The 57,438-nt window shown below is 64.4% G+C and carries 51 protein-coding genes (1 of these 51 only partly in view); 19 read left to right on the top strand and 32 right to left on the bottom strand.

The window, feature by feature from the left end:
* The 3 genes in view from cbiQ to CKO40_RS14360 are tightly spaced (at most 3 nt apart) and all read left to right on the top strand, a layout consistent with a single transcriptional unit that may run on beyond the window.
* On the top strand, nt 1–774 hold the 3' portion of the coding sequence (cbiQ, locus tag CKO40_RS14370) for a cobalt ECF transporter T component CbiQ (RefSeq protein WP_200346921.1). 39 nt of this gene lie to the left of the window's left edge; the window shows 774 of its 813 coding nt (coding positions 40–813); its start codon lies off the left edge, out of view; it ends in the stop codon at nt 772–774.
* A complete protein-coding gene (locus CKO40_RS14365; RefSeq protein ID WP_242477049.1) occupies nt 764–1,594 on the top strand; it encodes an energy-coupling factor ABC transporter ATP-binding protein in 831 nt (276 codons plus the stop codon). Before cbiQ ends, CKO40_RS14365 begins: the two co-directional genes overlap by 11 nt.
* Nucleotides 1,595–1,597: 3 nt before the next feature.
* A complete protein-coding gene (locus tag CKO40_RS14360; protein ID WP_200346920.1) occupies nt 1,598–1,927 on the top strand; it encodes a DUF2288 domain-containing protein in 330 nt (109 codons plus the stop codon).
* Nucleotides 1,928–1,981: 54 nt separating this feature from the next.
* On the opposite strand, the gene CKO40_RS14355 is transcribed toward CKO40_RS14360, so the two are convergent.
* A complete protein-coding gene (locus tag CKO40_RS14355) occupies nt 1,982–3,112 on the bottom strand; it encodes a glycosyltransferase (protein ID WP_200346919.1) in 1,131 nt (376 codons plus the stop codon).
* Nucleotides 3,113–3,624: 512 nt separating this feature from the next.
* Between CKO40_RS14355 and CKO40_RS14350 the strand changes: the two genes are divergently transcribed.
* Nucleotides 3,625–3,936 carry a circadian clock KaiB family protein gene (locus CKO40_RS14350; protein WP_200346918.1) on the top strand — a complete coding sequence of 104 codons (312 nt, stop codon included), beginning with the start codon at nt 3,625–3,627 and terminating at the stop codon, nt 3,934–3,936.
* 80 nt (nt 3,937–4,016) lie between these two features.
* On the opposite strand, the gene CKO40_RS14345 is transcribed toward CKO40_RS14350, so the two are convergent.
* The 4 genes from CKO40_RS14345 to purM all read right to left on the bottom strand — a co-directional run bounded on the left by CKO40_RS14345 (nt 4,017) and on the right by purM (nt 7,363).
* Nucleotides 4,017–4,232 (bottom strand): cysteine-rich CWC family protein, encoded by a 216-nt coding sequence (locus tag CKO40_RS14345; protein ID WP_200346917.1) that lies wholly within the window; start codon nt 4,230–4,232, stop codon nt 4,017–4,019.
* Nucleotides 4,233–4,457: 225 nt separating this feature from the next.
* Complete coding sequence (nhaR, locus tag CKO40_RS14340) at nt 4,458–5,393, bottom strand: transcriptional activator NhaR (protein ID WP_242477048.1); 936 nt, start codon at nt 5,391–5,393, stop codon at nt 4,458–4,460.
* Complete coding sequence (gene purN / locus CKO40_RS14335) at nt 5,380–6,093, bottom strand: phosphoribosylglycinamide formyltransferase (protein WP_200346916.1); 714 nt, start codon at nt 6,091–6,093, stop codon at nt 5,380–5,382. Before purN ends, nhaR begins: the two co-directional genes overlap by 14 nt.
* 172 nt (nt 6,094–6,265) lie before the next feature.
* Complete coding sequence (gene purM / locus CKO40_RS14330; RefSeq protein ID WP_242477047.1) at nt 6,266–7,363, bottom strand: phosphoribosylformylglycinamidine cyclo-ligase; 1,098 nt, start codon at nt 7,361–7,363, stop codon at nt 6,266–6,268.
* A 350-nt stretch (nt 7,364–7,713) separates the two neighbouring features.
* On the opposite strand from purM, the gene CKO40_RS14325 reads away from it, so the two are divergent.
* The 4 genes from CKO40_RS14325 to CKO40_RS14310 all read left to right on the top strand — a co-directional run bounded on the left by CKO40_RS14325 (nt 7,714) and on the right by CKO40_RS14310 (nt 14,061).
* A complete protein-coding gene (locus CKO40_RS14325) occupies nt 7,714–9,813 on the top strand; it encodes a molybdopterin-containing oxidoreductase family protein (protein WP_200346914.1) in 2,100 nt (699 codons plus the stop codon).
* An 89-nt stretch (nt 9,814–9,902) separates the two neighbouring features.
* The gene (locus tag CKO40_RS14320) at nt 9,903–11,189 is read left to right on the top strand and encodes an extracellular solute-binding protein (RefSeq protein WP_207173657.1); all 1,287 of its coding nucleotides are present in this window, start codon (nt 9,903–9,905) and stop codon (nt 11,187–11,189) included.
* Entirely contained in the window at nt 11,176–12,939 is a 1,764-nt protein-coding gene (locus tag CKO40_RS14315) for a GGDEF domain-containing protein (RefSeq protein WP_200346912.1), read from the top strand. The genes CKO40_RS14320 and CKO40_RS14315 overlap by 14 nt, the downstream gene beginning before the upstream one ends.
* Before the next feature lie 279 nt (nt 12,940–13,218).
* On the top strand, nt 13,219–14,061 hold the full coding sequence (locus CKO40_RS14310; protein WP_200346911.1) for an ATP-grasp domain-containing protein: 843 nt from the start codon (nt 13,219–13,221) through the stop codon (nt 14,059–14,061).
* A gap of 2 nt (nt 14,062–14,063) precedes the next feature.
* Here CKO40_RS14310 and hemF read toward each other — a convergent pair whose 3' ends face one another.
* The 3 genes from hemF to CKO40_RS14295 form a co-directional block, all read right to left on the bottom strand.
* Entirely contained in the window at nt 14,064–15,011 is a 948-nt protein-coding gene (gene hemF / locus CKO40_RS14305; protein WP_200346910.1) for an oxygen-dependent coproporphyrinogen oxidase, read from the bottom strand.
* 139 nt (nt 15,012–15,150) lie between these two features.
* Complete coding sequence (djlA, locus tag CKO40_RS14300) at nt 15,151–15,999, bottom strand: co-chaperone DjlA (RefSeq protein WP_200346909.1); 849 nt, start codon at nt 15,997–15,999, stop codon at nt 15,151–15,153.
* 14 nt (nt 16,000–16,013) lie between these two features.
* Nucleotides 16,014–16,679, bottom strand: a complete 666-nt coding sequence (locus CKO40_RS14295; protein WP_200346908.1) for an energy-coupling factor ABC transporter permease — start codon at nt 16,677–16,679, stop codon at nt 16,014–16,016.
* A gap of 153 nt (nt 16,680–16,832) precedes the next feature.
* On the opposite strand from CKO40_RS14295, the gene CKO40_RS14290 reads away from it, so the two are divergent.
* The 4 genes from CKO40_RS14290 to CKO40_RS14275 all read left to right on the top strand — a co-directional run bounded on the left by CKO40_RS14290 (nt 16,833) and on the right by CKO40_RS14275 (nt 21,713).
* On the top strand, nt 16,833–17,873 hold the full coding sequence (locus CKO40_RS14290; RefSeq protein WP_200346907.1) for an NADP(H)-dependent aldo-keto reductase: 1,041 nt from the start codon (nt 16,833–16,835) through the stop codon (nt 17,871–17,873).
* Between the two features lie 264 nt (nt 17,874–18,137).
* A complete protein-coding gene (locus tag CKO40_RS14285) occupies nt 18,138–18,554 on the top strand; it encodes a circadian clock KaiB family protein (protein ID WP_200346906.1) in 417 nt (138 codons plus the stop codon).
* A gap of 249 nt (nt 18,555–18,803) precedes the next feature.
* Nucleotides 18,804–20,924, top strand: coding sequence for an ATP-binding protein (locus CKO40_RS14280; RefSeq protein ID WP_338074180.1), 2,121 nt, complete (start codon nt 18,804–18,806; stop codon nt 20,922–20,924).
* A 123-nt stretch (nt 20,925–21,047) separates the two neighbouring features.
* Nucleotides 21,048–21,713 (top strand): response regulator transcription factor, encoded by a 666-nt coding sequence (locus tag CKO40_RS14275; RefSeq protein WP_200346904.1) that lies wholly within the window; start codon nt 21,048–21,050, stop codon nt 21,711–21,713.
* Between the two features lie 82 nt (nt 21,714–21,795).
* Here CKO40_RS14275 and CKO40_RS14270 read toward each other — a convergent pair whose 3' ends face one another.
* The 6 genes from CKO40_RS14270 to CKO40_RS14245 all read right to left on the bottom strand — a co-directional run bounded on the left by CKO40_RS14270 (nt 21,796) and on the right by CKO40_RS14245 (nt 24,420).
* Nucleotides 21,796–21,969 (bottom strand): hypothetical protein, encoded by a 174-nt coding sequence (locus CKO40_RS14270; protein ID WP_200346903.1) that lies wholly within the window; start codon nt 21,967–21,969, stop codon nt 21,796–21,798.
* A gap of 118 nt (nt 21,970–22,087) precedes the next feature.
* Entirely contained in the window at nt 22,088–22,261 is a 174-nt protein-coding gene (pufA, locus tag CKO40_RS14265) for a light-harvesting antenna LH1, alpha subunit (RefSeq protein ID WP_200346902.1), read from the bottom strand.
* A 59-nt stretch (nt 22,262–22,320) separates the two neighbouring features.
* Complete coding sequence (gene pufB / locus CKO40_RS14260) at nt 22,321–22,446, bottom strand: light-harvesting antenna LH1, beta subunit (protein ID WP_200346901.1); 126 nt, start codon at nt 22,444–22,446, stop codon at nt 22,321–22,323.
* 88 nt (nt 22,447–22,534) lie between these two features.
* Nucleotides 22,535–22,822, bottom strand: coding sequence for a light-harvesting protein (locus tag CKO40_RS14255; RefSeq protein ID WP_200346900.1), 288 nt, complete (start codon nt 22,820–22,822; stop codon nt 22,535–22,537).
* 27 nt (nt 22,823–22,849) lie between these two features.
* Nucleotides 22,850–22,993 (bottom strand): light-harvesting antenna LH1, beta subunit, encoded by a 144-nt coding sequence (gene pufB / locus CKO40_RS14250; protein WP_200346899.1) that lies wholly within the window; start codon nt 22,991–22,993, stop codon nt 22,850–22,852.
* 440 nt (nt 22,994–23,433) lie between these two features.
* Entirely contained in the window at nt 23,434–24,420 is a 987-nt protein-coding gene (locus CKO40_RS14245; RefSeq protein WP_200346898.1) for a PfkB family carbohydrate kinase, read from the bottom strand.
* A 290-nt stretch (nt 24,421–24,710) separates the two neighbouring features.
* On the opposite strand from CKO40_RS14245, the gene CKO40_RS14240 reads away from it, so the two are divergent.
* The 3 genes from CKO40_RS14240 (at nt 24,711) to CKO40_RS14230 (ending at nt 29,102) form a co-directional block, all read left to right on the top strand.
* Entirely contained in the window at nt 24,711–25,211 is a 501-nt protein-coding gene (locus tag CKO40_RS14240; protein WP_200346897.1) for an Hsp20/alpha crystallin family protein, read from the top strand.
* Nucleotides 25,212–25,714: 503 nt separating this feature from the next.
* Nucleotides 25,715–27,751 carry a CocE/NonD family hydrolase gene (locus tag CKO40_RS14235; protein ID WP_476702803.1) on the top strand — a complete coding sequence of 679 codons (2,037 nt, stop codon included), beginning with the start codon at nt 25,715–25,717 and terminating at the stop codon, nt 27,749–27,751.
* A gap of 40 nt (nt 27,752–27,791) precedes the next feature.
* Nucleotides 27,792–29,102 (top strand): ATP-grasp domain-containing protein, encoded by a 1,311-nt coding sequence (locus CKO40_RS14230; RefSeq protein WP_200346896.1) that lies wholly within the window; start codon nt 27,792–27,794, stop codon nt 29,100–29,102.
* A 44-nt stretch (nt 29,103–29,146) separates the two neighbouring features.
* Here the strand turns inward: CKO40_RS14230 and CKO40_RS14225 are convergent, their stop codons facing one another.
* The 5 genes from CKO40_RS14225 to CKO40_RS14205 form a co-directional block, all read right to left on the bottom strand.
* Nucleotides 29,147–30,436 (bottom strand): ATP-grasp domain-containing protein, encoded by a 1,290-nt coding sequence (locus CKO40_RS14225; protein ID WP_200346895.1) that lies wholly within the window; start codon nt 30,434–30,436, stop codon nt 29,147–29,149.
* Nucleotides 30,437–31,079: 643 nt separating this feature from the next.
* Entirely contained in the window at nt 31,080–31,613 is a 534-nt protein-coding gene (locus CKO40_RS14220) for a retropepsin-like aspartic protease family protein (protein WP_200346894.1), read from the bottom strand.
* Nucleotides 31,614–31,705: 92 nt separating this feature from the next.
* The gene (locus CKO40_RS14215; RefSeq protein WP_200346893.1) at nt 31,706–33,130 is read right to left on the bottom strand and encodes a lipase maturation factor family protein; all 1,425 of its coding nucleotides are present in this window, start codon (nt 33,128–33,130) and stop codon (nt 31,706–31,708) included.
* 99 nt (nt 33,131–33,229) lie between these two features.
* On the bottom strand, nt 33,230–34,825 hold the full coding sequence (locus CKO40_RS14210) for an APC family permease (RefSeq protein WP_200346892.1): 1,596 nt from the start codon (nt 34,823–34,825) through the stop codon (nt 33,230–33,232).
* 166 nt (nt 34,826–34,991) lie between these two features.
* The gene (locus tag CKO40_RS14205) at nt 34,992–36,470 is read right to left on the bottom strand and encodes a helicase HerA-like domain-containing protein (RefSeq protein ID WP_200346891.1); all 1,479 of its coding nucleotides are present in this window, start codon (nt 36,468–36,470) and stop codon (nt 34,992–34,994) included.
* A gap of 381 nt (nt 36,471–36,851) precedes the next feature.
* Here CKO40_RS14205 and CKO40_RS14200 point away from each other — a divergent pair, with 381 nt between their 5' ends.
* The 3 genes from CKO40_RS14200 (at nt 36,852) to ubiT (ending at nt 38,790) form a co-directional block, all read left to right on the top strand.
* Complete coding sequence (locus CKO40_RS14200) at nt 36,852–37,472, top strand: hypothetical protein (protein WP_200346890.1); 621 nt, start codon at nt 36,852–36,854, stop codon at nt 37,470–37,472.
* Nucleotides 37,473–37,652: 180 nt separating this feature from the next.
* Nucleotides 37,653–38,243 carry an isopentenyl-diphosphate Delta-isomerase gene (idi, locus tag CKO40_RS14195; protein ID WP_200346889.1) on the top strand — a complete coding sequence of 197 codons (591 nt, stop codon included), beginning with the start codon at nt 37,653–37,655 and terminating at the stop codon, nt 38,241–38,243.
* A gap of 58 nt (nt 38,244–38,301) precedes the next feature.
* Complete coding sequence (gene ubiT, locus CKO40_RS14190; protein ID WP_200346888.1) at nt 38,302–38,790, top strand: ubiquinone anaerobic biosynthesis accessory factor UbiT; 489 nt, start codon at nt 38,302–38,304, stop codon at nt 38,788–38,790.
* A gap of 290 nt (nt 38,791–39,080) precedes the next feature.
* Here ubiT and CKO40_RS14185 read toward each other — a convergent pair whose 3' ends face one another.
* Nucleotides 39,081–39,857, bottom strand: coding sequence for an alpha/beta fold hydrolase (locus tag CKO40_RS14185; protein WP_200346887.1), 777 nt, complete (start codon nt 39,855–39,857; stop codon nt 39,081–39,083).
* Nucleotides 39,858–40,103: 246 nt separating this feature from the next.
* On the bottom strand, nt 40,104–41,048 hold the full coding sequence (locus CKO40_RS14180; RefSeq protein ID WP_200346886.1) for a hypothetical protein: 945 nt from the start codon (nt 41,046–41,048) through the stop codon (nt 40,104–40,106).
* Between the two features lie 385 nt (nt 41,049–41,433).
* Between CKO40_RS14180 and CKO40_RS14175 the strand changes: the two genes are divergently transcribed.
* A complete protein-coding gene (locus tag CKO40_RS14175; protein ID WP_200346885.1) occupies nt 41,434–42,186 on the top strand; it encodes a GAF domain-containing protein in 753 nt (250 codons plus the stop codon).
* 92 nt (nt 42,187–42,278) lie between these two features.
* On the opposite strand, the gene CKO40_RS14170 is transcribed toward CKO40_RS14175, so the two are convergent.
* The 11 genes from CKO40_RS14170 to ubiV form a co-directional block, all read right to left on the bottom strand.
* A complete protein-coding gene (locus tag CKO40_RS14170) occupies nt 42,279–43,382 on the bottom strand; it encodes a sugar-transfer associated ATP-grasp domain-containing protein (protein ID WP_200346884.1) in 1,104 nt (367 codons plus the stop codon).
* Nucleotides 43,383–43,396: 14 nt separating this feature from the next.
* The gene (locus CKO40_RS14165) at nt 43,397–44,164 is read right to left on the bottom strand and encodes a class I SAM-dependent methyltransferase (RefSeq protein WP_200346883.1); all 768 of its coding nucleotides are present in this window, start codon (nt 44,162–44,164) and stop codon (nt 43,397–43,399) included.
* A gap of 134 nt (nt 44,165–44,298) precedes the next feature.
* Nucleotides 44,299–45,159, bottom strand: coding sequence for a PGAP1-like alpha/beta domain-containing protein (locus CKO40_RS14160; RefSeq protein ID WP_200346882.1), 861 nt, complete (start codon nt 45,157–45,159; stop codon nt 44,299–44,301).
* Between the two features lie 180 nt (nt 45,160–45,339).
* Complete coding sequence (locus CKO40_RS14155) at nt 45,340–45,768, bottom strand: hypothetical protein (protein WP_200346881.1); 429 nt, start codon at nt 45,766–45,768, stop codon at nt 45,340–45,342.
* Nucleotides 45,769–45,836: 68 nt separating this feature from the next.
* Nucleotides 45,837–47,321 carry a c-type cytochrome gene (locus CKO40_RS14150; protein WP_200346880.1) on the bottom strand — a complete coding sequence of 495 codons (1,485 nt, stop codon included), beginning with the start codon at nt 47,319–47,321 and terminating at the stop codon, nt 45,837–45,839.
* A 304-nt stretch (nt 47,322–47,625) separates the two neighbouring features.
* On the bottom strand, nt 47,626–49,260 hold the full coding sequence (locus CKO40_RS14145) for a c-type cytochrome (RefSeq protein ID WP_200346879.1): 1,635 nt from the start codon (nt 49,258–49,260) through the stop codon (nt 47,626–47,628).
* Nucleotides 49,261–49,435: 175 nt separating this feature from the next.
* Nucleotides 49,436–50,821, bottom strand: a complete 1,386-nt coding sequence (locus CKO40_RS14140; RefSeq protein WP_200346878.1) for an NADH:flavin oxidoreductase — start codon at nt 50,819–50,821, stop codon at nt 49,436–49,438.
* Between the two features lie 21 nt (nt 50,822–50,842).
* A complete protein-coding gene (locus tag CKO40_RS14135; protein WP_200346877.1) occupies nt 50,843–52,735 on the bottom strand; it encodes a GMC family oxidoreductase in 1,893 nt (630 codons plus the stop codon).
* 4 nt (nt 52,736–52,739) lie between these two features.
* Nucleotides 52,740–55,202, bottom strand: a complete 2,463-nt coding sequence (locus CKO40_RS14130) for a hypothetical protein (RefSeq protein ID WP_200346876.1) — start codon at nt 55,200–55,202, stop codon at nt 52,740–52,742.
* A gap of 319 nt (nt 55,203–55,521) precedes the next feature.
* A complete protein-coding gene (hisG, locus tag CKO40_RS14125) occupies nt 55,522–56,394 on the bottom strand; it encodes an ATP phosphoribosyltransferase (protein ID WP_200346875.1) in 873 nt (290 codons plus the stop codon).
* A gap of 138 nt (nt 56,395–56,532) precedes the next feature.
* On the bottom strand, nt 56,533–57,429 hold the full coding sequence (ubiV, locus tag CKO40_RS14120; RefSeq protein WP_338074179.1) for a ubiquinone anaerobic biosynthesis protein UbiV: 897 nt from the start codon (nt 57,427–57,429) through the stop codon (nt 56,533–56,535).
* Nucleotides 57,430–57,438 lie beyond the last annotated feature (9 nt).

The raw sequence follows: 57,438 nt of genomic DNA, 5'->3' as shown, positions 1-57,438 counted from the left end.
CAGCTCGATCTGGGTGCGGTCGCAACGGGCATCGGGGAGCGTCCGGATCGCCTCGCAGCGCTCGACCCGCGCGTCCGGCTGATCAGCGCCGCGATGCTTGCGGTGACCTTGGTATCGCTGACCTCGCTCACGAGTGCCTTTGTGGCGCTGCTGGCGGCGATCGCGCTGGCGCTGCTCGGCGGTGTCCCGGTTCGCCGCCTACAGCATCTGCTGCCGCTCGAGCTGCTGATGCTGTTGCTGCTGATCACGCTGCCGTTCTCGGTGCCGGGCAAGAGCTTGCTCGAGATCGGGTCGCTGTCAGCGAGTGCCGAGGGCCTGCGTTTGGCGGGGCTGATCCTGCTCAAGGCGAATGCCGTGGTGCTGAGCCTATTCGGTCTCGTGGCGGTCCTCGGTGCCAGCCAGGTCGTCCATGCGCTGGCCCGGCTGGGTGTGCCCGCCAAGCTCTGTCATCTGCTGTTGTTGACCCTGAGGCAGATCCTGTTGGTCGGTGACGAATATCGTCGAATGCGGTTGGCGATGCGGGCGCGCGCCTTTGTGCCGCGCAGCGACCGGCATAGCTGGCGCGCGCTGGGCTGGCTGATCGGGATGCTGTTGGTCAGGAGCCTGGCTCGCGGCCAGCGTCTTGGCGAGGCGATGCGCTGTCGCGGTTTCGATGGTCGCCTGCACCTGCTGCACCGCGGCCGCTGGCGCCGGCTGGATAGCCTGGTGCTGGCCGTCGCGGTCTCGGTCTGCGTGGCGCTGTTCGCTTTCGATCGTTGGTCGCATGCCGCCTGAGATGGGGGTTTCGCTGACCGAGGCCAGCCGTGTGGGGGTGCTCGCCGAGCTCGTCGAGGTCGGCTTTGGCTATCCTGGGCGTCCGCCGCTGCTTCAGGGGCTGAATCTGCGCGTCGGCGAGTCCGAGCGCATTGCGCTGATCGGTCCGAACGGGGCCGGGAAGAGCACCTTGCTGCACCTGATCGTCGGCTTGCTGCGCCCAACGGCCGGTCAGGTCCGGGTGCTGGGCCGGGACTGCCGGAGCGAGGCGGATTTTCGGGCCGTGCGCGGGCGCCTCGGGTTGGTCTTCCAGCACAGTGATGATCAGCTGTTCTGTCCGACCGTGCTCGATGATGTCGCCTTCGGCCCGCTCAATCTGGGGCGTACGCCCGAGCAGGCCGCCGCGATCGCCGAGCGGACCCTCGCCGTGTTGGGGCTGAGGGGCTATGGGCCGCGGGTGACCCATCGCCTCTCCGGCGGCGAGAAGCGGCTGGTCGCGCTGGCGACGGTGCTGGCGATGGAGCCGCAGCTGTTGCTGCTCGATGAGCCGACCAGCGGTCTGGACGCGGTCAGCGCGGCCCGGTTGCTCGATCATCTTGCCGGGCTGCCGCAGGCGATGTTGATCGTCTCGCACGAGCAGCCCGTGCTCGAGCGACTGACCTCGCGCGCGGTGCTGCTCGAGCAAGGACAGCTGCAGCCGGTCGAGCTGCATCGACATGCCCATGCGCATCGCCACACGCACCTGCACCTGCATGCGAGCGGTGTCACGACCGATCATGATCACCTCAGCGAGCTGCCGGTGCATGCGCACCCCCATGCCGATAGACAGGACGACGATTGAGCGATGACCGACAAGCCCGATCCCGCGCCCGAATCCGATGATCCGCAGCTGCTCGCGGCCAAGCTCGCCGGCGAGACCGCCAAGATCCCTTGGAGCCAACTGCAGCGGTTCTTCGCACAGGGTCGGGCCGTCGAGGTGCGGGCCGGTACCGATCTGATCGCGGTCGGGACCGCGATGAGCCGGGACGAGACGGATCGGATCGAGACCTGGATGGCCGAGGGTCGAGTCAGGCCGGTGCCCGACGACCAGGCCAAGCGATGGGTCAGCGAGGATGCACTGGTCTGGGCGCTGGTGGTGCGGCCCTGGGTGCTGGTGCAGGCCGTCAGCGGTTGAACCTAGAACCGCAGTTGACCGCTTAGCCCAGCATGCAACCCTTGAGAATGCCTTTCAATCTGCGGCCACGCCGAGCGCCTCGAGGTAGGCGCGGGCGCTCGCGTCTTGCGTGTAATCGGTGACCGCCTCCTTGAGCACAGCCGCAGGCAGCGGATCATCCAACGTGGCCTGGATCGCGGCGGCGAGGGCGATGCTGTCGCCGACCGGCACCAGCGGCCCATAGCGGCCGCCGGCCAGGATCTCGCGCGGCCCGCTCGGGCAGTCGGTGGCGACCGCCGGCACGCCGAGCGCCAGTGCCTCGGTCAGGACGTTCGGTGACCCCTCCCAGGCCGACGAGAGCACGAACAGGTCGGCGCGGGCGAGCCAGCCGTAGAGGTCGGCTCGAAAGCCAGGCAGATCGAGATCGCCGTCTGGGCCGAGTCTGAGTCCGATCTCGGCAGCGAGGGTCTCGAGCGCGCTGCGGCCGCGGCCCGCGCCGATGATCAGTAGCCGGCAGTCGCGCTCGTGCGCGACGCGGCGAAAGGCATGGACCAGGGTCGGAAAGTCCTTCTGTCGCTGCAGCCGGCCGGCCGCCACGATCACCGAGAAATCCCGCTGGGCGGCCAACCAGGGGTGCGGGCAGGGGGCGGCGGCAAGGGCTTGCAGGCGGGGCGTGACCACCGGATTGCGGATCACCCGGACAGCGCTGCGGGGCAGCCGCGCGAGTTGGGCGGTATCGTCGGCTACCCCGTCGGAGACGGCGACGATCTGGTCGATGAACGGATAGAGCAGTCGAATCGGCAACAGCCTCAGCGAGCGCCGGGGTCTGCCCTGGGCTTGCAAGGCCGCCGACAGGTTGGTTCCCAGCCGCAGCACCAGGCGGGTCCGGCTCCGCGCCAGCGCGCGCGCCAATACCGCTGCTCGCCCGGCGCGATCCTTGGCCGCCAGCAGGACCGGTGGCCGCTCGCGCTTCAGCCAGCGCGCGAGCGCGACGGTGGCGAGCAGGGTGTGACGGGTACCGAGCGGGATGCAGCGCACGCCCTGCGGCAGTTCGTCGAGGTGGGCGCTTCGCGTGCGCACCAGCAGCAGATCGACCTGATAGCCTTCACCGCAGAACCCCTGAATCAGATTCACCAGCATCCGCTCGACCCCGCCCTGACCGGAGAACGAGGCGAAGATGGCCAGACGTGGTTGTTGGTGATGCATCAGACGGGGCTCAGCGGTCAACTGCGGTTTCGAGCTTCAATGTAGTGCTGCGGCATGCGGGCCAGCTCGTCTCGCTTTCATGCTCACGAGCAGGCGTCGGGGATTCCGGCATATGGATCGGGCTTCGGCGCTGATCAGTGGACGATGGGCAAATCCTTGATGCTTGTCTATTATGACCGGGATGCACGGGGCGTTCGAGGTGAGGCCGCTTCGGGCTCTGCGGCTCGCTAACGAGACGCTGATCGATTGGCCATCCAGACTAAGAATCGGATGGAGCCAGAATCTGTTCGCAAGTTGGTGGTTTTCCGGCTCCTACATCGTCAAGCGCTTGGGTGCTTGATAATGGCGGGGCATCCTGTCCCGTGCGGGAAGCGCCGATCAATCAGCGCTTCCCTGATGAACGGCGCGCTTGCTGGATGCAGTCAGGTCTACCGCGACTCTGTCGCGACCATTTGATTTGAGCGGGGTGCCGGCTTGATCGAGGCGCTGGCGGTGCGTAGGGGAGTGCAGTAATGACATCGCTTGAGATGACCACGCCAGTCCAGGACAAGGGTTGGTGTCTACGGCTCTATGTGGCAGGGCAGAGCCCGCGCTCGATGAGCGCCCTCCAGAACCTCAAGGCGATCTGCGAGACGCATCTAGCCGGGCATTATGACATCGAGGTCATCGATCTGATGGAGGACCCGAAGCTGGCCCGGGGTGATCAGATCGTGGCCGTGCCGACCCTGGTCCGCAAGCTGCCGGAGCCGGTGCGCAAGATCATTGGCGATCTGTCCAATACCGAGCGCGTGCTGGTCGGTCTCGATCTGCGGCCGCGCGAATGACCCGATGCGAGGCGGCCGACGAGCTGCAGGAAGACCCTGCGGCCGCGCCGACCGCGGTAGCCGGCACTTCGGATGCAGTCTTAGGCCGGAGAGGCATCGGCCATCTCAGCGGTTTCGCGCAGACAGCTCGGGCAGAGACAGTCGCTGTATCGCTGCTGAAGTGTCTTGAGCACCGGCAGTGAGACCTTGACGGCGACGCAGTCGCAATTGCGCAGGTCGTCGACCTTGCATTCGAACTGCGCGCCGCAGCGCGGACATTGCTTGGTGCCGTGCATCAGGGGTTCATTCCAGCTCATCGATTGGTCCTCTTGGTTCAGGTGCTGATGTGCGCAGCGCGCTCAAGGGTTCGTAGATGGTGCGGTCGGGCGCCGATTCCAGCGCGGCGGCCGATCCCGATGCCCGATCAATCCCCGTTGCCTGAGGTCTCGACGATCGTTTGTAAGCGACGCGCCGCTGAATCAGCGCTTCCCTTATCGGGCAGGATGGACGATCACTCAGCTCAGCGTCGCCTTGGGCCGCGCTCAGCTGAACCGGCCTTCACGCGCGGCCTCGGTAATCCACGAAACGGCCGGATGCTCGATGCGCCGCTCGGCGGTGATCGCATAGAGCCGTTCGCGCAAGTCCGGGGCATGCCCGACGACCCCGACCCGATACTTGGCCAGCACGTCGGCCTCGACCGAACGCGGTGCCGTGAAGACGCCCGCGCCGGCCTCGCCGAAGGTCTTCATCAAGGCCCGGTCCTCGATCTCGGCGACCACGCGGGGCCGGATCTGATTGCGCTCGAACCAGAGCTCGAGCGCCCGGCCGAAGGCGCTGCCTGAGCCCGGCATCAGCATCGGCGCACCGTCGAGGCTGCCAGGGAAGCCGTCGGCGAGGGCATCGGCGCGCGCCTGGGCGGCGAAGAAGGTGGTCTCGGATTCGCCGAGCGGATGGTTGTAGGCGCGGATATTGAGCGCCGGGCTCAGCGGGCTGTCGGCCAGCACCAGATCGAGCTTATGCACCGACAGGTCCGCGAGCAGATCGACCAGGGGGCGCTCGACGCAGACCAGCCGCACCGGCTCGGGCATCGTCAGCACCGGCGATAGCACCCGGTGGGTCAGGAGCTTGGGCACGACCATCGCGATGCCGACATTGAGCCGCAGCCCTCCAGTCGGCGTGCGCCCGGCGAGCACGTCCTCCAGCTCGTCGCCGAGCCGAAAGATGTCGTCGGCGTACGAGAAGACCAACCGGCCGGTGTCGGTGAGCGCGAGACTGCGTCCGGACTTGGCGAACAGCTTGGCGCCGATCTGGTCCTCGAGCTCGCGCAGCTGCCCGCTGATGGTCTGCGGCGTCAGATGCAGGATCTCCGAGGCGCGGGCGATCGAGCCGTGCGTCGCGACGGCCCAGAAATAGCGTAGATGCTTGAGGTTCAGATGCGGCATCTGACGCGGGCGTGAACTCGGGTCAAGGCTCGGCATCGATCACGACAGGCTGGGCGAGCGGTTCGTCGTCCAGGTAGGCGAGCCCGTCATCGCCGAGCGCGAGCCGCCCTTCGGCGATCCAGCGCACTGCCAGTGGGTAGATGCGATGCTCCTGGGTCAGGACCCGGGCGGCAAGCCGCTCGGCATCGTCGTCCGGGTGGACCGGGACCTGCGCCTGAACGATGGCCGGGCCGTCGTCGAGCTCGGGCGTGACGAAATGGACCGTCGCGCCATGGATCGGCTCGCCGGCCGCGAGCGCTCGCTCATGGGTGTGCAGGCCCCGATACTTGGGCAGTAGCGAGGGGTGGATATTGAGCATCCGGCCCTGCCAACGGGCGACGAGCTCCGGTGTCAGGATGCGCATGAAGCCGGCAAGCGTCACCAGTCCCGGCGCATGGCGATCGAGCAGTGCGGCGAGCTCGGCATCATAGGCCTCGCGACTCGGGAAGCCGCGATGGCTGAGCACCTGGGTCGGGATCAGCGCGCGCCGCGCCCGCTCGAGGCCATAGGCATCGGAGCGATTGCTGATCACGACTGCGATCTCGGCCGACAGTCGTCCGGCCCGTTGCGCATCGATCAGGGCCTGCAGATTACTACCGCTGCCTGAGATCAGCACCGCCACGCGCAGCGGCACGCGCCCGGACTCGACCTTCGGGCTCGAGCCGGCTGTCCCAGCTCCGGCTTCGATCTCCGTCATTGCTGAGCCTCCAGTGGCCCGGCGCACCGACAACCTGGCCGGCTGGCTGATGAGCGTGCGGGTCGGCGTGCTGGCAGGCACCTTGGTGCGGCACCGTTCGAGCGCAGTCGGGAGGCAGGGCCAAGATGCCGAGTCGCGCGGCCAGAGGCGATCAGATCGGCGTCAAGTCGAGTCATCTCAGGGCTCCCAGATACGACACATAGGGGGCCGCGGCATCGGCGCTACTGCTGCCGGAATCGGCATTGGGCGCACCGCCATTGTTCCGATCATTGGCCTCGATGGACCCGATGACCCAGGCCTGCTCGCCCAGCTCGGCGAGCTGTTCGCAGGCCGCCGCGGCCTGCTCTGCCGGCACGCAGGCGATCAGGCCGACACCGCAGTTGAAGGTGCGCAGCATCTCGGCCTCGGCGATGTTGCCTTGCTGTTGCAGCCAGTCGAAGACCGCCGGCAGCCGCCAGCTATCGAGATCGATGCGGGCATGGGTGCCGGCGGGGAGCACGCGCGGCAGGTTCTCGCTGAGGCCGCCGCCGGTGATGTGCGCGAGGGCATGGACCTCGTGCGAATCGATCAGCGCCAATGCCGAACGGGCGTAGATCCGGGTCGGCTCCAGTAGCTGCTGGCCGAGGCTAGCCCCGTCGAGCGGCTCGGACAGCGCGACCTGGCCGAGCTCGAGCACCTTGCGGATCAGCGAATAGCCGTTCGAGTGCGGGCCGGATGAGGCCAACCCGATCAGTGCATCGCCGACGCCGACGCGATCACCGGTCAGGATCGACGCCTTCTCGACGATACCGACGCAGAAACCGGCCAGGTCGTAGTCGCCGGCCTTGTACATCCCGGGCATCTCGGCGGTCTCGCCGCCGATCAGGGCACAGCCGGCCTGCCGGCAGCCCTCGGCGATACCGTTGACGACATCGGCCGCGATATCGACATCGAGCGCGCCCGTGGAGTAGTAATCGAGGAAGAATAGCGGTTCGGCGCCGCAGACGACGATGTCGTTGACGCACATCGCGACCAGATCGATGCCCACGCTGTCGTGTCGGCCGAGCTCGATCGCGAGCTTGAGCTTGGTCCCGACCCCGTCGGTGCCCGAGACCAGCACCGGCTCGCGGTAGCCGGTCGGGAGCTCGAAGAGCCCGCCGAAGCCCCCGATGCCAGCCAGGACCCCGTTGCGATGGGTGGTCTTGACGGCTGGCGCGATACGTTGGACCAGGCGCTCGCCTGCATCGATGTCGACCCCGGCGTCCTGATAGCGAAGCTGTTGTTTGCTCAATGTCCCCCCATCGAGAAATGCGTGATCATCGGCGGCGTCAAGCGACCCGTTCGGCGCGTCGGCCTGTTGGGGTGTTGGCGGGCCCTGGCTCGATTCTAGCGTGAAAATGGGCTCAGCCCGAGTGTTGGGGGCGGCTGCGGTCGAGCCCGCCGGCCCATCATGTCGATTCGGCATGTCGATTCAGCACGTCGATCCCGGGGGGCGGCCTGAGTCGATCGGCCGGCGGCGACCAGCGAAAGCGCCTGGAAGGCAGTCGGGAAAGCATCTGACGTCCACGTGGTTTTGCTTGAAATCTGGCCGCGCACACGCGATCCAACGCTGAACAACACTTTCGGAGAATTGTCGAGCCGATGTCTACCGTCAAGAGTACCTGCTACGAATGTGATGCGAACTGCGCGATCGATGTGACCCTGGACGCCCAGGGCGAGCCGGTCGCGATCGACGGGCCGGACTGTCCCCGCTGCTATGTCCAGATCGACCGTCGCAATCATCCCGATCGGCTGCTCTATCCGCTCAAGCGTGTCGGGCCCCGCGGCAGCGGCGAGTTCGAGCGGATCACCTGGGATGAGGCCCTTGGCACCATCGCGGAGCAACTGGACCGCGCGAGGGCGCGCCATGGTGCACCCGCCGTGGCCTTTTTCGCCGGCTACACCAAGGAGGCGCGGCCGCAGCTGCAGCGCCTGGCGCATGCGTTCGGCTCGCCGAACTACATGACCGAGAGCGGTTGCTGCTTCTCCGCGACCAAGGTTGCCGAGGAGGTGACCTTCGGCACCAAGATCAAGACGACCTCGACGGTGGCCTCGCACAACACCAAATGCCTGCTGGTCTGGTCGACGAATCCGCGTGGATCGATCCCACCATTCCATCAGCATCCGCTGGCGCAGGCGAAGGCGGGGCGGCCGATGATCGTCGTCGATCCGCGGCGCACGCCGTTGGCCGAGCAGGCCGATGTCTTCCTGCAGATCCGCCCGGGCACCGACGGCGCGCTGGCATTGGGCTTTCATCACCTGATCTTTGCCCACGGCTGGCAGGATCAGGCCTTCCTCGACCTCTGGGGGAGCGGCGTCGAGGCCTTTCGGCAGTACATCGCCGAGTTCCCGCCAGAGCGGGTCGCGGCGATCTGTGGCATCGACGAGGCCGACCTGCGCCGCGCCGCCGATCTGTTCGGGACGCTGAAACCGGCCCAGATCATGCTCTCGCCGACCGCCACGGTCCAGCACAGCAATGGTTTCCAGAGCCATCGCGCGGTGGTGCTGCTCTCGGCGGTGACCGGCAATCTCGACCGCGAGGGCGGTAACCGCTTCTTCAACGACAAGATCACCCCGAAGCCGATCGAGCTGTTCGACCAGTGCGTCAATGATCTCCCCCCGCGCGTCGGCGACGAGGTCTTCCCGGTCTGGACCCGGCATTGGCCCGCCGCGCAGAGCATGCTGCTGCCCGACTGCATCCTCGAACGGAGGCCGCAGCCGATCCATGCCCTGCTGGCGATGGGGATCAACACGGCGATGTGGGCCAACTCCAAGAGGATGGAGCAGGCGCTCGGTGCGCTCGATTTCTTCGCCGCGTCGGACTTCTTCCATAATCCCGCGACCCTGATGGCCGACATCGTGCTGCCCGCGGCCACGAATCTGGAGCGTGAGGCCCTGATCGCCTATCCAGGCTGTGCCTATCAGGGCGAGCTGCGCTACCGTCGACGGGTGGTCGAGCCGAGAGGCGAGGCACGCCCGGATGCCGAGATCTGGCTCGATCTCGGGGTGCGGCTCGGCATGGGTGATCAGTTCTGGCATGGCGATCTGGCCGCGTCCTGGGCGGAGGCGGCCGAGGGCATTCCGGAGGAGATCCGCCAGCAGGTTTACGATGATCCCGACGGCGTGACGGTGTTCGCGAAGGCCATCGACGATCTGGTCGATCACGGCTTCCTCGACGCCGACCGCCAGTATCGGCTGCATGGCTTCAAGACGGTCAGCGGCAAGGTCGAGTTCGATTCCGCGGAGCTGCGTGCGGCCGGCCACGACGGCCTGCCGATCTGGCGCGAGCCGGCCGAGAGCCCGGTCTCGACCCCCGAGGTGGCGCGCGACTTCCCGCTGGTGCTGACCAGCGGTGCCCGCCACAAGCATGCAACCCATTCCCAGCATCAGTACCTGGAGCGGATGCGCAAGGCCATGCCCGAGCCGCTGGTCGAGCTGCATCCCGAGGATGCGCAGAGGCGCGGGATTGAGGACGGCGCAGCGGTCAACGTCTGCACCCGACGGGGCCGTGTCCAGTTCATCGCAAAGGTCACCGATCGTATCAAGCGGGGCGTCGCCCATTGCCCTCATGGTTGGAATCACGCCAATGTCAACGAGCTGACCGACGACGCGGCGTTGGACCCGATCAGCGGTTTCCCGCCATTCAAATCGCTGCTTTGCGACGTTGTTCCGATTCAGGGTGCGGAGGCGAAGGCGGCCTGATCACACAGACGCCGCGGCTGGCGCTAGAATCCTAGCTAGAATCCCGAACTGAGTACGAGGATCGACGAGGGTAGGGTGGCCATATCGCGGTGACTGCGCAGACCACTAAGCAGGGCGAGCCAGATCGGAAACGGCGGCAGCTTGTGCAAGGGCTGGCCGCGGCCTCGGCGGCCGCGGCCTTCCCGGCGATCGTTCGTGCCCGGGATGATCCGCCAACGCTGCGCGTGCTGGGCACCCATGCGACGCTGCAGGAGCCGCTGCGTCGCAAGGCCGAGCAGGATCTCGGCTTTCGCATCGACTTCCTTCCGGGTGGCAGCTCGCAGGTGCTGCTGCGTGCGGCGACCGACGCTACCGGGTTTGATCTCTACGAGCAATGGTCCGACAGCATTCGGCTGCTCTGGCAGGCCGGGACCGTCCAGCCGATCGAGGTTGAGCGCCTGACCCATTGGGACGAGGTCAACCGCTTGAGCAAGACCGGGCGCATCACCGCCGAGGCGCCGATCGGCGCCGGTGATGCGCCCAATACCATCCTCTATGTGCAGCCTGATGGGGCGCTTGGGCCGACACCCCAGCGGCGTATCAGCTTCCTACCCTATGTGCACAATGTCGACTCGTTCGGCTACGACAGTCGCGCGATCCCGGCCGCGGAGCCTTATCGGGAGGAAAGCTGGGGCTGGCTGCTCGATCCAGCCTACGCGGGCAGGGTGGCCCTGGTGAATGCCCCGAGCATCGGGATCTTCGATCTGGCGCTGGCCGCCCGCGCGCGCGGACTGATCGAGTTCGGCGATATCGGCGCGATGACGGCGGACGAGGTCGATGCGCTGTTCGAGATCGCGATCCGCTACCAGCTCGATGGCCAATTTCGCTCGTTCTGGCGGTCGGTGCCGCATTCGGCCAGGCTGATGGTCTCCGGCGAGGTCTGGATCGAGAGCATGTTCTCGCCGGGAGCGGCGATGGCCCGCAGCGCTGGGGTTCCCTGTCTCTATGCCGCGCCGCGTGAGGGCTATCGCGCCTGGCACGGGGTGATGTGCCTGTCGCGCGCCTGCACCGGCGAGCGGCAGGACCTGGCCTACGCCTATATGAACTGGTGGCTCTCGGGCTGGCCGGGGGCCTATATCGCCAAGCAGGGCTATTACATCTCGAACCCGGCACGCTCGCGGCCGTTCCTCGAGCCCGACGAGTGGGGCTACTGGTACGAAGGGCAACCGGCGGAGCGGCCGTTGCCCGGTCCGGACGGACAGGTCGTTGCGCAGCCGGGCGAGACGCGGCGCGGCGGGTCCTACCGCAACCGGTTCTCGCATGTCGCGGTCTGGAACACGGTGATGTCCACCTATGACCAGAGCGTGCGGCGCTGGAGCGAGCTTGTCCTCGCCTGAGCGCGACAGCCGATCCTGGGCCGTGCGCTGGCTGCCATTGCGCCAGCGGGTCACCGCGACCGTCTACCTGGCGGTGCTGCTCGCGGCGCTGGTCGGCGTCGGGGCGACCTGGATGGCGCAGATGGCGCGGATGCAAACGGATGCGCTGATCCAACTGGCCGACGCCGCCAATGCCGTGCGCGGCTTCCGCACCAACGTCGCTGGGATGCAATTCGCCGCACACCGCTTCGTCGCCTCGAACCATACCTCGGCGGCGAACCAGGTGACGCTGACCTACACCGAAACGCGCGACTCGCTGACCGATTGCCTCGTCCGAGAATGCGCCGGCGCCGGCGCGCAAGAGCGGCTCGAGCAGCTGCTCGAGCATCTGGACCGGTTCTATCAGGCGTTCGCTGAGGCGGTTGCCCAGCGCAGCGCGCTGAAGACGGTGATCGAGAACCGCTTCAAGCCCAATCTGGCATTGGTGCGGTCCGAGCTTCCAGCGATTCAGGACCAGGTGATCGAAGACGCCGAGGTTGCCGAGACGCGGGCACTCGAGCGCCATCTGCACGGTGTCGAGGAGGCGACCAATGCCCTGCTCTACACCGCGGACCTGAAACCCTATGCGAGCCTGACGGCGGAGTTCGAGTGCGAGCGTGAGCATCTCAAGCGCTTGTCCGCTTCGGTGTCGCCGCTGACGCTAAGCGCGATCGAGACAGCGCTGCGGGAGATGGAGACCACCTGGGCGACGCTGCTGCAGCGGGCCAGGAGCTACCTATTCCTGGTCAATGTCGTGATGGCCGCCGACGCGCATGAGATGCGGGAAATGGCGGACGCGCTCGAAGAACAGCTCGACGCCTCGCTGGCGGAGGCGCATACCGAGATCGACCACGCGCTCGGGTGGTTCACGGTCGCGCTGATCCTGTTGCTCGTCCTCGGCAGCCTGGTCGTGCTCGTGGTCGGCCGGACGATGGCGCGCAGCGTCACGGCCCCAATCCAGGCGCTGACCCGGACCTTCAACGAGCTGACCGCCGGCTCCAGGGCGCCGGTGCGCTTGTACAGCCCGCATCATGACGAGATCGGCGAGCTGGGCCGGGCAGCAATGCGCTTTCGCGACGCGAATGCGGAGATCCATGACCTGTTGCGGCGCTATCAGGCGCTGAACGAGGACCTGGAGTCCAAGGTCGCCGAGCGCACCCATGCCTTGGAGGAAAGCAACCGGGAGCTGGAGCGGCTCGCCTATACCGACCGGTTGACCGGCGTGCTGAATCGCCGCGCCCTAGAACGGCTGATCGCCGATGAGGTCAAGCGCGGGCACCGTTATGCCCGGCCGCTCTCGTTGCTCTTCTTCGATCTCGATCATTTCAAGGTGATCAATGACCGCTACGGACATGAGGTTGGTGACAGTGTGCTGACGCGGCTCGCGGCCGAGGTCGGGCCGATGCTGCGGGAGAATGACCGGCTCGGTCGGTGGGGTGGAGAGGAGTTTCTGATCCTCTGCTCCGAGACCGGATGCGAGGATGCGCTGTGCCTGGCCGAGCGTATCCGTAGGCACGTGGAGCAGTTTGATTTCGCAACGGCGGGTCGTCTCACCCTCAGCATCGGCATTGCCTGCTTGGGTAAGGGACAGACCGCGCACGAGCTGATCGCAGGGGCGGATCAGGCGATGTACCGGGCCAAACGGTCCGGACGTAACTGCACCATCCTGGCGCCACTTCCTGACGCATCGAGAGCCGCAGCGGATGACCCCGGTCCGCGCGGGCGGGCTTGATTTGTCGCGCAGGTGCAAGATCTCTGCAACAGCGAGGTCCCCTAATCGTCAGGCGGCCTGTCGTGTTGGAGGATGAATCGCTCGCAGCCGTTGCCTCGCTTAGGCGATTGCCGGAAAAGCTCGTACCGAATGGCGCAGGATTTTCGTTTGCCTTCGAGGAACGTCGCCGGGAGCATAGCCGGGCTATGTGACCGGCGGCGCGACGAAGAAGGCGAGCGAAAAGACCAGCAAGGCGGTATGAGCTTTGACAGAAATCGCCTTAGACCCTGAGGAGTGTTTATGCCCTTTATTGGCGTCCTGCCCGAGCGCAAGCACCTGTTCAAGCCCGAGCCACGCACGGAGCTCCCCGTCAGTGATGCGGCCGCCTGGCGGCTGAATCCGGCGCATCGGCACATCTACGACAAGCTGCGTCTCGCGCTCGATGCCGGGGTGACGGCTGCGCCTTGCGGTGTCGCGCCGATCGACCTCGGTATCGCCGAGGATGCCGAGGTCTTTTTGAAGCCCATTACCAACCTGGCCGGCATGGGCCTGAGCGCGCGGACGGTGCGCGCCGACCAGGTGCCGATGGAGCCCGGAAGCTATTGGTCCGAGCGGCTGAGCGGGACCCACAGCAGCAGCGACTGCCTGGTGCAGGACGGCGAGCCGCGCTGGTTCGCACATACGCGCGGCTCGGATCAGAAGGATGCCTCGCGCCCGCTCTACTGGGAGATTGGGGCCGATCTTCCGGGCGCTGAGGCCTGGATCAGCGATTGGGTGCGGCGCAACCTTTCCGGCTACACCGGCATCTGCAATATCGAGCTGATCGGCGGCAAGCCGATCGAGGCCCACCTGCGTGGCTCCAATGGCTTCTTCGATCTCTACGGTCCCGATTTCATACCGGCCTGGGTCGCGCTGGTCGATGGCGAGGCGTTCAGCCCCCCGCCATCGATCCCGGGCGGCTATGTGATATCGGTCTTCGGCGAGGCCGATCTCCGCGATGAGAACCTGCAGGCGGCCGAGGAGGCTGGGGTCAAGGTCCAACCGGACCCGAGTACGCCGGGGCGGGCCGCGATCCTGCGCTGCCGCGAGCGCGAGGCGGGGTTCGAGGTCTATCGGATGCTGACCGGGCAGAGGCTGGATTGAGGCTATTTCGACACGGCAAGCCAATCGCGCGGCACCAGGTAGCGCTCGTAGAGCCGTGCCTCTTCTGATCCTGGCTCCGGGCGCCAGTCGTAGCGCCAGCTGACCTGCGGCGGTAGCGACATCAGGATCGATTCGGTGCGGCCGCCGGACTGCAGGCCAAATAGGGTGCCGCGGTCGTAGACCAGGTTGAACTCGACGTAGCGGCCGCGGCGGTAGGTCTGGAAGGCGCGCTCGCGCTCGCCGTACGGGGTGCCCTTTCGGCGTTGGACGATGGCCTGGTATGCGGGCAGATACTGCTCGGCGACACTGCGCATGAAGGCGAAGCTGCGCTCGAAGCCCCAGGCGTTGAAGTCGTCGAAGAACAGCCCGCCGACGCCGCGCGGCTCCTCGCGGTGCTTCAGGTAGAAATACTGGTCACAGGCGGCCTTGAGCCGGGCATGGAGCGCGGCCGCATCCTCATCGGCGTCACCAAAGCCCGCGCAGGCGGCGCGCGCGGCGCGATGCCAGTCGTGCACGTCGGCATCGAAGCCGTAGTAGGGCGTCAGGTCGAAACCGCCGCCGAACCACCAGACCGGCTCACTGCCGGGCTTCTTGGCGATGAAGAAGCGCACGTTCATGTGCGAGGTCGGCACATAGGGGTTCCTCGGGTGCATCACCAACGAGACCCCCATCGCCTGGAAGCTGCGGCCGGCGAGCTCGGGCCGGGTGGCGCTAGCGGTCGGCGGCAGCGTTTCGCCATGGACATGGGAGAAGTTGATGCCGCCCTTCTCGAAGACGGCCCCGTCCTCGAGGATGCGGCTGCGCCCACCGCCGCCGCCGGGGCGCTCCCAGGCGTCTTCGCGAAAGGCACTGCTACCGTCCTCTTCGGCGAGGGCCTCGCTGATACGGTCTTGGAGATCGAGCAGATAGCGCTCGACGGCGGCGCAGTCGGGCGGGGCGGAAGCAGTCATGTTGCGGTCATTCGGGTACTCGCGGCGAAATCGGTGCTGCGGTGGGGCCGATGCAGACCAGGCGGTCATTTTGCCCGGCCTCTAAGCCTGCCAAGGCCTACGCAGGTGCAGCGCCGGGGGCTTGGGTGGTACGGGCTCGTCAGGTCGCACGGGCTTCCTGGATCATCTCATAGGCGCGGCGGATCTCGTGGGTCTTCTGCGCCGCCATCTTCATCATCTCCTCGGGCAGCCCCTTGGAGACGAGCTTGTCCGGGTGGTGCTCGCTCAGCAGCCGGCGGTAAGCGCGCTTGACGGTCGCGTCTGAGTCCTTCGGTGACACGCCGAGCAGCGCATAGGCCTCCTTGAGGCTGGGGCCGCGAGATGGGGCCTGACGCCAGCCGCCGCCTGCGCCGCCCCGGGCCCCCTGAGCGCCGGCTCCGGCTCCGGCACTGGCGCCGAACTGGCGCTGCAGCCGCACTAGGGTCTCGAGTTGCCGGAACAGGATCTCGGGGATGCGCAGGCCGCTGCGGATCTGGTTCAGGACCCGCCGTTGGCCGGGGTTGGGCTCGCCGTCCACATAGGCGGCCTGGAGTTGGACCTCGAGGAACATCTGGATCAGCGCGCGCTGCCCGCGGCACTCGCGGCGGAAGGTCTCGACGACGGCGTTCAGGTCGAAGTCCGGCTCCTTGCCCTGCTGAAAGAGCTTGATCGCGGCGCTGCGCATCTCCGGCGATAGCCGCAACTGCGTCATGATGTTCTCGGCGAGCGCGATCTCGGCCTCCGAGACCCGGCCATCGGCCTTCGACAGATGGCCCATGGTCGCGAAGGTCGCTGTGAAGAATGCGCTCTGGATGCGTTGGCGGTCGCCTGGTGGCAGCTGGGCGTTGCGCTGCAGCCTTTCGATACCGCGATCGACACCATGGCCGAGTGCGGTGCCCAACATCGCCCCGAACGGCCCGCCGGCGGCGAGCCCGAGGAAACCGCCGACGACCTTGCCAATCCACTTCATGGACATGGCTCCTACTACTTGCCGTTGATGTATTCCACGTCTGAGAACGAGTACACCCAATGGGGCCGGAAGGCAACCAGGATCACCATGATCCAGCCGTTCAGCATCGCCTCCGGCAGGAACAGCAATGGGAACAGCGGCAGCACCGTCTGACTCAGCTCGGACATCGTGTAGGCGCCGGAGCCGACCAGCAGCCAGGCGGCCATATAGCCCATTGCGACGCCGACCAATCCGGCTGTGAGGAAGCCGTTGACCAGCACATAGACAAAGAATTGCTTGGGCAGATACCAGCGGATCAGGATCAATAGGACCTGAGTCAGCGTGATCGGCAGCACGCCTGAGACCAGGGCGTTCAGCGCGAAGCCCTCCCAGGGGTTGCCGGCATTCAGGTAGACCCCGAACAGTGCCAGCGAGGCGGCAATGACTGCAAAGGACCAGCCGAAGATCAGCGTGGCCGCCGTGAGACCGAGCAGGTGATACGACAATCCAGGCTGGACCTGTGTCTCCATCTGCCACAGCAACAGCAAGACCACCGTCGCCCCAAAGAAGACATGGGTCAGCCTGGCCTGCAGCAAGCCCCGCCATGGCGCAAGCCGGAGCGCGAGCAGCAGGCAGGCGGCGTAGAGAATCGCAGCGATCCAGGTCGCGGCCGGCGTGAAAAGGGCGGGATCGAGTGTCATGATGGATGCGTTCGGGGCTGAATGGTCGCGGCAGGCGGTCCCGCGCAGCGGGGCGGCCAAGGTCCTTCACATCGTAGCTAAACAGTTTTAGGTAGAGTTGAGGTCCTGAGACCTCAATCAATCGGTCCCGCCACCAATCTTGCAGGAGCCATTATGAACCAGCGCCCTCTGGGAAAGACCGACCTTCGAGTCAGCGAGCTCTGCCTTGGCACCATGACCTTCGGCGAGCAAAACACCGAGTCCGACGCGTTCGCGCAGCTCGACCGGGCCGTGGACGCCGGGATCAATTTCATCGATACCGCCGAGCTGTATCCGGTGCCGCCACGGGCCGAGACCCAGGGCCTGACCGAACAATACGTGGGCAACTGGCTTGCCCGGCGCGGCGGCCGTGAGCGCCTCGTCATCGCCAGCAAGGTCGCCGGCCCCGGCGACTGGGTCGACTATCTGCGGATGCCGGGGCGGCGGCTGGATCGGCCCAACATCGAGGCCGCACTGGACGCCAGCCTCAAGCGCTTGCAGACCGATTATATCGACCTCTACCAGCTGCATTGGCCGGATCGCGAGACCAACTTCTTCGGCAAGCTCGGCTATAGCCCGTCAGAGCAGGATGACAGCGTGCCGCTGCTCGAGACCTTGCAGGTGCTCGATGAGCTGGTGAAGGCCGGCAAGATCCGTCATGTCGGCCTCTCGAACGAGACCCCGTGGGGGACGATGCGGATGCTGTCGCTCGCCGAGACCCACGGCCTTGCGCGGATGGTCAGTATCCAGAACCCGTACAATCTGCTCAACCGCAGCTTCGAGATCGGCCTGGCCGAGGTGGCGATCCGCGAGCAGTGCGGCCTACTCGCGTACTCGCCGCTCGCGTTCGGCATGCTCAGCGGCAAGTATCTCGAGGGTCAGCTGCCGGCCGGTGCCCGCCTGACCTTGTTCGCCCGCTTCGATCGTTATTCGAACGAGGAGGCGGTGCGGGCAACGGCCGATTACTGTCTGATTGCACGGCGCCATGGCCTGGACCCGGCGCAGATGGCGATCGCGTTCGTGACCAGCCGCCCGTTTGTCACATCGAATATCATCGGTGCGACGACCCTGGAACAGCTCGACAGCAACCTCGCCAGTACCGAGTTGACCCTGGGCGACGAGGTGATCGAGGAGATCGAGCTCGTTCACAGGCGCCAGCCGAACCCGAGCCCCTGATCGCGGCCCTTCCGACTCCGGTCCGCCGGCTTCTGACCCGCAGTGCGACCCGAGCTTGGACGACGCTCTCGCGGTTCGACGACGCAGCATCCTGTCCTTGAACAGGCATCGATGGCTTGTCCTGCGCCTTGCATAATGCGATCGTTGCCCCCGATCCGCCGTCTCGTCGTCCGGCCGGTCTTGCGGGTGAGCAGACCCGACGCACATCGGCCCCGGCCTTTCCTCTTTGAGCCTCAGTGACAGAGCACCGCCGAGGAGACTGCCATGAACAGAACCCGGAAGCCGCTGTCAGAGGCTGACGCCGACCCTCTTGGGCTGAGCTCGACCGAGAGCAGCCTATCGGCTGATGACGGGGTGACTGAGCAATCCAATGCCTCAGGCTACCTGCTGACACTCTATGTTGCGAGCTTGACGCCGCGCTCAATTGTCGCGATTCAGTCGATCAAGGAATTCTGTGAGAGGCATCTCCGTGGCCAGTATTCGCTGGAGATCGTGGACATCTACGAGTATCCGTCGCTGGCCAAGAGCGATCAGATCATCGCGGCTCCGACACTGATCAAGCGCCTGCCGCTGCCCCTGAGACGGCTGATCGGGGATATGACCGATGAGCACCGGGTATTGGTTGGGCTCGATCTGCGCGCGAGGGAGGAAGACGGCTGGTCACTGCACCGTCCGACCTAGCTGTCCGCGATGCGGCGCCTGTGGCATTGGAGGCCCTGACAGACTGCGTGCCGGCGCCATCGAAATCGGCAGCTCTTGCAGGTCACTGCGACGCTCGCGGGATTCATCGCTCGGGTGGCGGCCTGTCCTGAGCGTGATGGCAGTCGTCCGATTCGGGCTGCTTACAGCGAAACAGTGGCTGCGAGCGTCTCATTCGCGGGTGGGGCGCACCGGTAACCGTTAGACTGACCTCGAAAACCCTTGCCGCAAGTGTACGACGATCTACTAAGCGAGAACCGGGAGCTGCGTGCGCGCCTCAAAGAGGCCCAAGAGGCCCTGTGCGCGATTCGCGAGGGTGAGGTCGATGCTGTCATCGTCAGCGGCAGCAAGGGTGACCGCGTCTTCTCGCTGACAGAAACCGAAAACCTGCATCGGCTCATGGTCGAGACGATGAACGAGGCCGGGCTTGCGGTCTCCGCCGAGGGTCTCTTGCTCTATGCAAACGACCGTGTTGCCAGGCTGCTTCAGCGCTGCCGCAGCAGCCTGCTTGGGCGCTCGATTGAAGAGTTCGTTGCGCCGGCAGATGCGGACCGGCTGCAACGATTGCTCGATGCCTCCCAGGCTGGCACTGCGGATGACCGCGTCGTGTTCGTTTCGTCCAGCGGGGCCGCCGTGCCGATGCATCTCTGGGCGAGCCGTCTGCCACGCACCGGCGAGGCGGTGGTTTGTCTGGTTGGAACGGACCTGACCCGGCTCGAGGCGGATCAGGCATTGGTTGCCGAGCTACGTGAGCATAAGGAAGCCCTCTCGGCCTCGCGGGCCGAGGCCCTCGAACTGATGTCGCAGGCGCTGGTCGCGCGCGAGCAGGCTGCGCAGTTGGCGCAGGAGCTACGCGAAAGCGATCGGCGCAAGGATGCCTTCCTCGCGACCTTGGCGCATGAATTGCGCAATCCGCTTGCCCCGATTCGTAATGCGCTCGAGATCCTGCGCTTGCTGGATAGCGGGACCGCCGTCGGGGTCTCGGCGCGCGAGATGATGGATCGTCAGTTCGGCCACCTGGCGCGGCTGGTGGATGATCTGATGGAGGTCTCCCGGATTACTCACGGCAAGATCGAGCTGCGCCCCGAGCGCGTTGCACTGGCTGCCGTGATCGAGAACGCAGTGGAGGTTGTTCGCCCGCTCTTGCAGACAGGCGGGCAGCAGCTAAGGATAGAGCTTCCGGCCACGGGCCTCTGGATCGATGGCGATCCGACCCGGCTGGCTCAAATCTTCAGTAATCTCCTCAACAACGCGATCAAGTACACTAAGGCGGATCAGGAGATACGCATCGTTGCCCAGATCCAGCCGGATGGGATGGTCAAGGTATCGGTGCAAGATAGCGGGGCAGGCATCCCAGCCGATATCCTGCCTAATGTCTTCGAGATGTTTGCCCAAGGTGATGCCTCGTCAGGCCATCAGCAGGGCGGGCTCGGGATTGGCTTGACGCTGGTGCAGAAGCTCGTTGAACTGCATGGTGGCCGCGTCGAGGCATTCAGTGCAGGCCCGGATCAAGGCAGCGAGATTCGGGTCTTTCTGCCCCTGCCGCTTGAGCAGGGTGAGAGGCATGATCCCTCTGAATGGCGGGGACTGACCGGCGAGGACGCGCTTGCCGTCAAGCCGCGCCGCATCCTGGTCGTCGACGATAACCGGGATGCGGCGGACAGTCTGGCGAGCCTCTTGCAGCTCAAGGGTGCCGATGCCTGCGTCGCCTACGACGGACAATCAGCCCTCGCTGCCCTCGAAGAGGACCCTGCTGAGCTGGTGATCCTGGACATCGGGATGCCAGAGATCGATGGCCATGAGGTGGCGCGTCGTATCCGGGCCCGACCGGAGTGGGACCGGATTCGGCTGATCGCGATGACGGGGCTTGGCGAGGCGGCGGTGCGGCAGATCTCGACGGAGACCGGCTTTGAGCAGCATCTGGTCAAGCCAGTGCCGTTGGAGGTCATCGACAAGGTCTTGGCCCCGTCATCCGGCCAGCGGTTTGGCCTGCTACCCAGTGCTAAGCGCGCTACACCGAGCAACCAGCCGCCCCTGGCTGCTGGCTCGGCCGGCACGCAGCCTGGTGCGTCTGCAACCGACGATCGAGCGAAGCCCTCGCTCATCGGGTCGCTGCTGCACGATCTCGCCCAGCCTTTGAGCTCGGCAGGCTGTATCGCTGCCGCGACGAAGACGCTAGTCAAACAGTCAAACGCCGAGAGCGCGCCGGTCCAGGATGCGCTCGAGCGCATCGAGGTGCAGGTTCAGCGCGCGAGCAGGCTCGTCGAGCATCTGCGGCGAGCGCTGGGTCAGGCTGAGCCCGAGGCCGCAGCCAACTTCGGCGTGGAACGGTTGGGGTCCGAGCGCGACTAAACGACCGGTCTCGACTGCGACGTTCCGGTTGTGATGACCGACAAACTGACCCCCTGATAGACCACTGATTGCAGATATCCTTTGAAGCCGCGACCTCGGGTCGTCGGCGATACAGTGATCGAGATGAACTCTGAACCTGTCGCCTATATCGTTGATGATGATCCCGCGTTGCGGGATGCGCTCTGCATGTTGCTTGAATCCGTCTCCATACGAGCCAGGGCGTTCAGTAACGCGACGGATTTCCTCAATTCGGGGGGGCTGCAACAGGGTGGTCCAGCCTGTCTGCTCGTCGATGTGCGTTTGCCGGGCATCAGCGGGTTGATCCTGCTCGAGCGTTTGCAGGAGTCGGGCATCCGCATCCCAACCATCATGATCACCGCTTATGGAGACATCCCGATGGCGGTGCGGGCGATGAAGCTCGGCGCCATCGATTTCCTCAGCAAGCCATTGAACCCCCAAGCGGTGCTCGAGCTCGTGCAACGCACACTCAGTGATGCCGACGCTAGGGCTAGCCTAGCTGAGCCGGGTAGCGGGCGCGATCGCCGGCGCGATCGCGAGCAGGAGGTGCTGCTGGAGCGTTACGCGAGATTGACACCCCGCGAACGGGAGGTCTTTGAGGGGATTACGGCTGGCAACACCAATCAGATGGTCGCCGAGCAGCTCGGCATCAGCGTCCGGACTGCTGAGTTTCATCGCGCCAGCGTCATGAAGAAGATGCGGGCGCGAAATCTTGCAGACCTGACGCTTACCCGCACGTCCATCGAGGATCGCATTAGTCATTCCGCCTGATCGGCGGACAGAAAGCGCCGGAACAGTCAGCACCGATGGGCTCAGCTTGTCCGGAAACCAGGGCGAGTGACTATACCGTGAATCACGCGGGATTCATCGTCCGGGGTGGCACCATGCCACGAGCGTTAGCCAGTGAGAGCTGGATGCGCCTGACCACGCGCCCCGAGTGATACCCCGGCATTGAGCGGGTGTCGGCCTGGGAGAATAGCCAGTCGAGCCCGCGCACCTGATCCTCATGGGAGGACCAGGTGCGCATGAAAGGCCCCTGTGCCGGCTTGTACGGGTCGAAAAAAGACCCCGAGGTGCCCGCATCAGTCGGCACCTCGGGTCACAGAGGGCAGCGCCTGCAGCGCTGAGGCCGAATGACTCAATTCCTAGCCAGCGAGGAAGTTATACGCCGGGCTGTTGAGAACGGTGTTATGGACGGCCAGTGCGATGAGCAGCACGACGAACAGGATCGGCATCAGCCAGATACCGGGATGGCAGACGGTCCAGATCTTCCAGTCGTCTTCGGGGTTGCGCGGACGATTGACTTGTTGTTCAGCCATTTTCATTACCTCGTATCAGGATTGTCTCGGATGACGGTCTCTGGGATGGGAAAGCGCCCTTAGAACCAGGGCTTCCAGGCCAAGACCAGCAGGTGCGCAAGGGCGGCGATGCCGACGAACGTGGTGTAGGTGATCTTGAACTGCTCGTGGAACTCTTTCGCTTGATCCGGGGGCAGACCTGTCATGGGAGGTGACCTCTTCGTTAACGCTAGGGATGAAGCCGCTCAAATCGGGGCGGCATGTTCATTGCCGACAGGATCGGCAACAAAGGTCTTATTCAGCGGCCGCTTCTGCAGGGGCAGCGGGGGCCTCGGCAGCTGCAGGGGCTGGAGCAGCAGCGGGGGCTGGAGCAGCAGCGGGAGCGGCAGCGGTCTCGACCGGAGCTGCTTCATCGACTAAGAAGTAGTACTTGCTGCCCTCTTGCAGGACGGTCCCATGCACCGCAAGGGCAATCAGCAGGGTCACGATCAGGATCGGGATCAGCCAAATACTCGGGTGGACGATGGTCCACACCAGGTAATCGCGCTCAGACGGCTTGTAGTTGAAGACTTTCTCGAACATAGCGATAACCTCGCCGATAGGGTGATCTCAGAACCAGGGCTTCCAGGCCAGGACCAGCAGGTGCGCAACGGCGGCGATGCCGACGAACGTGGTGTAGGTGACCTTGAACTGCTCGTGGAATTCTTTCGCTTGCTCAGGCGATAGGCCGGAAAGGCTCTTTGCATCAGCCATTACGTAATCTCCCGTAAGGGTGTTTTGTTGATGTCGCGCTTGTGCTTGCGACAACCTCTGACCCAGCACGGCTCAGCTGATCAGACTCAAGCGCCAGCTGTGCTAGTGGAGTTCCCTCTGCCGTTCAACATCCTCGAGTGTCAGTCTAGTATGACATCCGAGGTTGTCAAGATCGCGTGACACGAAAAAATACGTAATCCTGGCCGGTGACGCGACTCGCAACCCGCGCGGACGCCGTCGAGTGCATCGCGTCAGAAGTGCCGAGGGCCTTTCCCTGCCAACTGGCTCTCAGCGCTGTAGGAGTCTGCTTGCGGGCGACCACACCGCGCTCGCGGCGGCGAAGATCGCCCGCAAGCGGGCTCCTACCCCGCGACCATTGGCGGCAGCGACAATCGGTCTCGGGATTGTCGCTGTCTTGCACGAGACGGTTTTGGCTGAATTCAGGCAACCACCGGGGCGTTGGAGAGCAGTCCGTCGATACCGTGCTGACCGCAGCTGCGGCCGGCGAGGGCATTGGCCTGCTCGAGGACGGCGGCCGGACCGGCGTTGTGCAAGAGCGCGTCGAGGGCCGCCGCATTGAACACATCGCCCGCAGCAATGGTGTCGAGGATGCGGTCGGGCGGCTGGGCTGGCGCAAAGAACAGCTCACCATCGCCAGAGCGCGCGTAAGCCCCGTCCGCGCCCCAGGGCAGGAGCAACAGCCTGGCGCGGCTCTGTGCCGCGAAACGTTCCAAGAACGACTCCGGCTCAATCCGCCCGTGCCGCTCCGCGAAGGCGCGCGAGATGATCAGCAGGGTCTGCCGGTCATCGGGCAGCTGGAACAGCCGCTCGATCTCTGGACGCGGTTTCTCGATCTCGACCGAGATCGGCACACCGGGTCGCTCGGTCGTGACGCGGGCGATCATCTGCTCGACCTCTACCGGGTTGCGTCCCTCGAAATGCGCCCAGTCGACCCCGTTCAGATCCACGCGGGCGAAGTCGGCTGCGCTCAGCTCAGGGAGGTCGCGATAGTGGACGATGGTCCGGCTCCCGGTCGCTTGGCTTAGTGTGATGTACGAGGTGGGTGTTGCGCCGCCGCGGATGATGCTCACATCGTCCAAACCGATACCGCGCCCGTTCAAGTCGTCGCGGATCAGGTCTGCGGCGCCGTCATCGGCGAGGGTGCCGACCCAGCGGCCGCGGTGGCCGAGCTCGCTCAGCGTCGCCAGGGTATTGGCGCAGTTGCCGCCGCGGCGGATATGTTGCGCACTGGCGCGGACCTCATCGTCCTCGGCCGGGTAGCGGTCGACCTGATTGATGATGTCCAGGGCAGCGATACCGACGCCGAGCACGCAGCGCGAGTGGCGGCCGGTTCGGATGGGAGATACCTCGGGGCGGAGCCTCTCGGTCGCGTGCTGGGATGGGTTGTTGGGGTGAGAAGCTGACATGGTGATTCACTGGATGACGAACGAGTGGGTGGTGCCTGGGGCGAGCCAGCCTCCAAGCAATCATGGATGAAAGGCATTGGCCTTGATTGCGCCCGCGGTCTTCGTCGCTGCAGACCGCTGAGCCGGTGCCGAACTGGTGCTGGGCCGGTGCTGGGCTGGTGCTGAGCCGGTGCTGAGCTGGCCCTGAATGGGCGCGCACGGCCTGTGGAAAATGCGCTGCGGACACCTTGTCGATTGGCGATGGAGGACCCAAACTGCCAATTATCCCAACCGAGAAGGAGGTTTCGATCATGTCTCCATTCCAACACCTGCGTGATGAGTTCAGCCATGCTTGGGACGCGTTGATCGACGGCTGGCAGCGGCTCTATCGCCGCGCTGCCGGGGCGATGACCCGCTTCACCCACGGGGCCGAGGCACAAGCTGATGCGGATGCCCCAAACGATCTCGCCGAGCGCAACACGGGCTGGGGTGTGCTCGCCGGCGAGGTGCTCGATGGTGAAGATCAGATCGTCGTGCGCTTGGAGACGCCGGGCATGGAGAAGGACGACTTCGACCTCGAGGTCGTCGGTGACTATCTGGTGGTCCGCGGCGAGAAGCGCGTGAGCCAGGAAGAGACCCGCGGCCGCTGGCAGATCACCGAGTGCGCCTATGGCCGCTTTGAGCGCGCCATCCCGCTTCCGGCACCGGTCGCGAGCGACGAGGCGAGCGCGAGCTATGACCAGGGCATCCTGCGGGTTGAATTGCCCAAGCGGCAGCCGCGCGAGCGCGGCGTCAAGCTCTCGGTGAGCTGACGAGCCCCAGCCTCCAGCCGGCAGCGACCCCGTTCAGGGGGCGCATCCGGGCTATCCAGTCCAGCGCCTCAGCAAACAGGCGATACGCCGACGTGCGCATCGCTTGCCCTTCGGGCCTTGTCAAGGCGGCGCGGGCTCGCTCGCCCGGTCCTTAGATGCCCCCTGAGGGAATGCGTCCTTTGGCAGGCTAGATTGATGCCTGCACGAGCGAAGCGGCCGTTTTGATCTGGCCCCTTACAGCCATTCCGCCTGATCGCCGGATAGAAAGCGCCGGAACAGTCAGCACCGATGGGCTCAGCCTGTCCGGAAACCAGGGCGAGTGACGATAGAAAGGGTGTTTGACCGCTTCGCAGATCAGACAACGGCGAGCGCTTCCGCTCCGTTCTGCCTTGCTGGACAGCGCGCCCGGAACGCTCCCGGGTTGATTCTGGGGTTCGTTCTGGGTTCGTTCGGCTGCCGCTTCTAGTGATAATGGATGTTTTTCCGAAGCGAGGGGAACGAGCTTGAAGACGGATACCACTCATGCCGCCCAGCAGGGCCTGCCCGTCCAAGTCAGGCCGCTGCTGTTCCTTCCGATGCGAGACGGCACGCGGCTGGCGGCGAAGCTCTGGCTGCCGCAGGGGGCCGAGACCGAGCCGGTCCCGACGATCCTCGAATACATACCCTACCGCCGCAACGACAACAAGGCCAACCGGGATCACCAGATCCACGCCTTCTTCGCCGCCCACGGCTATGCCGGGCTGCGGGTCGATATGCGCGGCTCGGGCGACAGCGAAGGTGTGCTCACCGACGAGTATCTGCCGCTCGAGATGCAGGATGGCCTGGACATCCTGGCCTGGATCAGCGAGCAGCCCTGGTCGGACGGCAAGGTCGGGCTGTTCGGGCTGTCCTGGGGCGGCTTCAATGGCCTTCAGCTCGCAGCCTTGCGCCCTCCGCAGGTCGGCGCCGTGGTCACGGTCTGCTCATCGGATGACCGTTACGCCGATGACGTGCACTACATGGGCGGCTGCCTGCTCACCGATAACCTCTCCTGGGCCGGCAACATGTTCGCCTTCAACAGTTGTCCGCCCGATCCAGCGCATGTCGGCGACGACTGGCGGCGGATGTGGCGCGAACGGCTAGAAGGCTCGGGGCTGTGGCTCGAGACCTGGCTTAAGCATCAGCATCGCGATGCCTATTGGAAGTCCGGCTCGGTGAACGAGCATTACGCCGCGATTCAGGTGCCGGTGATGGCCGCGTCGGGCTGGCGCGACGGCTACACCAACCCGGTGTTCCGGCTGATGCAATACCTCGATGTGCCGCGCCGCGCCATCGTTGGACCTTGGGGGCACAAGTATCCACATACCGGCGGACCTGGTCCGGCGATCGATTTCCTCGGCGAATGCCTCGCCTGGTGGGACCGATGGCTCAAGGGCGTCGAGAACGGGATCGAGTCTGAGCCGCGGCTGCGTGCTTGGATGATGGACCCCTCATCGCCGCTGACGATCTCGAGCCCTGGGCATTGGGTGGCTGAAGCCGAATGGCCATCGCCGCATATCGATGAGCAGCCCTGGCGCTTTGGCGCTGGCGCGCTGCTGAATCCCGGACTGATCCCGCGCGCGCGGGATGCCGAGCCCCTGACCATCCAATCGCCGCTGTCGGTCGGCCTGTTCGCCGGCAAATGGTGCTCTTACGCCGAAGAGACCGATCTGCCCTGGGATCAGCGCCAAGAGGATGGCGGCGCGTTGCTGTTCGACAGCTGGCCGCTCAAGGATGCGATGGAGATCATGGGGGCGCCGGTCGTCGAGCTCGACATCGCAGCCGACCAGCCGGTCGCGATGGTCGCGGTGCGGCTCTGCGATGTCGCGCCGGACGGGCGCTCGTCGCGCGTGAGCTTCGGTATCCTCAATCTGACCCATGCCGAGAGCCATGAATTCCCGCGGCCGCTGCAACCGGGGGAACGTCAGCGGGTCAAGGTCACGCTCAACAACATCGCCCAGCGCTTTCCGGAGGGGCATTCGATCCGGATCGCGGTCTCGTCCTCCTATTGGCCCCTAGCCTGGCCATCACCGCGCCCGGCGCGGCTGACGATCTATCCTGAGCACTCGCGGGTGATCCTGCCGGTGCGACCGCCGCGCGAAGAGGATGATGCACTGCGGCCGTTCGGGCCGCCGCGCATGGCCGGCTCGTTGCCGATGACCCTGCTCGCCCCGGCCGATCGGCGCTGGAACGTCAATCTGGATCTGGGCTCGAACCGGGTCGAGCTGAATGTCGTCAACAACGACGCCCGCTACCGGCTCGACGAGACCCAGCTCGAGATCACGCGCGACGTGCGGGAGACCTATTCCTACGCCAATAACGACTATGCCACGCTGCGCGGCTTCGTCGAGCAGATCCGCCGATTCCACCGCGCGGATTGGTCGGTCAGCACCGAGACCCGCACGGTGCTCAGCTCCACCGAGACCGAGTTCGTGATCCGCGCGACGCTCGACGCCTATGAGGGCGAGGCGCGTATCTTTTCGGCGAGCTGGGACGAAAAGGTGCCGCGGAATCTCGTTTGATGGCGCCGGCGCTGCGCTCCCAATCCATGAGGAGGTCCCAATGACCCAAAAACGCCAAGTCTTCTTCGTCGGCCTCGACGAATTCAATCAGCAGACGCTCGCGACCTTGCCGCAAGCCGCCGAGTTCGACTTTCGTCCGGCCCTGACGCTGGCCGAGATGCGCGATGACCCGGATGTGGACTTGACCGAATTGATCGAGCTCGCGGCCTCGCGCATGGCCGATGCGCCGGGTGGGCCGGCCGGTGTGGCGAGCTTCTTCGACTTCCCCGGCACCATCATCGCTGCGGCGCTCGCCGAGCGCTTCGCGCTGCCCGGACCGGGGCTCGAGCCGATCTTCAAGTGTGAGCACAAGTACTGGTCGCGCTTGGAGCAGCAGAAGGTCGTGGCCGAGCAGATCCCGCCGTTCGCCGCCTTTGATCCGCATGACGACGAGGCCTACACCAAGATCGGGATGCTGCCGCCGTTCTGGATCAAGCCGGTGAAGTCGTTCCGCTCCTATCTCGCCTACGCGATCAACGGCCCGCGTCAGTTCGCCGACATCATGGCGGTCTGCCGCGAGCGGGGCGGGGCGATCACCGAGCCGTTTCGCGCGGTGATGCGCGCCTACGAGATGCCGCCCGAGCTGACCGAGATGCCCGAGAGCTTCATCGCCGAGTCGTCGATCGGCGGGGCGCAATGCACGCTCGAGGGTTATGCCTACGACGGCAAGGTCGTGGTCTACGGCGTGGTCGACAGCGTGCGCGAGGCGACCTCGTCATCGTTCGCGCGCTACGAGTATCCGTCGATCCTGCCGCTCGAGATCCAGCACCGGATGATGGACGTCACCCGGCTGGTGATCCAGCAATTCGGCTTCGCGCACGGGCCGTTCAATGTCGAGTTCTTCTACGACCAGACCAACGACAAGGTCTGGCTGCTCGAGGTCAACCCGCGCGCCTCGCAGAGCCATGCCGACCTCTTCTTCAAGGTCCATGGCGTCTCGCACCTGTCGGTGGTCGTGGACCTCGCGCTCGGGCGTAAGCCCGCCCCGCTCGGCCGCCAGGGCAAGTGGAACGTCGCGGCGCACTTCTTCACCCGCGCCTTCGAGCCTGGTCGCGTCACCTTCGTGCCCAAGCCTGAGGTGCTGGATCGCGTCAGCCGGCGCCAGGGCGACACCCGCATCCAGGTGATGGTCAACAAGGGCGATGATCTGCTCCAGCTCGCCAATCAGGACAGCTACAGCTTCGAGCTGGCCAACAGCTACATCGGCGGGCGCGACCGCGCCGAGCTGCTCGACAAGTATGATCAGGTACTGGACGCGCTGCAGTTCGATATCGAGTTCGATGTCGAGACCGATTATGCGGCGCCGGTGTGACGATCGGCATTGGCGGCCCCCTTGGACGACTGATCCGGCGCAGGCTAATCCGGGACAGGCTCAAACTCGAGCGGAAGCCGTCGGACGCAGTCGTCGAACTTCGCCTTGAGCTCGGCTTCGTCGTCGCCGCCGACGAAGATCACGGCGACCTCGTAGCTGTAGCTGTCCTGGTCGCGCAGCTCCGACAACCGCTTTCCCGCCTCGACCATGATCTCGATCCGGACGTGGGGGATCGCGGCTTCGAGCTCGGCGATCTCGTCTGCACTCGGTACCCGGCTGACGATCTCGTCGGTGAATCGGCGCACCATGAACTTCGCTGCGATCTGACAGCTCCCCTCCCCGGTGGTGAAGCCTGGCCGGCGCCCGAGCCCGAGGTCGATCATTACCTGGTGGTGGTAGCAACCATCGACCAGCTGGAACAGAGGCGCATGGGACTTGGAGATGCGCGGATTGATCTCGAGCAGCCAGATCTGGTCGCGCTCCGGATGCCAGAAGTATTCGATGTTGAACGGTCCGTTGTCGTAACCGATGTGGCGGATGACCCGGCTACTGATTGCCGTCATCCGGGCCAGGACGCTTTCCGGAAGCTGTGATGGATATTGGTACCGTTCGAACGACGAGCCGGTCGGTCCGATGCGTCGCGAATCGATGGTCCCGTACACCTGCACCTCGCCATCGAAGGCCCAGCCCTCCTGGGTGACCTGGTATTCGGCCGCGATCATGCCCTCGGCGATGCAGCGATAGCCATCGACGGCCGCGATCCCTTCGGGCAGGTCGGCTTGCTCCAGGATCAGGTTGAAGGGGGCGCCCCAGCGGCGAATGTTCGCGCGGATGAGGGTCAGGGCCTCGTCGAAATCGACCGCGTTCTCGATGCGGAAGCCCAGGTTCGAGAGCACTGCCTTGACCGGCTTGAGCCAGAACGGGTACTCGATCCTGACCTGCGCCAGCGGATCATCCGCGAACGGATCGACCTCACAGAACGGCGGGACATGCTCGGGCGCTACCTCTGCCTGAAGACGCCGACTCCAATACTTGTGCTCACAGCCGAGGACGGCCTCGAGCGAGGGGCCGGGTAGGTCGATGGTGCGGCGCAGGATCGGCAGGATGGTGCTCACCGGGAAGTCCCAGTAGCCGATGACCGCGTCGATCTCGTCTTGCTGCTCTTTGAGCCATCGTACCCCTTCGTCCAACAGCCATGCGACCGGTTCTTCCGTCGGTTGTTTGGCCTCGTCTCGGCTCAATAGTGGCAGGAATCGAGACTCGTGCGCCTCCGGAAGGGCTTGTAGCTGCTCGAGATGCCCATCATCGAGGCCGACGACGACGATCTGTTTCATCGGGTACCTCCACCATACAGATAGGCGTCTGGCTGTGGCCGTCAACGGCGTTCAAGCTGCCGCTCACTCGTCGCGGAAACGACAGCCGTTCGTGCCCCCTAATCGTGCAAGACAGCGGAAATCCCGAGACCGATGGTCGCTGCCGCCAAGGGTCGTGGGGTAGGAGCCCGCTTGCGGGCGATTGTCGCCGCCGTGAGCGCGGCCTGGTCGCCCGCAAGCGGGCTCCTACAGTGCTGAGAGCCAGATCGCAGGAAAAGGGTCTCGGCATTTTTGACGCGATGCACTAGAGAGCTTAGGCGATTGCCGGAAAAGCTCGTACCGAATTGCGCAGGATTGTCGTTTGCCTTCGAGGAGCGTCGCCGGGAGCATAGCCGGGCTATGTGACCGGCGGCGCGACGAAGAAGGCGAGCGAAAAGACCAGCAAGGCGGTATGAGCTTTGACAGAAATCGCCTTAGGTCCTCCGTCTGGTTGTTGTGGCCGATCGGATGCGTGCGTCCAAACGGGTCCTAAACCGCGTCCAGAGACAGAAACGTCATTTTTCCGCAGCAGGCGCGGTCAAAATTGCACATCCCAAACTGGACGCGGTGTAACGGCGCGTGGATCTTAGGCATTGGTCTCCTGGAGCGGCAACGCGCTCGCGAATCAGCGAGGCAAGCGGATCGTCAGCTCGCCGCCGCGCTGGATGAGCTCGAAGCGTCTAAGAAAATCCATCCCGAGCAACACCTGATCGCCGGGGAAGTTCGGCAGTACCGTGGCGCGCAGGTTGCGGGCGGACAACCCGCCCAGGCTGACGCGGTCGAGCCGGGTGGTCCAGGTCCGCACCAGCCCATTTGCGGTCTTGCTCATGCCGCCCGGTTGCAGCCGCAATCCGAGCTGACGCGCGAGCTCGAGTGGCAATGACACCGTCGTCGCGCCGGTGTCCAGCATGAAGACCACCTCCTCACCGTTGATGGACCCGGTCGCGACATAGTGGCCGGAGCGGTTCTGTTGCAACACGACCTGCGGCGCGCCGCCCGGGCCGGCCTGGAGCGCAAGGTCCTGGTTCGGGTTGCGCTTGTGGGAGAGGTAATTCTGGAACAGGGTCGCGAGCAGCACGACCCCGACGATCCAGGCCGCGAACAGCATCGCCTTGCCCAGGCGGGAAGGACCGTCGTCTTTGGTTGGAAGTCTCTGCATTGGCATCCTACTGAATGATATGGGGCAGAGCGCCGGTTTTGGCGAGGGTTGGCGTCAGGTTTGGCGCTAGGGTGAGTCGGGCTGCGGCTGGTTCATGAGCGGTAAAACGGGTAGAACGGCCCGAGCGCTTGCCGCCTCCGCCACGCGCTGCTTTCGGACCGTTCCTCGCCGGTCGTGAAGCGGTAGCGCCAAACGCGCACCCGCGCCCGCTGCGGTGGTCCATCGTTGAACGGCGGGTGCTCCAACAATGCGGTCACCGACGGCGATCCGGTGAGCAGTCGATTCAGGAACCGCTCGAACCAATCCAGGAATACTGGCCCGCGTGGAACGAACCAGAGCAGCCAGTCGAACCTCGGTTGATGGGGAACGATGAATGCGGGCGCCTGGTCGGGCCGATCCGGAGCGTAGCGAAAGTCCAGCGGCACCCAGTCGCTTCCCTCACGCCAGACCTCGATCTGAATCGCGATCCGCTCGCTGTCCATGGTTGGGAACACATGGTAGCGGTTCGCGACCCGGAACGACTCGAGCTTGTCGTTCCAATGGCGGAGCATCGGGATCGGACGGCCGCTGATCATCTCCGCTGCGGAGACCAGACCGGCCGGCACGGTGACCAGCGCGACGATCAGTGTCGCAACGGCAACAGGCGTGCTGGCCGAGGCGCGCAGCGACGATGCCGCGCGCAGACGCGGGATTAGCCGCGTTGGCATCAAGCGCTGGACCGCGCGGTCGTCGAAGAGCAGCAGGCACAGCAGGATCGTTAGCAGATTGAGCCAGTTGTGGTTGCTGGTGGCGATGATCAGGAGCTGCCAGCCGATCGTGAGCCAGGCGGCGATGAACCGCCAGCGGCGGGGCAGGAACAGGAAGAAGGGCACGATGAGCTCGACGAACAGGGTCCCAGCGGTGCCGATGCGCAGCAGCCAGTCCGGCAGCTGATGCGCCAGCCAGGCTCCGATGTGCGGAAGCGGCTGCGTCTCGAAGTAGTGCTCCACCGCGGTGAGGTCCCGCCACCGCGGGTCGCCGCTCAGCACCTTGGCCAGGCCGGACAGGAACCGGAGCTTGAACAGGACCCAGCGCAGCAGCCAGATGACCAGGCGCGAGCCGCCGGGTAGGAAGATCGCGAGGAAGCCGGTCTCCAATAGCAGGTAGTCCCACTGGAAGCTGGTGAAGGCCTGACCGGCGTGGTACAGACTGAGGTATCCCAGGTAGAGCAGGACCAGCATCAGCCGCTCGCGCACGCCGATCAGCAGTAGCAGCGCCAGCGCGCAGCCGCCCCAGGCGACCGCGAGCAGGGCCGTGTCGCCGGCGGCGATCCAGAACAGCGAGGGATAGTGCCAAAGCCAGGCGTTGCCATAGCGCTCGCTGGCAACGGCAAGCTGCTCGGCGATCGGATAGATCCCTTGCTCGCCCGCCAATGCGGTGATCTGCAGTGCCAGCGACGCGAATGCAGCCAGATAGATCAGCGCGAGTCCGCGCAGAAAGAGCCAGCCCACGAGCTGATAGCCATCGGCCGCCGGCATCAGCGACAGGGGCCTCGACAGGGTATACACGCTACTGGGCCGCGCAGCTGGCCGGCAACGCGGGTTGCGGTTCAGGTCGCAGCGGTCTCTGGCGATGGCTCAATGCTGTTCCTTACGGAGATATCGAGCATACTTCTCCGCGCTGAGACGGCAGCGTACCGCATACCAGAAGACAGCCAGGCCGAAGAGCGAGATCAGCAGGATGTCCCAGCCGAACGGGAGCAGCCGCAGGCCCTGCCCGAAGTCACCGAGATAAGAGATGATTCCAAGCCCACCCAGGAAGGGAATGAGCCAGGCGGCCTCGGCCAGGTCAAGCTGCTCGCTGCGCGTTTTCTTGACCTTGATGATCAATAGCAGCAGTCCGATCGCGAGGCAGAGCGCAAGGCGCCAATAGGTGTCCCAGCCGCTCCAGTAGATGATGAGGGTCGAGACAATAAAGGCGAGGGGCGCGAGGATGCCTGCCGCTGGTAGCCTGAAGCCGCGTTGACGCGCGGGGTCCAGCCGACGCAGCGCGATCAGAGCGATCGGGCCGACTGCGAACGACAGGATGATGGCTGCGCTATTGAGGCTGAGGATCTCGCTGAACGGCAGCAGGACAAAGATCAGCGAGGCGACGACGAAGTTCAGCAGCATTGCCGATGCGGGGACGCCAAAGCGGTTGAGCCGCTCGAGCGCGCGCGGAAAGAACCCGTTCTGCGCCAATGCCAGCGCCAGACGCCCCATCGAGCCGACCGCGACCAGGGCGCCGCCGAAGGGAGCGATCACGGCGCCAAGGTTGAGCAGACTCACCAGCCACAGGATACCGGCAGCCGCTGCCAAGCCGCTGAGCGGCCCGAAGTCGCCGCTGAAGTGGAGCTGTTTCCAGCCGTCCGCGAGCTCGGCCTCGGTCAGCGCGCCGAGAAAGGCGAGTTGAATGGACGCATAGATCACGAAGCAGATCAGGATCGTCAGCAGGATTGCGGCTGGCACCGTGAACTGCGGGTTCTTTGCCTCACCGGCTAGATCGATGGTATGGCGGAAGCCGAGATAGGCGAAGATGATGCCGCCGCTCGCGATCGATGCGAGAATGCCCTCGGTGCCCATCGTGAAGAAACCCCCGCCCGCTTGCAGGTTGGCGCCGTCGAAATGCTCAAGCATCAGCACGGCGGCAACGAGGATCGGCACCAGCAGTTTCAACCAGGTGATCGATGCGTTCAGTCGGGCGAAGACCCGCACACCGAAGATATTGAGCACGGTGAACAGCAGCAGCATGAGGCTGGCGGTGAGCATCCCGAGTGCTGTCAAATTTCCCGGCGTCGAGCTCTGGTAGAGCCAGGGCAGGTGCGGTGCCAGGTACCGCAACATTGCCTCGACCTCGATCGGGGCAGTGGTGTTGTAGCCGATCCAGGCGCTCCAACCCATTGCCATGCTGACCACGTTGCCGTGGCTGAACTGCGGCAGTCGGGCGATACCACCGGCAACCGGGAGCATCGCGGCGATCTCGGCAAAGGTCATCGCGAGCAGCCCGATCGCTAATCCGCCAAGTAGCCATCCCAATAGTGCGGCTGGGCCGGCGAGCTGGCTCGCAAGAAGCGGTGCGAACAGCCATCCCGAGCCGAGTACGCCGCTGACACCGATAAAGGTCAGGCTGAGCAGTCCAATCTCACGCCGCAGCGGGCGACTGGCGGGTTGGGGCGAGGGGTTAGAACGAGGCATCGGTAATCATCTTGAGCTTCGGTATGGACGGAGTGACGTCCCCGGTTCGGTGCCGCTGTTTCTTGGCAATGATGATCAGGACAGCGTTGAGGGTTGGCAAGAATCGCCGAGTCTGCCGGATAAGCCCCTGATTTCAAGAGTGACAGGTGCATTCTGTTCGAGCTTCTTAGCGGCGTCGACCGCCTCCGAACAATGAGCCGAGGACACCGCGCACGATCTGGCGCCCGATCTGGGTCCCGAGCGAGCGGATCGCGCTGGTGGCGAAGGCCTCGACCGGGGTTTGGCGACGGCTCCGGCTCGCGGTCCGGTCGCGCTGTTGGGCCGGGGTCACCGGCGTCGCTTCGGCCGCTTGGGTCGCCTGCTCGGCCATGCGCTGGAGGGTCTCATAGGCGGATTCGCGATCCAGGCTACGCTCGTAGACGCCTGCGACCGGCGAGCCTTCAATCAGGGCGCGGCGCTGATCGGCGCTGATGGGGCCGAGCCGGCTCCCGGGCGGCGCGACCTTGATCTGCTCGACGATGCCCGGGATGCCGTCCTCGTCGAGCGTCGAGGCGAGGGCCTCGCCGACCCCGAGCGCCGTGATGGCGGCCTCGGTATCGAGACTTGGGTTGGTGCGAAAGGTCTGTGCTGCGGCACGGACGGCCTTCTGATCCTTCGGCGTATAGGCGCGAAGCGCGTGCTGGACCCGGTTGCCGAGCTGCCCGAGCACGTCGTCCGGGACATCCATCGGGCTTTGGGTGACGAAGTAGACGCCGACGCCCTTGGAGCGGATCAGCCGGACCACCTGCTCGACCTTGTCGACGAGCACCTTCGGCGCGTCGTCGAAGAGCAGATGCGCCTCGTCGAAGAAGAACACCAGCCTCGGCTTCTCCGGGTCGCCGACCTCGGGGAGCTGCTCGAACAGCTCCGAGAGCAGCCAGAGCAGGAAGGTCGCATAGAGGGTGCGGTTGCGGATCAGCTTGTCGGCCGCCAGCACGTTGATTAGCCCGTGCCCGTAGAGATCGGTCTGGAGCAGGTCGGCGAGATCGAGCGCGGGCTCGCCGAACAGCCGGTCGCCGCCTTGATCCTCGAGCTTGAGCAGGCGCCGTTGGATGGCGCCGACCGAGGCGGCCGAGACGTTGCCGAAGGTCGTGCGCAGCGCGCGGGCATTCTCGGCGACGTGGTTCAGCATCGCCCGTAGGTCCTTCAGGTCCAGCAACAAGAGGCCGTTGTCGTCGGCGACCCGAAAGCAGATGTTGAGCACGCCTTCTTGGACATCGTTCAGGTTCAGCAGCCGTGCGAGCAGGAGCGGCCCCATCTCGCTGATCGTGGTGCGGACCGGATGTCCCTGCTCGCCGTAGAGGTCCCAGAGCGTGACCGGGCAGGCCTGGTAGGCGAAAGCCGCCTCATCGAGCTGCAGCTCGGCGACGCGCTCGGCGACCTTGGCGTTGTTGCCGCCCGCCTGGCTGATGCCGGCGAGATCGCCCTTGACGTCGGCGAGGAACACTGGAACGCCGCGCCGGCTGAACTGCTCGGCCAGCCGTTGCAGTGTCACGGTCTTGCCAGTTCCGGTCGCACCGGCGACGAGCCCGTGTCGGTTCGCCATCCGCGGCAGGAGCTCGACTGCCTTGCCCGTGCCTCGACCGATCAGGATACCTTCTGCCATCGGGTCCTCACGCCTCACTGGGTCTCTGTATGATATCGGCGAGAAGTATATAGCCCTCTGCCCTGACGTTCGGACAGGGTGAGCGCCATCGGCACTGACCGTTCCTGCGCGTTCTGTCCGGTGATCAGGCGCAATGGCTATATCCTGACCTGATCCTCGCTCAGACCCGGTTCGGCGAGCCGAATCCGATACCTCGGCCTGCGCTATTGTCGGGCATACGTTTGATTGGGAAACCTTATCAAGACAGCCGCTTGACTCGTGCATGCCTCCGATCCGACGATCATGACGGTGCGCCACTCTGGAGGATAAGACGCTCGAAGCCGTTGTTTCAGGGTAACTCGCCGTATTGGCCGTTCTGTTAGGGCTTCCAAGGGTGCTTCTATGTTCTACGCCGTTTCCGAACAGGAACGTCGCCGCGCCAAGTCTCCGCATGAACTGGCGATGGTCAATCTGCTTCTGTTCAATCTGCTGGCTGGGGTCGCGCTGCTGGCCGGGTCGATGGCGGAGCCGGACTCGGCCATGGCCAGATATCGATGGGTCGCGGTCGCGGTGCCGCTATTGCTCTCGATCGCGGTCGTCACCTTCACTTGGGTGCGGGCAGCGAGCATGCGCGGCGCGGCAGCTTGGTTCATCGCCGCGCACTGGCGGCTAGCGGCGGGTCGCTATCGCATCCTGTTGCTCAGCTATGTCCTGAGCGCAGCGGTCGTCAGTATCGGCTTCTTCGGTGGCGCCGACCACCAAGCGCTCGAGCAACGTATCGCCGCGCTGCCGCCCGCGCTGCAGGAGATGGAACGCGAAAAGATGGCGTCACAGGATATGGGCACCGCGATCTGGGCCAGGATCGGGGTCGTGCCGCTGGTGCTGACGGTGATGGCGCTGTTGATGCTCGAATCCGGCGCTCTCTATCAGGCCGGGCGCGGTGAGCTGCCCGACAGCGCAGCGGCCGCATTTCCGCCGCCCAAGGGCTTGGCAGCAGGCTCTGATCTGTTCCCTGCCGATTAGCCTTAGGGGCTGCGCGGCGTCAATAATACCTGACGCCATGCCCGTCAACCTGGCTTGTCACTGCTCGGACGTTGTGCCAGCATGCTCTAAGAAGGTTGTGCCCGGTGCCAGAATGCGGGAACCGCCGACCGTTCAGGTTGGCCCAACCGCCGGTACGAGCGTCTTAGAGAGCGATTGCAGATGAAGCACGAAACCGTTTCGTTCGATGACGAGCCGTTGATCCTGGTCGATAGCGACGATCGCGTCATCGGGCATGAGACCAAGGTCAACGCGCACCTCGGAGAAGGGCTTCTGCATCGCGCATTCTCGATCTTCCTGTTCTCCGATGACGACAAGGTGCTGCTGCAGCAGCGCAGCGGGGACAAGCCATTGTGGCCGCTGTTTTGGTCCAATAGCTGCTGCAGCCATCCGCGCCGCGGCGAGGACCTCGAACAGGCCACCCATCGGAGGTTGCGTGAAGAGCTGGCGATCGACGCCGAGCTTCGCTACCTCTATAAGTTCCAGTATCAGGCGGACTTCGGCGCTCTGGGCGCCGAGCATGAACTGTGCTCGGTCTATGTCGGTAAGGTGCAGACGCCGGTCACGATCAACGTCAATCCAAGCGAGATCGCGGATTGGCGTTGGATTCCCTGCACCGAAACGGACCGCATGGTCGCCGAGGAGCCGCATCGCGTGACCCCTTGGTTTGTAATGGAATGGAGCCGGTTGCGCAGCGACTACCGCGAGGAGATCGCATCGCTGTCTGCAGCACCGTTGAGGCAGGTGGCGTGATTGTGAGTGTCCTGTCTGTTCCGCTCCTGGGCTGCGGTGTCCATCGGAGGCTGAGCCGATGAGCACGCACCGCGATCACCTCGCCCAGTCGCCAACGATTCCGAAGGTCCTGACCCTACCCGTGGGCTTGGTGCCGAGTGGTGTGCGCACTGCGGCCTTGATCCAGATCCTGAATCGGGTCTTTGCGCCGGAGCTGCGTGAGGGGGAGCTCGACTTCCTCGACGGCCATGTGATGCGAATCGGTGTGGACGATGCGCGGCTCGAGTTCCGGTTGACACTGGCCGGAACGCAGATCAAGGCTGCACCCCATGGTGCCGCGAGTGATCTCAGCATCGATGGGACGGTCTACGATTTCCTGCTGCTTGCTACCCGGCGTGAGGACCCTGATACCCTGTTCTTCAATCGTCGGCTGCGACTCGGCGGCAGCACCGAGCTCGGCCTCTATGTGAAGAATTTCCTCGACAGCGTCGAGCTCGAGGGACGTCTCGGTCCGCTGCTGAAGCTGATGAACTGCGCGACGGATCTGCTCGGGCGTTTCGGGCGCTGATCGCTTGGAGCTTGACGATCGCTAGGAGTCTGACAGAATGCCCCCTATAGCCAGATAGATCAGGAGGTTGCGCGAGTCAAGCGGCTGTTTCGATAGAGCCTCTAAGACCGGCTGATGGCCGCGGGTAAGGGTCGTCTGCGCGTGGAGTGGTGTCCCTAGCGTTCATGGCACGGTGCCGCCCCGGACGATGAGTTCCGCGTGATTCACGGTAATGATGTCTTATCGGAACGACCGCCTAGCCGGCTCAAGCTGCGGATGGAGTTGAGCCAGAGGTCTACTGTTAGAGCCTGCTAGAACCTGCCTTGCCTGGGGTAAAGCCATTCTGAAAAGCCAGTGCGATCGAACGGGCGCCAACGATCCTCCGGCTGCGCGAGTCGGTCCGCAATGGCATAGAGTGCTAGCGGGTGTGCGCCAAGGCCGAAATGGCTGGAGATGATCTCGATGTTCTCGGCCTGTGGGCCTGTTGGCTCGAGGCTGTGCCGCCACGGCACGATCCCATCGCTCCGGCTGAAGAGGGCGCTAGCAGGCACTGGCAAGCTCTGATCAAGAGGGCCGATCTCCTCCGGCAAACCCATCGGTTGTCCGCTCGTGCGCTGAACGATGCGCCATAGCTCTGCCGGCGCGACCGGACCGCGCAGCGGTGTTCCGAGGCTGATCACCTGCCGTACCAGCTCCGGCGCCTTCAATGCCATGGCACGTGCATAGAGACCGCCGAGGCTCCATCCGACGAGACTGACCTTGCGTCCGTGCTCGAGGTTCAGGTCACGTAGCCGCTGCAGGCACGCATCGAAGGTCCCCGAGCGCGGCCCGAGATTGACCCCCAACCCCCAGCCAGTCGCAGCATACCCCTGCTTGCGGAGGACCTGACGCAACGGCTGCATAGTCAGATCGCTTCCCAGTAGCAGCGGCAGAACCAGGACCGGGTGCCCATCGCCCCGGGGCGCGAGCGATAGCAGCGGTCGAGTGGCAATCCCGGCCCCGTGCTCCCAAGGCGCGCGTACCTCCAAGGCCAGGCGGAACGGAGCGCTGAGCTGCTCCTGCAGTAGACTGGTGAAATCGATTTGCATGGGCCTTCGGCTGAGCTCTATCGGTCTGTCGGTCTGTAGGACGGGCCTTGATCATCCCCTTGCCAAGCTGCTGAGGCCGACTCGAGCCTAACGCTCATCGCAAGTTGCCGCCCCAGGCAACAGATTCCAGGAAAGCCACGGTAACAGGCATTCAGCCGGATTTGCCAACGCGCCAATCAGGGCATCGCCTCTGCTGCTTGGTCATGGCACGGCGATGGTCTCGGGCGAGACATGGATTCGGCAGCGTTACTCCGTGCTCGCCCCGTTCTTTTCCTCGTCGTGCATCAGGTCTCGTAATCTCGCTGTTTGAACCTCGCAGCGCAGAAGCGCCTCGCCTCCTGCGGTGAACATGATGCAACGGTGACAGAGGAGAGCCGCATCCTCGCCAGGGTGCGCCGTATTCACCGGTTGGCCACTGCGCGAGGTCGGCGCAGCGACGACGACGTCGACGCGATTGTTGCTGCGCAGCGCTCCCTGCAAGCGCCGGTCGATGCTGATGCGGTGAGATGCATAGACGTGAGGGTCGTCTTCGAAGTCGCAGCCTTCGGCCCGTCCGCGCTCGAGCAGCGCGCAGGAGATGAGCGATGCAACGAACACCGGAGGAAACGACACCCGCTCGTCGAGCTCGTCAAAATAGTGGTACTGGTCGACAAGCGAGCCGAGCAGAAAATTCTTGCCGTTGCTTGTATTCAGATACTTGCGCTTGAGGAATAATCCCCCGTCGCTGAGGAAGGAACGATCCGAAGCGCCTTGGAGCTGGCTGGGGTCGACGGGATTCCAGTCTGGAAGAAAGCGGGGCTCGAGCCCATCTCGGCGGTTACCAAGGATGATCGGTCTGCCGTCGGCTCGACGCATTACGACGCGGTTTGTCCGGCCTGCTGCCTTGTCGCGCTTCCGTTGGGTGCGGCCCACCTGAACGGTAAACGGCTCTTCAGGAGACAACGCCGAGGCAAAATGGAACTCGTAGTTGCTGAAGGGCAGGGGAACGACATCAAGACCGGACTCGCTTGCGTGCTGCTGCTCGATCCGATAGTCGGCGAGGCTTTCGAGCTGGAACCCGAGAACGATCGGTCCACCATAAGGATTATCACGGATGTTCTGCCAGCGGTGAGGATCATGGAAAGGGTTGAAATCGTCGGTCGCGTTGCGAGCGACATCGATATGGAGTTGATGAAACTGGTCCTTAGGCATGGTTTCAGTCCTCTTCGAGCGTGACAGAGACGACTGGCGGGATGGTCTGATGCGCTCTGGGGTGTCGATTACCGCCGTGGCTATTGATGCCATGGATTGATCGTTGGGCGTTAACTGGGCTGGCTCTTGGAGATGGTACGATGTCAGCTGGACTTTCTAATCCCCGATCTCGATGTGACGTCAAGATTATAGTCGGCGCTAGCAACCGAATTTTGGGCTGAGCGGACCTAGAGTGTCGGCTATCTTAGACCGGTTCATCATGCTCTTCGCAGTGGTAAGAGCACGAGATAGGCCGGTTCTGGCTCTGATCGCTGGCGTCGGGTGCACTGCCGAGAACCCGATCCGTTAGCTCTAGTGCTGTTCCTTTGCTGCTTGGAGGCTGACCGTGGACCGAATTGTCGTCGAAGAACTCAGTGGTATCACGAAGCTCATCGAGCAGAAACCGACGCTGGAGGACGGACTGCGCGACCTGGCGGCCTTGGCTGCTCGGTCGCTAGGTGCAGCGCGCTGCTCGGTGATGCTGTTGTCCGGCGTCGAAGACAACGGCAAGCAGAATCTGAAGGTCTGCTCGCACTTCGGCGATCTCCCCGACGCAGCCTACCAGGTACCGGCAAAGCCGGATTCGAGCATCGCCTGCCATGTGGTCTCCACGGGTGAGGCCCTTCTCGTTAACGACGTGCAAGCTTCGCCAGTGGCTAGCCTTGCGCGGCAGAGCTCGCTGGGCGGCGTCGCCTTCATGTCGGCCCCCATTATCACGGCAGAACGTGTGATCGGGGTGATCAACGTCAGCAGGAAGACGCCGGATGAGCGCTTTTCGACGGCCGACCTGGAGTTGCTCAAGCTGTTCTCGTTGTTTGTCGGCAAATCAATCCACGTTTTCCAGCTCGAGAAGCTCTCTGAATCGCGTCTACTGCAGATGGCTCAGGTGCTTGATGCCCGTGAATCGGGCAGCGAGGGGCCGATCACACCTGACCCCGCACGAATCGCGAAGATCGTGGCTAAATCGTTCTATCGCGAGCTGTCGCTGGCTGGTTTTGGGCCGAATGCGATTATTGCTGTCGCAACAGAAGTCTTGGGCCAATTGAACGAGAATCTGCAAATGCACCGAGAACGGATAGAACGTAGCGACAAAGATTGAAGGTTCCGCTTATGGTTGCATAAGAGCCGGCCGCTGCAATAAGTAGCTGGAACATGCTCTTTGTTTCTTTCCATGCGCGAGAACGCGACTATCTAATCCGAGGTCGACCTCCGTTCGCAGTCCAAGAGATCTGCCATCGGCGCATTAAAATTCCGCGCACTGATCCCATGGGGACGTGGGTTTGTTTCAACTATTAACGGCCCAGACTCAGTAATCGCGATATCTAATCCTGAGAAGCGCAGCTTTGGAATCGCTCGGATTGTTGCCTTCGCAAGCGAAATACACTCCTGCCAAAAAGGTACGGTAACCCCTTCGACCATTACACCCGTATCGGGGTGATGACGGAGTAGCTCGGGAAATAAGGTTCCTGCTTTAACACGCCCGAGGCGTCCAGTGCTCAAGTCAATGGGTGCAAGCAAGCCGCCTTGGGAAGTATTGTCTACTACCTGCCCCGCCCGCCCCATGCGAAGCAGTGCACCGCGGACGTGCACGGTCTCGCCGCACTGCAGCACCCAAACACGCAGCGTATTTACGCTGCTTGGGTTGATCGCGGCCAGCACTGGATGCTGCAAGATATACCTTTCGATAATCAATCCATCGTCCATCGCTGGTGCGACGTCGTCTCGCAGAAACTCGTCAAGAGAGCGCGCAAAGGAAGTGTTATGAACATCACGCGTAACGTATTTTGAGTCTTCGCGTTCCAGGGATGCTGCGATAAAACCATGACCCTTTACTCCTTCAGCCCGTTTCATGCACAGCCTCGCGGGGCAAATCTCCTTCAGGAACAAGTTGAGCTGAGATAAAGACGTCAGCGGTCGACCATGAAAATCAATACCTTCGGTGGGGTGTAGGTATCCAAGATAGTCTGCGGTTGGTAAGCGAAAAAGCGACAGCAGCGCCTTCTCCACGAGCTTATGGTTGGCCAAGCTCTGGTAATTTGGCGGATTGAGCTGCCCGATGCGGTCGTGATACTCTTCGCTTGTTAGGCAACGTAGTCTATCCTTCTTGGAAAACTCGTTTCGCCACAATTGCTGCTCGTAATATAATAGAGGTCCGAAACGACGATATAGGTAGAGTTCTAGGATCGCAATGAACTGGCGAACACGTGGTATGCCTTCACGCCTGGAAATTACTCCAGAGAAGAACCAAATATATCTCAGCTTTTTAAGTCGGCTAGCGTGGTGGTCGATTGGCATCTCAAAATATAAACTTAATCTGTTTTGGTTTGTATAGGGGGTTTCTGCACTACCACATAGTTGAGTTCCCAGTTCATTTTAATTCCAGAGTCTTCTTCATTATAGCCGAGATATTCCTCAATGCCCGCCTCCACGTCGGCTCTTGCTGCGAGATCGAGTCCGAAGAGGTGCTTGCAGAAGTCCGTCATCTCATCGCGACCGGGAAAACACCACTTGAGCGTTGGACGGTGGACCTGGATTAGTTCCAGGCCGCATGAGTCAATATTGGCGAGAAACGTTTCATCGAGAAACAGACCCTCGTGGCCCATGGAGTTGAAGCGGTGGACAAATTCGTTGAGAAAGGAGGCGGTACCAGTTCCTGCTTCTACGTCGGCCAACACAGCGATCCCTCCGCTAGTGAGAATTCGCCTGAATTCCGACAGTGTGCGCACTTTCTCGATGATGTGATGTAATGCAGCCAAGCAGAGGAGGTGCGTGACAGAGTTATCTGCAAGTGGGAGTATTTCCAGCTTAGCTTGCAATGCCCAATGTTTTGCATCCCTGGGGCAGTGGGATGCGAACAAACCGCTGGTTTCAACGAACAGGCATCCTGCATCAGTTGGAAGAAAACGGCCAAGATAGCCACCTCCAGCCGGGACGTCGCAAAGTAAACTGCCTTCCGAGAGGTTCAGGTAGCTTATGGCCTGCTGGAACTCCTGCCGACGAGCATCCGGAAACCGTGTCATCGCAGAATGATAACTGTTGGCGCGCTTCTTGAAGATTTCTCGGTAGGTGCTAAACATCTCGTCGATCCGGATGGTTGTAGGGGAGAGCTCGATGGGGCTCTCCGCGGACCTGATTTTGCTCAGGGAACCGCATGGGGTAAAGACGTAACAGGTCTAGGCGGTCTGATAGGTTGTTGAGCGGTGTCTGACGATCACAGGAAACCGCGGATGATCCGCGACAGCTCCGGGGTGCGCAGATAGCCGATGCCGCTGTGGTAGTCGGGGTGCTTTGCGTCGTCGTCGAGCACGGTGTCGTTGCAGACGAGATCGTCATGGACGTGCACTCCGTCGTCGTTGCCCCGATAATCGCCTGCAAGATGGGTGTCGAACGCGACCGGGTCCCGCCGCTCGGCGAGATTGGTCCATTTGCGGACGATCGACGGCGTGCGCACCAGATCATGCTCCCGGCTGATGCGGAACTTCACATTCGGCAGACCGAGCGGTGCACCGATGGTCACCAGATGGTCGACGCTGAGGTCGCGACGCTCGCGGCCGATCGCGCGCAGGGTATCGTACGCGATGATCGAGCCCATCGAGTGGCCGATGACCATGATGCGCCGCACAGCGCCGTACGCCTGGTCCAGCGCGGCACGCAGGCGACCGCGCAGCTCGTCGCGGATCGCCGGTTCATTGTAGTAGCGTCCGAGATCGGTCAGCGTGTGCTTGAGGACGACATCGGCCACCGGGTCGGCACCGAGCCAGCGCTTGGCGAGATCGAGCGGCGTGTCGACCAGGTCTTGGAGCTCGGCCCGAAGCGCGTCCCAGTAGCCTTCGTCGTAGGACGGGAAGCGCCCCGGATCGGGCCAGGCCGGGTAATCTCGGTCCGGAAGACGTTCCGGGCCGTGCAGCACATCGGCCCAGAACACCATCTCGAAGGCCGGCGCAGCATCGCTGGTTCGTCCCTCGTTCCGCCGCAGACCGTCCATGATCGCCTCGCTCCAAAGCCGCGTCAGGTTCTCGCTTGACGGCTTATTGTTCAGACCGTGCACGCCGATGATCGCGTAGTTGCTCATGGGATCGCCCTCAGGGTCGATAGGCTCGATGCCTGGGGATGGCTCGAGCGGAAGAAAGGTACAGCTTGAACGACTTCGTCGCGCGGGCGCCCGGTTGCGGCCAATCGCTCTCCGTTGCGCCCAACCGGCCCCGGTAGGCCCCGGTAGGCCCTGGCAGCCTCCGCCGAACCCCAGCAGAGATCAGTAGAGCCCGATCGGCTTGCCGGCAGCGCGTTCGGATGCGGTGATCCGCAGCAGCAGGATCAGCACCAGCACCAGGAACACGGCGTCGACGATGGCGATGGAGAGGTAGCCGATCGGCGCGCCGAAGCGCAGCACCATCACGGTGAAGAAGGTCGCGCCACAGAGCCGCGACGGAACGCAATGGAACCAGGCATTCGCTCGGTAGCGTTCCGGGTTCCAGGCCGCGGGGATATAGAAGACGCTGATGATGAAGAGCAGCATCCCGCTGGCCCGGGCGAGGATGGTATCGGTGAGCGGAATCCCGAGCAGCGCAAAAAGGGTGGTCGGGAAGAAGAACAGCGGGATCACGAACAGCATGTTGAGCCCGATACCGGTCCAGATGACCCTGGGCAAGGCGCGGCGGGGATCGGCGAAGAGCGCGGTCATGAGAAGGACCTCGTCGCGGGTTCGGTGGGCGGAAGCGATGGGCGGAGGCGATGGCCACTTCGCCGTACCTAGAGCGTCTTCAGGTAGGCCAGCAGCGCCGATTGATCTGCAGCCGGCAGATCGGTCCCATAGCGATGCCCGCCATTGCCGTTGCCGGGAATGCGGGTGTCGTAGCGGTCGCCGACGCGCTGAGCGACCGGACCGTCGGCGATGAAGCCGCCGTTCTCGGCATCGAGGACGTCGTAGCCGCGATAGAAGACCTCGGGACGGTCCTCGGGCGCGCGCAGCATGTCGCGCAGGGTCGGTACCGAACCGTTGTGCAGGTAAGGCGCTCGCAGCCAGAGGCCGGTGTGTGGGACGGCGACGTAGCCGTCGATGTCGCGGAACCCGCTGAAACCCCAGTCCTTGCCCTTGTCGCGGTAGTTGTTGTAGCGGCGGGCCGCCTCGGCGGTCCACATCTCGACCCGATGACGGTCGGTGCCGACCTCGTCCACCGGGATTGGGGTCCGGAAGCGCGCTCCGTCGGGGCTGTGGCAGAGGGCGCAGTGCTCGCGGTGCAGGGCCTCGCCGCGCGCGACCTGCTGCGGATCGACATGGAACGGGTCGGATGGGTCACGCTCCGGTGAGTAGGGCGATGGCGGCGGCGTCAGCTCGCGGACGAAGGTCTCGATCCGGGCGATGCGCTTGTTGACGGCATTGCGCTGATAGTTGCGATAGCTCATCCCGTCGCCGACGGCGCCGGTGACGACCACCTCGTGCAGGCTGGTGCTGAGTCCGTCCCAATGCAGTGAGCGGGGCTCGCCGGCGCTGTTCTCGCCCTCGGAGAGGGCCTGCTGCCACAGCGGCATCATGTCCGAATTGCCGATGGTGCCGTCATTGCCCATCTCGAGGATGCCGTATTTGATTGGATTGAATGGGTCGATCCGCCCTCTGCCCCAATCCGGATTGGCGTCGGTCCACGCGAAGTTGCGGCCTTGCTCCTGCAACGCGCGCTTGGTCGCCGGGATGAATAGGAAGCGATAGGTCAGGCGCTGCCACCAGGGCATCTCGTAGATCAGCGTGATCGCGTCGAGGATGGTGTCGGCGTTGAAGCGCGGATCATTGCCGGCCCGCGCCAGAAAGCGCAGATAGCCCTGGACCGCGATCCGGTTGCCAGGCCCGGCGACGACGAGCCGCGACTGCTCGTCGGGATGGAGCCGGTAGCTGCCCTGATGGCAGAAGGCGCAGTTGATCGAGACCCGCTCGGTGCCGACGACCTTCTTCGAGAAGCCGACCGGCAGCTCGGCGCCGGGCTCCCAGAACAGGCCAAGGGAGCTGTAGGCGGTCGGCCCGGGAAGATAGTCGTTGAATAGCGTCGGCAGGACGCGCCAGATCCAATACGGGATGCCCTGCACATCCTCGTTGCCGATCGAGCCGTGATTGAACTCGGCGGCCATGTCTGGGAACGGCTCCTGCGCAACCGTGCGGAAGGCGATGAGCCAGACGCTGATCGTAACCAGCAGGATCAGAAGGACTGCCGCGGTCAGCCAGCGTGCCAGCTTGGTTTTCAGCATCGATGGATCTCCGGTTTCGAGTCGCAGCCTAAACGCGGTCGTCTCTTGCGGGATGCGCGCTCCGCCGCGAGCGCGCCCCAGCCTGAACTGGGCTTGCCGGCGCCGGATTGGCATCCCGCGGCGGCCCGGGCCGAGGGCGCCCGCTTAGGCGATTTCTGTCAAAGCTCATACCGCCTTGCTGGTCTTTTCGCTCGCCTTCTTCGTCGCGCCGCCGGTCACATAGCCCGGCTATGCTCCCGGCGACGCTCCTCGAAGGCAAACGAAAATCCTGCGCAATTCGGTACGAGCTTTTCCGGCAATCGCCTTAGAAGGTCTTCATGTACTCGACGATCGCGTCCTTCTCCGCGGCAGACAGGTCGGTTCCGTATTCCGGCCCTTCGTGTCCGCTGTTCGCGTTGCCCGGGACGCGCGTGTCGAACAACAGCGACGGCCCGTCAGCTGGCGGCTCGGTGCGATAGCCGACCTCCTCCCAGTCGAAGACGTCGCTGCCGCGATAAAAGGTCACCGGCCGCTCGACAGCGGGATCGAGCAGCGCGCGCAGGGTCGGGACCGAGCCGTTGTGCAGGTAGGGCGAGCGCGCCCAGATGCCGTCTAGCGGATGGTTCGCATACCCATCGGTCTTCTTGAAGTGCGTGAAGCGCGCGCTGCACAGGCGTTCGGCGCAGCCGTCCGCAGGGCGCGGATAGCCGGCGTAGAGCATGTTCTGATCACCGGCGAAGGCCTGGGTGTAGGAGCGCCAGCGGCCGGGGTCGGTGCGGATGGCCGCCAGCGATTCGACCTCGCCGAGGCGCGGATAGCGGCTGCGGTCGTAGTCGTAGCCGCTACCGTCGGCCTTCGGCGCGCCGTGGCAGGCGGCGCAATATTGGGCATAGAGCGGTGCGCCGGCGGCGGCCTGCTCGCGATCGATCCGCTCGGCCGGAAACGCCGGTGCTGGCAGCTCCCAGAGCCAGTCGCGGATGCGCTCCAGGCTGGCCATGTCGATCGTCGCTGGGGTCACCCCGGCACCCAGTGACGCGCTGAGATTGCGCTCCTCGACCGAGGCGTTGTTGCCGTCCCAATGCAGGTTCATGCCCTGACGCGGGCGCTGCATCCAGATCGACGGATAGTCGGCGGCGCCCGTCAGCTCCGCGTCGGGGATGCGGTCCATCGCGTAGTTGAACTGGATCTTCTTGTAGGGGTTGAAGGTGTCCACCCGGCCTGGCCCCCAGTCGTGGCCGAGCTGCTCCTGGCGATCGAGGAAGTCCAGCTGCTCATCCAAGGTCAGCAGACCATCGCGCACCTGCTGGATGACCAGGAATCGGTAGAGCAGCCGCTGAATGAAACCAAGCTCGACCCCGGCCTCGTCGATCTTCGCGAGGACATAATCAGGGTCCCACCGGTTATCGATCGCCGCGGCCCGCATGAACTGGACAAAATCGAACAGCCGGAGGTTGTTCGACGGCGCACCGATCAGAAGCTGCCGCTCAGCGCCGGGCTCGTTCCGTACCGTGCCGACATGGCAGACGGAGCAATTCAGCCAGACCCGGTCGATGCCCATGACCTTGCGCACCGAGGTGCCGATCGGCAGATCCTTGCCGGGCTCGTAGAGCAGTCCGAAGGCACTATAGTCGGCTTGCGAACCGGGCGGCAGCTTGTCGGCGAACATCAGCGGCAGCGCCTTCCAGATCGCGTAGGGGATGCCACTGACCGGCTCGCTGCCGATGGAGCCGTACTTGAAGTGCTCGACGGGGTCGGAGTAGGTGACCGGCTCGGTGCGCGTGAGCAACGGATACAGGATCACGACGGCGAGCCCGATGATCGCGATCAGACCCAGCCAAAGCAGGTGATGTCGGCGGCGCGGTTTTCGCTGTAGATGGGGCTGTGGCTGGGGCTGCGAATCGGGATCTGGCTGGGGGCCCGTCTGCCGGGGGCTGGCGTCGGTGGTGTCGGCGGCGGTCATCAGCGTCTCCGCATCGGCGTCAGTCGAAGATCAGCCACAGGATCAGCAACAGCAGGATGCCGCGGATGACCCATTGAGTGCGGCGGGCGTACTGCTCGACAGGTGTGAGGGGCGGCTCGTTTGTCGTATAACGGCTCATATTCGTGCTCCGGTCTGCTCGGGATGAAGGCGGCACTCAATCAGGGAATGACAGGCGCGAAGAGCTTGGCGGCTCGAACACCGCCATCACGGTCTGCATCATGTTCGCGTAGCGTTGGTCGAAGTCGGCGCCGTCATAACGCGAGAGCTCATAGCAGCCGAGCGGGTTCTCCAGGTCGTTGAGTAGGCACTTGTTGCAATAGGTGCACTCCTTGCCCGGGTCGGGGCCGTCCTGGCGCTCCAGGATCTTCGGCAGGTCCGGATTCGCGATCAGCGGTCGACCGATGCTGACGCCATCGCAGGCACCGCTGTCGATGGCCGCGGCGATGTGCTGTGCGTGCTGAAAGCCACCGGTGCAGAGGACCGGGACCGAGACCTGCTGCCGGATCGCGCGCGCATAGTCCAGGTTGATGCCCTCGATGACCGGGCCCCGGCGGTAGTTCCAATAGCGACGGAAGAGCGGTCCGAGCAACGGGTCGCCGAAGATGAAATGGTTCAGCCGCGTGCGCACACCCTCCGAGAGCATGCTGTCGTACCAGCGCGCGGCCGAGCGCATCGGCAGATCACCGGGCGGATTGCGGGGATGCGGGAAGGTGCTGCCGCTGGAGACGTGGAAGGCGTCGACGCCGTTGCCGTCGTCCTCGAGGATGCGGCAGATTGCGATGTACTCGTCCAGGCTGTTGCCCTTGGGCTGCCAGGGATAGAGCCAGTCGTTGTGGTCGACGCCGTTGATCTTCATCTGCAGGTGGAAATCGCGGCCGCACTCCTGGCGGATCGCGCGCACGATCTCGAGCACGAAGCGGGTGCGATTGGCCACCGAGCCGCCATAGCCGTCGGCGCGGTCATTGATCCCCGAGCTCAGGAACTGGGTGATCAGGTAGCCGTTGGCGCCGTGCAGCTCGACGCCGTCGAGTCCGGCCTCGCGGGCGCGGCGCGCGCCGGCGGCAAACTGCCCGACGACCTGATCGATCTCTTGCTGGGTCATGGCCTGACACAGCAAGCCGTGGAAGAAGTCCTTCTTGTCGGTGGAGCTGAGCTTCTTGTGATAGATGTTCTCGACGCCGCCGAGGTCCTGCTGCCGACCGGAATGGCTCAGCTGCAGGATGAACTTGCAGTCATGGCGGTGCACGCGCTCGGCCACCAGCCGCCAGAACGGGATCTTGTCGTCATCATCGATGGTCGCGTAGCGGTAGAGGATGCGGCCGCGGATCGCGATCGGGCAGTAGGACGAGATGATGGTCCCGACGCCGCCGCGCGCGAACTGTTCCTCCCAATTGATCCGGGCATTGCCGCCGTGACCGTTGTAGTCGTCGAACATGCCGGCGAGGTTCGAGCGGAACAGGCGGTTCTTGACCCGCAGGTTGCGGAACTCGAGGGGGCTGAAGATCAGCTCGCGATGGCGCTCGTGATTGGCGGCGGTCATGTCGGGCCTCTTGCCGAAGGGCTAGTCGCAGCGGGCGGTTGGGGAAGGGCCGGCGTCTTCGAGGATCAGGTCGCTCGCCTTCTCGGCGATCATGTAGACGGGGGCGACCAGGAAGAGCCCGGGGATGCGTGGGAAGACCGAGGCGTCGACCACGCGCAGGTTTTGCGTGCCGCGCACGCGCAAGCGGCTGTCGAGCACCGCCATCGGGTCGGCGTCCGCCCCGATCGCGCAGGTGCAGGAGGCGTGGTGGCCCCAGGCCTCGTCGCGGACGAAATCGGCGAGCAGCCGGTATTCCCGGCTCGGGTCCGTCGGGTCGGCGCAGCCCGGCCCCGGGACCTCCTCGTCGTCGATCAGGTGCTCGTAGGCGCGGACCATCTTGCGCACCCGGCGGATGGCCGCGATGACGGCGCTGAGATCGGCCTCGTCCGGGGCGTTGCCCTCGTCGAAGTAGTGGAAGTCGATCGCCGGCGGCTCCAGCGGGTCGGTACTGCGGATCGCGACTCGGCCGGCGCTGTTGCCGGTATGGGCCTTGAGGACGGTCCAGGTCAGGTAACGGCGGGCTTCGCGAATCCGCTCGGAATAGCCAGGGTAGTAGCCGCGGAAGTCACTGAGCAGGCCGAAGATGAAGAGGTCCGGGTCGGTGATGCGACGCTCGCTGCGGTCGATGATGCCGAGCACGGCGCCATTGGAGGTGTAGATCCCGCCGCCGCGCTGCCATTCGCGGAAGTGCGGGTCCTTCAGGTCCGGCGTCATGGTCGCGTCGCGCATCGCGGCGAAGGGCTCCTTCATCCGGTAGACGACGCTGATCTCGTAGCGGTCTTGGAGGTTGGCGCCGACACCCGGCAGCTCGTGGCGGACCGGCACGCCGGCGGCCTCGAGCACATCCCGCGGGCCGATGCCGGAGAGCTGCAGCAGCTGCGGGCTGTTGAAGGCGCCGCCGCAGAGGATGACCTCGCGGGCGGCGCGGACCTGCCGGGTCGGCGCTTCGCTGCTGCAGTGCAGCGGATCGGCGCGGTAGAGATGGGCGCCATCGAGGTATTCGACACCGACAACCCGGTTCGCGGCCGGATCATCCTCATCGAACAGCAGCCGCGTCACCAGCGCATGCGAGCGGAGGGTCAGCCGGTCTGGATGCTCCGCAGCGGTTTGCCGCAGGCGTTGGCGTACGCCGTTGCGGCGGCCGTGGGCCACCGAGAGCGGCACCTGCCGGACGCCGACCCGGTGGCGGCGCACGCTGCGCCAGTCGTTCGGGTCGGCCCGGGTGAACAGGGTGCGGATCAGCCGGTTGATCCAGAGCGGGACACGGCTGCGGGTGTGGCCCAATGCGTAGCGGGCCGAGTCGAGGATGATCTCTCGGATCGCCTTGTCGCCGAGCACCAGCTTCGGGTCGGCGAGGGTGGTCGTCAGCCAGCCGTCGAAGCTGTGACCGCTCGGGTTCCAGCCCAGCAGACGCTGAAGGAAACGCTGGAAGGGCCGGTACTCGCAGCGCTCCAGGCGCCGGAAGTAACGGCTCATCGGTTCGGCGCCCCAGCTCGGGTCGCCGGTGATGGCGGCGATCCCGTCCCAGTCACTGTTGTGGGGGCGGACGATGATCATCGCGTGGTGCTGGGTGCAGCCGCCGAGGGTCGCGGCGCGGGGATAGTAGATGCCGCCGCGGGAGGGGTCATGGCTGCAGGGGCGGTGCTTGGGGTCCCGCTGCTGGCGGTTCTCGTCGCGGTAATGGCGCACGAAGAAGGACCAGGAGATGCTGTCCTCTTCGGAGGCCGACGCATGGAAGGCCGGCACCTGCTCGGTGATGTCTTGCGCGTCGTCGCCGGCCTCGAGCAGCAGCACGCGGTGTCCGGCGCTGGCGAGGTTCGCGGCTAACGGGCCGCCGCCCGCCCCTGAGCCGACGACGATGTAGTCGTAGTCCATGCCGTCAGAAGGTCTTGACGTACTCGATCAGGGCTTCCTTGTCGGCATCGGACAACTCGGCACCGAAGGTATGGCCGCGGTCGACGACGAAGTCCGGGCAGGAGCTCAGCGCGATCAGGTCCGGGACCAGGTCGGAGAGCTCCTCGGTCGCGAGCCGGTTCTGCTCCTCGGGGCCGAGGCCCTCGTCCTCGATGATCCGGTTGATCTCCTTGAAGTGTCCTTTGGCCTTGCGCAGGAAGCCGATCAGGTCCCAGCCGCTGACGCGCTCGTCATGCAGTTCCATGTTGATGTTGGCGATCAGGTTGACCGGCGTGCCGCGGGGGATCGGACCGATGCTAAGCCGCTGGGAGCCATCGACGTCCTTGACCGCCCAGCCGATGCCGAGCAGGCCCCGCAGTGCGGCCGAGGCTGGATTGTCGCCCAGTACGACGCCGACGACGCCCGGCAGCGCCGCGAGGGGGACCTCGAGCCAGGTGACCCGGTCGGTGCGATGGACGGTCCCGTCCCGGGTCTCGGGCCAGAGCAGCTCGCGGATCGCGTCGTCGAAGGCCGCCATGCGCCCGGCGGTGGAAGGAGCTGTCGACGGGTCCTTGGGGAAGTCGCCGATCTCATTGTTGTGCAGGAAGGGCGCCGAGGACCAGACCGCGATCAGCGACGGCACGCGCTGATAGCCGCGTCCGCCGGCTGGCGCCTGCCAGCTGAAATCCTCGCCGGTAACGGCGTTGGTCAGCGTCAGCTCGCCCATGCCCGGCAGGTCCTTGTAGGTCTGGGATGAGAAGTTATCCCAGACGCGGCCTTCGATCGCATTGCTCGCCATCGATGAGCAGACCTCGGTCTCGAGCAGCGTCACCGGGATACGGGCGTCAGTGGAGAGGTAGTTGTCCTCGAGGAAGTCGTCCCGCAGGACCAGCTCGGTCATCTGGGACTTGAATGCGTCGGTCTGGGTCCATTCCCAGTACTGGCTCCAGCAATCGATATAGTCCCGGTCCTCGCCGCAAATCACGGCCTGATCCAGGCCCGGCGCCGGTTCAGGTAGCTTGCTGGAATGGCAGCGCGCGCAGTTCTCGGCAAAGGCCACTTTGCCGCGCTCGAGCAGGGACTGGTATTCATCGTCGCTGCGCGCACCCTGCAGGTAGTCCGTTCCATTCGGGGCCTCGGCCAGCGGCATCGGTGCGCCGGCGCGGATCAGATACTTGGCCATGTTGCCGGCGCGCTCCTGGGTCGCCTGCCAGTAGACCGAATGCGACTGCGCGTCCTCGACACGGATCGGCGTCTGCGGCTTCAGCCCGACGATCGGATTGATGTGGCGAATCCATTCCTCGTGGTACTCGCCGATGTTGATGTAGACGCGGGTCAGTGCGGCATCGATACCGACCGAGTCGGCCCCGTCCCAGAGCACGTGCGGCACGCCGAAGGTCGGCCCATACTCATCGACCTCGGGCAGTTCGAGAGCGCCGCCAGTGCTGGTCTCCTCACCAAAGCGCTCCGCCGCGCCGAGGCGCGCCTCGACATCGAACACGGCATTCATCGCGCGCGGGTTCAGGATGTAGTCATTCGGCACGAAGGAGGTATCCACAGCGCCAGGCTGCTGCGTCGCAAGGATGTGCCAGATGAAATTACGCCTATTCACATTGGGCGCGAAGATGCGTCCGAACCAGAAATACTGGGCGCCGATGGTGCCGGACAGGTTTGCGAACTCCGGATTCTCGGGATCATCCGGCGGGTTGGTTGGGTGATGGCTGACATGACAGAAGGAGCAGGCCATGCCGACGCGATAGGGGCGCACCAGGTCGCGGTCCTGGTAGTAATCGGGGTCCGTGTAGTATCTCGGCGCGCTACTGTTCGCCTCTTTCCATTTCGCCTCCGCATCCTCGTCGAAGTTCGGGTTCGGAAAGAGTCGCAAGCCGAGTACACCCGAGGGATAGCCATAAACCTCAGGATCAAAGGGGTCTTTGGCGTCGACCGCCTCATCGATGCAGAGGCCGTATTCGTCCGGCTTCGTCGGCCGCTGAAAGCCGGGCTCGTTCATGAGGCCCAGATACTCGAAGCGGCTGTCGCGATCGTAATAGGCGTAGTAGTTCCTCGTCTCACCCGAGTCGCTCCCGCTGCCACCGGTATAGCCGCTGCTGTATGCCGCCTCCGGGATGTCGCCGGCGGCCCCCTCATCGAGATTCGCCAAATAGGCGCGCTGCTCGTCGGAGCAGGGAAAGGATGAGATCGTCTTCAGCAGATCGAAGGTGCCGAGGCTGTTGTTCGCCAGGTAGTCCCAGAAGGCCTCATTCCCACCGGTCCACACCATCCAGGTATTACGGCCCTTGATCTCGTCTTCGCTGAACTGATCGCCACCATCCATATCGGCAAAGTAGTCGGCTGCCGATTCGGGGAAATCCCCTTTCGTCTTACCCGCCTGTTTCGCTTCATCCTCAGCTGGACCGCCACAACCGCCGAGCAGCACGCTGAAGCACACAGGCCAAATTAGAATTCGCAAATATTGTGATGCCATTGCGGTGCTTTCCCCAGCCTCGACAAGATGATGGAATGGCGGCATCCAAGAACCCGACCGCCTCGGTCGGGTTCAAGCATAATCGAAAGCCGGGGAAAAGCAACGGGGCTTCAAAGGTTGATTGCGGTTTTGATGCGTGGTGTCGAATATCGGCCGGCGACTATTGGCCAACCACGAGTCGCTCGGTCGTCTTGCCCAAGTCACCGGATATCAGTCGATGCTTCAGGTGGTTTCGCCCGAACTTCCAGCCCTTTTCCGTGACCAGGCAGCAGGCGCCCGGAGATCAGACCATCTTTCGCAGTGCGTATTCGAGGATGCCTTCAGCGCCTGCTGCGCGCATTCGCGGAATGAGATCACGCACCGCGTCGGCATCGACGATGGTCTCCACGGCGAGCCATTCGCGGTCGTAGAGGTAGCTCACCGTCGGGGCGTGGAGGCTCGGCAGCATCCCGACGATCTCGTCGAGCTGATGAGCGGGCACGTTGCACTTCAGCGCGACCTTGTGCCGAGCGGTCAGGGCGGCCCGGAGCATCAGCGCGATCTGGTCGATGCGGGCACGCTTTTCCGCATCCTGCATCGCGCTCGGGTTGGCGATCAGGCGGGTCTCGGTGATTAACAGGTCTTCGACGATCCGCAGCCCGTGAGCGCGGATGGTGCTGCCCGTCTCGGTGATCTCGACCACCGCGTCGACCAGCCCTTCGACCGCCTTGGCCTCGGTGGCGCCCCAGGAGAATTCCACCTCTGCCTCGATGCCGCGCTCGGCGAGATAGCGGCGGGTGAAGCCGACCAGCTCGGTTGCGATCTTGCGTCCTTGCAGGTCCTCGACGCGCTGGATCGGGGAGGCGTTCGGCACCACCAGCACCCAGCGGCTGGGCCTGTTCGATGTCTTTGAATAGGTCAGGGTGCTGATCTGCTCGACCTCGGCCTCGGTCTCGAGGATCCAGTCGAGCCCCGTCAGCCCGAGATCGAGCGTGCCGTCGGCGACATAGCGGGCCATCTCTTGGGCCCGGACCAGCGAGCAGCGGATGTCCGGGTCGTCGATGTCGGGGAAGTAGTTCCGCGAGTAGCTGCTGATACGCCAGCCCGCCTGCTCGAACAGCTCGATCGTGGCGTCTTGCAGGCTGCCTTTCGGGATGCCGAGATTCAGTATGGTCACGTTCCGTTCCGCCTGCGTTCGTTCATTTGATGGGGGCGCCTGAGATCGATCGATCAGGTCAGGTGCTCGTTCGGCTACCGTTGGGTCGAAGGAGGCTGAGGGCCGTTCATGTGCAACCCGTGCATTGGTGCTCGGACACTATGCGATGGCGTGCTTGGCCATTCCGGCCTCACCATGCCAATAGCCATCGCAGGGGCCGACCGGCATCAGCGCGTTGAGCTGCGCAGCAGCCTCGGCCGGGTCGACACTGTCACGCAGGGCCTGATCGAACAGCGCGATGATCTGCTCCATGTGTTCGGACTGCGGGCTGATGCGCAGGATGTCGACCCCGAGCTTGCGCATCGCCAGCAGCTCCGCGAGCAGGTTGACGGTATGCGCCGACTGGGTCTGGATGCCGTTCAGGACCAGGAACTGCTGGTCGTCCTGGGTGTTGACGACGAGGCCGTCGGCGTAATCGATGCAGGCGTCGCGGCAGTCATCCTTCGGTAGGTCCTTGTGCCGGGCCGTGAAGCAGCGCGCCGAATAGGCGAGCGGGAGACGGCCGTAGGCCATGACCTCGGTCTCGACGCCGTCGGGACGGGCGCGCTGCATCTGCTCAAGGGTCTCGCGGGTCAGCTCGACCGGATAGACCCAGCGCTTGAGCCCCTGGCCGGCCAAGACCGCGAGGGTGCGATCGTTGTAGCAGTTGACGCTGTGGCCGATCGCGAACGGGCGCCCGGCGAGCAGCTGCACCGCGCCCATGTCGTTGGCCTCGACCAAGAAGCGCGATTGCTCGCAGATCGCCCGCAGCCGCTTGAGCTCGGATTCGGCCTCGACCAGTGCCAGCGTCGAGAGAACAACCTCCTTGCCGTGCTCGGCGAGGCGCTCGGCGATCGCCATCCAGTCCTCGAAGCGGACCTGATTGCGCTTCGAGCAGATGGTCTCGCCGAGGTAGACGATGTCGACCGGCGATTCGGCGACCATCGCATAGAAGGCGTCGACCTCGGCCTTGGGCCAGTAATAGCTGATCGGCCCGAGCGAGAGGCGCGGGCCGATCAGCTATTA

The organism is Halochromatium glycolicum (assembly GCF_016584085.1).
Classification (GTDB): Bacteria; Pseudomonadota; Gammaproteobacteria; order Chromatiales; family Chromatiaceae; genus Lamprobacter; species Lamprobacter glycolicus.
The sequence above is the reverse complement of the archived record's forward strand: the minus strand, read 5'-3'. Positions and strand labels throughout refer to the sequence as shown.

Coding starts and splice junctions, on each gene's coding strand:
- CKO40_RS14215 (WP_200346893.1), bottom strand. CDS start 33,130: ATGCCGGCGGCCGATGGCTATCAGCTCGTGGGCTGGCTCTTTCTGCGC.
- ubiT (WP_200346888.1), top strand. CDS start 38,302: ATGAGCACGCACCGCGATCACCTCGCCCAGTCGCCAACGATTCCGAAG.
- CKO40_RS14170 (WP_200346884.1), bottom strand. CDS start 43,382: ATGCCAATCGACCACCACGCTAGCCGACTTAAAAAGCTGAGATATATT.
- pufA (WP_200346902.1), bottom strand. CDS start 22,261: ATGGCTGAACAACAAGTCAATCGTCCGCGCAACCCCGAAGACGACTGG.
- CKO40_RS14180 (WP_200346886.1), bottom strand. CDS start 41,048: ATGCCTAAGGACCAGTTTCATCAACTCCATATCGATGTCGCTCGCAAC.
- CKO40_RS14135 (WP_200346877.1), bottom strand. CDS start 52,735: ATGGACTACGACTACATCGTCGTCGGCTCAGGGGCGGGCGGCGGCCCG.
- CKO40_RS14270 (WP_200346903.1), bottom strand. CDS start 21,969: ATGCGCACCTGGTCCTCCCATGAGGATCAGGTGCGCGGGCTCGACTGG.
- CKO40_RS14210 (WP_200346892.1), bottom strand. CDS start 34,825: ATGCCTCGTTCTAACCCCTCGCCCCAACCCGCCAGTCGCCCGCTGCGG.
- pufB (WP_200346899.1), bottom strand. CDS start 22,993: ATGGCTGATGCAAAGAGCCTTTCCGGCCTATCGCCTGAGCAAGCGAAA.
- CKO40_RS14150 (WP_200346880.1), bottom strand. CDS start 47,321: ATGCTGAAAACCAAGCTGGCACGCTGGCTGACCGCGGCAGTCCTTCTG.
- hemF (WP_200346910.1), bottom strand. CDS start 15,011: ATGACTGCTTCCGCCCCGCCCGACTGCGCCGCCGTCGAGCGCTATCTG.
- djlA (WP_200346909.1), bottom strand. CDS start 15,999: ATGAAGTGGATTGGCAAGGTCGTCGGCGGTTTCCTCGGGCTCGCCGCC.
- CKO40_RS14160 (WP_200346882.1), bottom strand. CDS start 45,159: ATGAGCAACTACGCGATCATCGGCGTGCACGGTCTGAACAATAAGCCG.
- idi (WP_200346889.1), top strand. CDS start 37,653: ATGAAGCACGAAACCGTTTCGTTCGATGACGAGCCGTTGATCCTGGTC.
- CKO40_RS14275 (WP_200346904.1), top strand. CDS start 21,048: ATGAACTCTGAACCTGTCGCCTATATCGTTGATGATGATCCCGCGTTG.
- CKO40_RS14285 (WP_200346906.1), top strand. CDS start 18,138: ATGAACAGAACCCGGAAGCCGCTGTCAGAGGCTGACGCCGACCCTCTT.
- CKO40_RS14360 (WP_200346920.1), top strand. CDS start 1,598: ATGACCGACAAGCCCGATCCCGCGCCCGAATCCGATGATCCGCAGCTG.
- CKO40_RS14220 (WP_200346894.1), bottom strand. CDS start 31,613: ATGCAGAGACTTCCAACCAAAGACGACGGTCCTTCCCGCCTGGGCAAG.
- CKO40_RS14350 (WP_200346918.1), top strand. CDS start 3,625: ATGACATCGCTTGAGATGACCACGCCAGTCCAGGACAAGGGTTGGTGT.
- CKO40_RS14185 (WP_200346887.1), bottom strand. CDS start 39,857: ATGCAAATCGATTTCACCAGTCTACTGCAGGAGCAGCTCAGCGCTCCG.
- CKO40_RS14200 (WP_200346890.1), top strand. CDS start 36,852: ATGTTCTACGCCGTTTCCGAACAGGAACGTCGCCGCGCCAAGTCTCCG.
- CKO40_RS14255 (WP_200346900.1), bottom strand. CDS start 22,822: ATGTTCGAGAAAGTCTTCAACTACAAGCCGTCTGAGCGCGATTACCTG.
- CKO40_RS14345 (WP_200346917.1), bottom strand. CDS start 4,232: ATGAGCTGGAATGAACCCCTGATGCACGGCACCAAGCAATGTCCGCGC.
- CKO40_RS14155 (WP_200346881.1), bottom strand. CDS start 45,768: ATGACCGCGCTCTTCGCCGATCCCCGCCGCGCCTTGCCCAGGGTCATC.
- CKO40_RS14325 (WP_200346914.1), top strand. CDS start 7,714: ATGTCTACCGTCAAGAGTACCTGCTACGAATGTGATGCGAACTGCGCG.
- CKO40_RS14145 (WP_200346879.1), bottom strand. CDS start 49,260: ATGACCGCCGCCGACACCACCGACGCCAGCCCCCGGCAGACGGGCCCC.
- CKO40_RS14225 (WP_200346895.1), bottom strand. CDS start 30,436: ATGAAACAGATCGTCGTCGTCGGCCTCGATGATGGGCATCTCGAGCAG.
- CKO40_RS14240 (WP_200346897.1), top strand. CDS start 24,711: ATGTCTCCATTCCAACACCTGCGTGATGAGTTCAGCCATGCTTGGGAC.
- CKO40_RS14355 (WP_200346919.1), bottom strand. CDS start 3,112: ATGCATCACCAACAACCACGTCTGGCCATCTTCGCCTCGTTCTCCGGT.
- CKO40_RS14310 (WP_200346911.1), top strand. CDS start 13,219: ATGCCCTTTATTGGCGTCCTGCCCGAGCGCAAGCACCTGTTCAAGCCC.
- CKO40_RS14290 (WP_200346907.1), top strand. CDS start 16,833: ATGAACCAGCGCCCTCTGGGAAAGACCGACCTTCGAGTCAGCGAGCTC.
- pufB (WP_200346901.1), bottom strand. CDS start 22,446: ATGACAGGTCTGCCCCCGGATCAAGCGAAAGAGTTCCACGAGCAGTTC.
- CKO40_RS14165 (WP_200346883.1), bottom strand. CDS start 44,164: ATGTTTAGCACCTACCGAGAAATCTTCAAGAAGCGCGCCAACAGTTAT.
- CKO40_RS14140 (WP_200346878.1), bottom strand. CDS start 50,821: ATGACCGCCGCCAATCACGAGCGCCATCGCGAGCTGATCTTCAGCCCC.
- CKO40_RS14245 (WP_200346898.1), bottom strand. CDS start 24,420: ATGTCAGCTTCTCACCCCAACAACCCATCCCAGCACGCGACCGAGAGG.
- CKO40_RS14230 (WP_200346896.1), top strand. CDS start 27,792: ATGACCCAAAAACGCCAAGTCTTCTTCGTCGGCCTCGACGAATTCAAT.
- purN (WP_200346916.1), bottom strand. CDS start 6,093: ATGACGGAGATCGAAGCCGGAGCTGGGACAGCCGGCTCGAGCCCGAAG.
- CKO40_RS14365 (WP_242477049.1), top strand. CDS start 764: ATGCCGCCTGAGATGGGGGTTTCGCTGACCGAGGCCAGCCGTGTGGGG.
- CKO40_RS14295 (WP_200346908.1), bottom strand. CDS start 16,679: ATGACACTCGATCCCGCCCTTTTCACGCCGGCCGCGACCTGGATCGCT.
- nhaR (WP_242477048.1), bottom strand. CDS start 5,393: ATGCCGAGCCTTGACCCGAGTTCACGCCCGCGTCAGATGCCGCATCTG.
- CKO40_RS14205 (WP_200346891.1), bottom strand. CDS start 36,470: ATGGCAGAAGGTATCCTGATCGGTCGAGGCACGGGCAAGGCAGTCGAG.